The organism is Streptomyces sp. SID5643 (assembly GCF_009872555.1).
Lineage (GTDB): Bacteria > Actinomycetota > Actinomycetes > Streptomycetales > Streptomycetaceae > Streptomyces > Streptomyces iakyrus.
Genome location: NZ_WWIC01000271.1, coordinates 1 through 46,961, shown reverse-complemented (window position 1 = coordinate 46,961; position 46,961 = coordinate 1). Strand labels below are relative to the sequence as shown.

At 72.1% G+C, this 46,961-nt stretch carries 44 protein-coding genes; 17 read left to right on the top strand and 27 right to left on the bottom strand.

The window, feature by feature from the left end; genetic code table 11:
• On the top strand, positions 1-1,421 hold a 1,421-nt coding region (locus tag GTY56_RS30330; protein ID WP_524540158.1), incomplete at its 5' end, for an ABC transporter permease family protein.
• On the top strand, positions 1,418-2,407 hold the full coding sequence (locus GTY56_RS30325) for an ABC transporter ATP-binding protein (RefSeq protein WP_161368498.1): 990 nt from the start codon (positions 1,418-1,420) through the stop codon (positions 2,405-2,407). The genes GTY56_RS30330 and GTY56_RS30325, both read left to right, overlap by 4 nt.
• Positions 2,408-2,507: 100 nt before the next feature.
• Here GTY56_RS30325 and gltD read toward each other — a convergent pair whose 3' ends face one another.
• The 3 genes from gltD to GTY56_RS30310 form a co-directional block, all read right to left on the bottom strand.
• Complete coding sequence (gene gltD, locus GTY56_RS30320) at positions 2,508-3,971, bottom strand: glutamate synthase subunit beta (RefSeq protein WP_161368497.1); 1,464 nt, start codon at positions 3,969-3,971, stop codon at positions 2,508-2,510.
• The gene (gltB, locus tag GTY56_RS30315; protein WP_161368500.1) at positions 3,964-8,562 is read right to left on the bottom strand and encodes a glutamate synthase large subunit; all 4,599 of its coding nucleotides are present in this window, start codon (positions 8,560-8,562) and stop codon (positions 3,964-3,966) included. Before gltB ends, gltD begins: the two co-directional genes overlap by 8 nt.
• A 379-nt stretch (positions 8,563-8,941) precedes the next feature.
• Complete coding sequence (locus GTY56_RS30310; protein WP_161368496.1) at positions 8,942-9,673, bottom strand: VIT1/CCC1 transporter family protein; 732 nt, start codon at positions 9,671-9,673, stop codon at positions 8,942-8,944.
• 215 nt (positions 9,674-9,888) lie between these two features.
• Between GTY56_RS30310 and GTY56_RS30305 the strand changes: the two genes are divergently transcribed.
• The 6 genes from GTY56_RS30305 to GTY56_RS30280 are packed head-to-tail and all read left to right on the top strand — an operon-like array spanning position 9,889 to position 16,713.
• Positions 9,889-10,941 (top strand): ADP-ribosylglycohydrolase family protein, encoded by a 1,053-nt coding sequence (locus tag GTY56_RS30305; protein ID WP_161368495.1) that lies wholly within the window; start codon positions 9,889-9,891, stop codon positions 10,939-10,941.
• Positions 10,938-12,176, top strand: a complete 1,239-nt coding sequence (locus GTY56_RS30300; RefSeq protein WP_202510928.1) for an ADP-ribosylglycohydrolase family protein — start codon at positions 10,938-10,940, stop codon at positions 12,174-12,176. The genes GTY56_RS30305 and GTY56_RS30300 overlap by 4 nt, the downstream gene beginning before the upstream one ends.
• A 7-nt stretch (positions 12,177-12,183) precedes the next feature.
• The gene (locus GTY56_RS30295) at positions 12,184-13,353 is read left to right on the top strand and encodes an ADP-ribosylglycohydrolase family protein (RefSeq protein WP_161368493.1); all 1,170 of its coding nucleotides are present in this window, start codon (positions 12,184-12,186) and stop codon (positions 13,351-13,353) included.
• Positions 13,341-14,705: an ADP-ribosylglycohydrolase family protein gene (locus GTY56_RS30290; RefSeq protein WP_161368492.1), complete on the top strand. Its 1,365-nt coding sequence runs from the start codon at positions 13,341-13,343 to the stop codon at positions 14,703-14,705. The genes GTY56_RS30295 and GTY56_RS30290 overlap by 13 nt, the downstream gene beginning before the upstream one ends.
• A complete protein-coding gene (locus tag GTY56_RS30285) occupies positions 14,702-15,901 on the top strand; it encodes a CaiB/BaiF CoA transferase family protein (protein WP_161368491.1) in 1,200 nt (399 codons plus the stop codon). Before GTY56_RS30290 ends, GTY56_RS30285 begins: the two co-directional genes overlap by 4 nt.
• Positions 15,898-16,713, top strand: coding sequence for an aldolase/citrate lyase family protein (locus tag GTY56_RS30280; RefSeq protein WP_161368490.1), 816 nt, complete (start codon positions 15,898-15,900; stop codon positions 16,711-16,713). The genes GTY56_RS30285 and GTY56_RS30280 overlap by 4 nt, the downstream gene beginning before the upstream one ends.
• A 62-nt stretch (positions 16,714-16,775) precedes the next feature.
• On the opposite strand, the gene lgt is transcribed toward GTY56_RS30280, so the two are convergent.
• From lgt to hisI, 11 genes are all read right to left on the bottom strand, one after another.
• Complete coding sequence (lgt, locus tag GTY56_RS30275; RefSeq protein ID WP_161368489.1) at positions 16,776-17,717, bottom strand: prolipoprotein diacylglyceryl transferase; 942 nt, start codon at positions 17,715-17,717, stop codon at positions 16,776-16,778.
• Between the two features lie 84 nt (positions 17,718-17,801).
• Entirely contained in the window at positions 17,802-18,578 is a 777-nt protein-coding gene (locus tag GTY56_RS30270) for a thioredoxin domain-containing protein (protein ID WP_161368488.1), read from the bottom strand.
• An 86-nt stretch (positions 18,579-18,664) separates the two neighbouring features.
• Complete coding sequence (gene trpA / locus GTY56_RS30265; protein WP_161368487.1) at positions 18,665-19,483, bottom strand: tryptophan synthase subunit alpha; 819 nt, start codon at positions 19,481-19,483, stop codon at positions 18,665-18,667.
• Positions 19,480-20,763: a tryptophan synthase subunit beta gene (gene trpB / locus GTY56_RS30260; protein WP_161368486.1), complete on the bottom strand. Its 1,284-nt coding sequence runs from the start codon at positions 20,761-20,763 to the stop codon at positions 19,480-19,482. The genes trpA and trpB overlap by 4 nt, the downstream gene beginning before the upstream one ends.
• Before the next feature lie 77 nt (positions 20,764-20,840).
• Positions 20,841-21,041: a tryptophan biosynthesis modulator TrpM gene (trpM, locus tag GTY56_RS30255; RefSeq protein WP_161368485.1), complete on the bottom strand. Its 201-nt coding sequence runs from the start codon at positions 21,039-21,041 to the stop codon at positions 20,841-20,843.
• A gap of 21 nt (positions 21,042-21,062) precedes the next feature.
• The gene (trpC, locus tag GTY56_RS30250; RefSeq protein WP_161368484.1) at positions 21,063-21,872 is read right to left on the bottom strand and encodes an indole-3-glycerol phosphate synthase TrpC; all 810 of its coding nucleotides are present in this window, start codon (positions 21,870-21,872) and stop codon (positions 21,063-21,065) included.
• Positions 21,873-22,012: 140 nt separating this feature from the next.
• Positions 22,013-22,447, bottom strand: coding sequence for a DUF2752 domain-containing protein (locus GTY56_RS30245; protein WP_161368483.1), 435 nt, complete (start codon positions 22,445-22,447; stop codon positions 22,013-22,015).
• Positions 22,448-22,531: 84 nt separating this feature from the next.
• Complete coding sequence (locus GTY56_RS30240; protein ID WP_161368482.1) at positions 22,532-22,783, bottom strand: HGxxPAAW family protein; 252 nt, start codon at positions 22,781-22,783, stop codon at positions 22,532-22,534.
• 119 nt (positions 22,784-22,902) lie between these two features.
• The gene (locus tag GTY56_RS30235; RefSeq protein WP_161368481.1) at positions 22,903-23,544 is read right to left on the bottom strand and encodes a TIGR02234 family membrane protein; all 642 of its coding nucleotides are present in this window, start codon (positions 23,542-23,544) and stop codon (positions 22,903-22,905) included.
• A 41-nt stretch (positions 23,545-23,585) separates the two neighbouring features.
• Positions 23,586-25,067 carry an anthranilate synthase component I gene (locus GTY56_RS30230; RefSeq protein WP_161368480.1) on the bottom strand — a complete coding sequence of 494 codons (1,482 nt, stop codon included), beginning with the start codon at positions 25,065-25,067 and terminating at the stop codon, positions 23,586-23,588.
• 11 nt (positions 25,068-25,078) lie between these two features.
• Positions 25,079-25,462, bottom strand: a complete 384-nt coding sequence (gene hisI, locus GTY56_RS30225; RefSeq protein ID WP_161368479.1) for a phosphoribosyl-AMP cyclohydrolase — start codon at positions 25,460-25,462, stop codon at positions 25,079-25,081.
• Between the two features lie 84 nt (positions 25,463-25,546).
• Between hisI and GTY56_RS30220 the strand changes: the two genes are divergently transcribed.
• The gene (locus GTY56_RS30220; protein WP_161368478.1) at positions 25,547-26,182 is read left to right on the top strand and encodes a TIGR03085 family metal-binding protein; all 636 of its coding nucleotides are present in this window, start codon (positions 25,547-25,549) and stop codon (positions 26,180-26,182) included.
• A 20-nt stretch (positions 26,183-26,202) separates the two neighbouring features.
• Here GTY56_RS30220 and hisF read toward each other — a convergent pair whose 3' ends face one another.
• Genes hisF through hisD form a run of 8 tightly spaced genes read right to left on the bottom strand, consistent with a single transcriptional unit; the run spans position 26,203 to position 31,918 of the window.
• The gene (hisF, locus tag GTY56_RS30215) at positions 26,203-26,958 is read right to left on the bottom strand and encodes an imidazole glycerol phosphate synthase subunit HisF (protein ID WP_161368477.1); all 756 of its coding nucleotides are present in this window, start codon (positions 26,956-26,958) and stop codon (positions 26,203-26,205) included.
• A 13-nt stretch (positions 26,959-26,971) separates the two neighbouring features.
• Positions 26,972-27,373: a RidA family protein gene (locus GTY56_RS30210; protein ID WP_161368476.1), complete on the bottom strand. Its 402-nt coding sequence runs from the start codon at positions 27,371-27,373 to the stop codon at positions 26,972-26,974.
• Positions 27,370-28,095 carry a bifunctional 1-(5-phosphoribosyl)-5-((5-phosphoribosylamino)methylideneamino)imidazole-4-carboxamide isomerase/phosphoribosylanthranilate isomerase PriA gene (gene priA, locus GTY56_RS30205; protein ID WP_033310528.1) on the bottom strand — a complete coding sequence of 242 codons (726 nt, stop codon included), beginning with the start codon at positions 28,093-28,095 and terminating at the stop codon, positions 27,370-27,372. The genes GTY56_RS30210 and priA overlap by 4 nt, the downstream gene beginning before the upstream one ends.
• Positions 28,092-28,736: an imidazole glycerol phosphate synthase subunit HisH gene (gene hisH, locus GTY56_RS30200; protein ID WP_202510927.1), complete on the bottom strand. Its 645-nt coding sequence runs from the start codon at positions 28,734-28,736 to the stop codon at positions 28,092-28,094. The genes priA and hisH overlap by 4 nt, the downstream gene beginning before the upstream one ends.
• On the bottom strand, positions 28,733-28,897 hold the full coding sequence (locus GTY56_RS40125) for a CG2302 family histidine operon protein (protein ID WP_202510942.1): 165 nt from the start codon (positions 28,895-28,897) through the stop codon (positions 28,733-28,735). The genes hisH and GTY56_RS40125 overlap by 4 nt, the downstream gene beginning before the upstream one ends.
• A complete protein-coding gene (gene hisB, locus GTY56_RS30195; protein WP_003989586.1) occupies positions 28,894-29,487 on the bottom strand; it encodes an imidazoleglycerol-phosphate dehydratase HisB in 594 nt (197 codons plus the stop codon). The genes GTY56_RS40125 and hisB overlap by 4 nt, the downstream gene beginning before the upstream one ends.
• Positions 29,484-30,596: a histidinol-phosphate transaminase gene (locus GTY56_RS30190; protein ID WP_161368474.1), complete on the bottom strand. Its 1,113-nt coding sequence runs from the start codon at positions 30,594-30,596 to the stop codon at positions 29,484-29,486. Before GTY56_RS30190 ends, hisB begins: the two co-directional genes overlap by 4 nt.
• Complete coding sequence (gene hisD, locus GTY56_RS30185) at positions 30,593-31,918, bottom strand: histidinol dehydrogenase (protein WP_161368473.1); 1,326 nt, start codon at positions 31,916-31,918, stop codon at positions 30,593-30,595. The genes GTY56_RS30190 and hisD overlap by 4 nt, the downstream gene beginning before the upstream one ends.
• A gap of 178 nt (positions 31,919-32,096) precedes the next feature.
• Between hisD and GTY56_RS30180 the strand changes: the two genes are divergently transcribed.
• The 5 genes from GTY56_RS30180 (at position 32,097) to ybaK (ending at position 36,724) form a co-directional block, all read left to right on the top strand.
• The gene (locus GTY56_RS30180) at positions 32,097-33,674 is read left to right on the top strand and encodes an oxidoreductase (RefSeq protein WP_161368472.1); all 1,578 of its coding nucleotides are present in this window, start codon (positions 32,097-32,099) and stop codon (positions 33,672-33,674) included.
• Between the two features lie 121 nt (positions 33,675-33,795).
• Entirely contained in the window at positions 33,796-34,827 is a 1,032-nt protein-coding gene (locus GTY56_RS30175; protein WP_161368499.1) for a hypothetical protein, read from the top strand.
• Positions 34,828-34,838: 11 nt separating this feature from the next.
• Positions 34,839-35,579 (top strand): LON peptidase substrate-binding domain-containing protein, encoded by a 741-nt coding sequence (locus GTY56_RS30170; RefSeq protein WP_161368471.1) that lies wholly within the window; start codon positions 34,839-34,841, stop codon positions 35,577-35,579.
• A 172-nt stretch (positions 35,580-35,751) separates the two neighbouring features.
• A complete protein-coding gene (locus tag GTY56_RS30165; protein WP_161368470.1) occupies positions 35,752-36,138 on the top strand; it encodes a hypothetical protein in 387 nt (128 codons plus the stop codon).
• Positions 36,139-36,226: 88 nt separating this feature from the next.
• Positions 36,227-36,724: a Cys-tRNA(Pro) deacylase gene (gene ybaK, locus GTY56_RS30160; protein WP_161368469.1), complete on the top strand. Its 498-nt coding sequence runs from the start codon at positions 36,227-36,229 to the stop codon at positions 36,722-36,724.
• 15 nt (positions 36,725-36,739) lie between these two features.
• On the opposite strand, the gene GTY56_RS30155 is transcribed toward ybaK, so the two are convergent.
• The 4 genes from GTY56_RS30155 to GTY56_RS30140 form a co-directional block, all read right to left on the bottom strand.
• Positions 36,740-37,435, bottom strand: coding sequence for an AAA family ATPase (locus GTY56_RS30155; RefSeq protein ID WP_161368468.1), 696 nt, complete (start codon positions 37,433-37,435; stop codon positions 36,740-36,742).
• Between the two features lie 56 nt (positions 37,436-37,491).
• A complete protein-coding gene (locus GTY56_RS30150; protein ID WP_161368467.1) occupies positions 37,492-38,313 on the bottom strand; it encodes an ABC transporter permease in 822 nt (273 codons plus the stop codon).
• A 103-nt stretch (positions 38,314-38,416) separates the two neighbouring features.
• The gene (locus GTY56_RS30145) at positions 38,417-39,391 is read right to left on the bottom strand and encodes an ATP-binding cassette domain-containing protein (protein ID WP_161368466.1); all 975 of its coding nucleotides are present in this window, start codon (positions 39,389-39,391) and stop codon (positions 38,417-38,419) included.
• A gap of 134 nt (positions 39,392-39,525) precedes the next feature.
• Positions 39,526-40,737 carry an NYN domain-containing protein gene (locus tag GTY56_RS30140; RefSeq protein WP_161368465.1) on the bottom strand — a complete coding sequence of 404 codons (1,212 nt, stop codon included), beginning with the start codon at positions 40,735-40,737 and terminating at the stop codon, positions 39,526-39,528.
• Between the two features lie 221 nt (positions 40,738-40,958).
• Here GTY56_RS30140 and GTY56_RS40120 point away from each other — a divergent pair, with 221 nt between their 5' ends.
• Complete coding sequence (locus GTY56_RS40120; RefSeq protein WP_167345932.1) at positions 40,959-41,126, top strand: hypothetical protein; 168 nt, start codon at positions 40,959-40,961, stop codon at positions 41,124-41,126.
• Positions 41,127-41,218: 92 nt separating this feature from the next.
• Here the strand turns inward: GTY56_RS40120 and dnaE are convergent, their stop codons facing one another.
• Positions 41,219-44,758 carry a DNA polymerase III subunit alpha gene (gene dnaE / locus GTY56_RS30135; RefSeq protein ID WP_161368464.1) on the bottom strand — a complete coding sequence of 1,180 codons (3,540 nt, stop codon included), beginning with the start codon at positions 44,756-44,758 and terminating at the stop codon, positions 41,219-41,221.
• A 219-nt stretch (positions 44,759-44,977) separates the two neighbouring features.
• Between dnaE and GTY56_RS30130 the strand changes: the two genes are divergently transcribed.
• Both GTY56_RS30130 and GTY56_RS30125 read left to right on the top strand, forming a co-directional pair.
• Entirely contained in the window at positions 44,978-46,318 is a 1,341-nt protein-coding gene (locus GTY56_RS30130) for a DUF2252 domain-containing protein (protein WP_161368463.1), read from the top strand.
• A 69-nt stretch (positions 46,319-46,387) separates the two neighbouring features.
• Positions 46,388-46,961 (top strand): hypothetical protein (locus GTY56_RS30125; protein ID WP_161368462.1); only part of this gene is annotated, 574 nt, incomplete at its 3' end.

Below are 46,961 nucleotides of genomic sequence, written 5' to 3'. Positions count from 1 at the left end.
GGGCGCACCAGGGGCGTGACGACCTGGCCCGGGCCCGGCCCGGCGGGCGTCGCACGGTCGCCGAACTGACCCTGCTGGTGCTGGCCGCCGGCTCGGTACTGACGCTGCGCCGCCGCGGCCCGGCCGGAGAGGGTGACCTGCTGGTGAGCGCCGCTCCGGTGCTGGTCGCCCTGGTGGCGGCGCTGGTCCTCGTCCGGCTGTATCCGCTGCCCCTGCGGTGGGCCGCGGGTCCGGCCGGGAGGCTGCGCGGGGTGGTGGGGTTCCTGTCGCTGGCCCGCGCGGGCCGCTCACCGGCGGCGGTCGCCACGCTGCCGCTGCTCGCCCTGCTGACGGCCCTGACGACGGCCGCGTTCGGGGGCTCCGTGCTGGCGGGCGTGGCGGACGCCCGGGACCGGGCCGCGCTGCTGGAGACGGGCGCGGACGCGCTGATCGCCACCCCCGACGGTTCGCCGCTCCCCGCGGGGCTGGCGCGGTCGGTGGGGGACGTGGCGGGCGTGCGGCAGGTGACGGCCGTGAGGGTCGAGTTCTCCTCGGAGGGCGAGTCCGACGAGGCGCGGTCACTGACGGTGGCCGGGGTCGAGCCGGAGTCGTACGGGGAGCTGGCCGGGCGGATGGGACTCGGCGGCTTCGAGGCCGGCCGGCTGCGGATGCGGGACGGGGTGCTGGACGCGGTCGCCTCCCCGGAGGTCGCCGGGCGGCTCGGGCGGGCACCGCACCGGATCGTGACGGACGCCGGACCGCTCACGGTGCGGATCACCGAGGTGCGCCCCCGCACCCCGGCCGTCCCCGGGGGCGAGTTCCTCCTCGTCGACGCGGCGGGACTGAAGGGTTCGGCCGGCCCGTCGACCCTGCTGGCGGCCGGTGCGGGGCTCGACACGAAGGCGCTCCGGGCGGCCGTGCGCGGCGCCGGTTCCGGCCTCTCGGTGACCCTGCGGAGCGAGGTACGGGCGGCGCTGTCCGACGCGCCGTTGCAGGCCGGTGCCGAACGGATCTACGTCTGGGCCGTCGCCGCGGGCGCGGGCTATGCCCTGCTCGCCCTGGTGCTCGGCCTGGTGCGGTCCGCGCCGGAGCGGGCCGCGCTGCTGGCCCGGCTGCGCACCCTCGGTATGACGTCCCGTCAGGGGCGGCGCCTGCTCGGCCTGGAGGCGCTGCCCCAGACGCTGCTCGCCGCCGGCGGGGGCATGGCCGTCGGCTGGGCGACGGTGGGGCTGCTCGCCCCGGGCATCGACCTGGACCGGCTCGCCCTGGCGGACACCTCAGGCGTCACGCCACCGGATGCAGTGCTGCGCACCGACCTGTGGTCGCTGGCCCTGCCGGCCGCGGGCGCGGTGCTGCTGGCGGGGTCGGTGGCCGTCGCGCAGGCCTGGTGGGCGGGGCGCCGGACACCGATCAGCCACCTCAGGGCGGGAGACATGCGATGAGCGGTACGACGGAGTCGCTGGAGGAACTGGAGCGGCGGGTGGCGCGGCGCCGCGACCGGCCGGCATACGGGCACGACGCCCTGATCGCCTGCGACCGGCTGGTGCGGATCTTCTCCCGGCGCGGCGGCGGGGACGCGGTGGAGGTGCAGGCCCTCCAGGGGCTGGATCTCCTGGTGCGGGAGGGCGAGTTGATGGCCCTGGTGGGAGCGTCCGGCAGCGGCAAGTCGACGTTGATGAACATCCTCGCGGGCCTGGACGTGCCGACAGCGGGCGCCGCGAGGGTCGCGGGCCGCGATCTGCTGGCGATGGACGCGAAGGCGCGGTTGCGGTACCGGCGTGAGGTGGTGGGCTTCGTCTGGCAGCAGACGGCACGCAACCTGCTGCCGTATCTGACGGCCGCTCAGAACGTCGACCTGCCCCTGCGGCTGGCGGGCGCCTCCCGGCGCAAGCGGGCCGGACGGGCGGACGAGCTGCTGTCCCTGCTCGGCGTCGCCGACTGCCGGGACCGGCGTCCGCAGGCGATGTCCGGCGGTCAGCAGCAGCGCGTCGCGATCGCCGTCGCCCTCGCCAACGCTCCCGCCGTCCTGCTCGCCGACGAGCCGACCGGCGAGCTGGACTCGGCGACCGGGCAGCAGGTCTTCGCGGCGTTCCGCCGGGCCAACGAGGAGCTGGGCACGACGATCGTCATCGTCACGCACGACCAGGCGGTCGCCGGCGAGGTCCGCCGCACGGTCGCGATCCGCGACGGCCGCACCTCGACGGAGGTGCTGCGCCGCACGGAGGTCGACGAGGCGGGCCGGGAGTCCCTGGTGGCCCGTGAGTACGCCATGCTCGACCGGGCGGGCCGCCTCCAGCTGCCGGCCGAGTACACGGCGGCCCTGGGCATGGCGGACCGGGTGCTGCTGGAGCTGGAGGAGGACCACATCCAGGTGTGGCCGGACGAGCACGGCAAGGGCAGCGGCGGCGGCAGCAGCAGCAGCGGCTGAGGACGTGCGACAGCGCCTGCCCGGTCGTCCGGTCGGGGACTGTTGGGCAGGCGCCGTCTGTGTTCCGCACGCCGTTGTGCGGGACGTCTGTTGAGGGCTGTCAGACCATCAGCGCGCGGTCCGTCGGGCGGATCGGCGCCGGCAGCTCGCTCGCGCCGGTGAGGGCACGGTCCACCCCGCGGGCCGCCGAGCGGCCCTCCGCGATGGCCCAGACGATGAGCGACTGGCCGCGCCCGGCGTCACCGGCGACGAACACGCCCGGCACGTTGGTCCGGAAGTCGGCGTCGCGGGCGATGTTGCCGCGCTCGTCGAGCTCCAGGCCGAACTGCTCGACCAGGCCGTTCTCGCGGTCGGTGCCGGTGAAGCCCATGGCGAGGGTGACCAGCTGGGCGGGGATCTTGCGCTCCGTGCCCGGCTTCTGGGTCAGCTTGCCGTCGATGAACTCCACCTCGGTGAGGTGCAGCCACTGGACGTTGCCGTCCTCGTCGCCCTCGAAGTGGGTCGTCGAGACCGAGTAGACCCGCTCGCCGCCCTCCTCGTGCGCCGAGGTGACCTTGTACAGCATGGGGAAGGTCGGCCACGGCTGGCTGACCGGGTGCCGCTCGTCGTTCGGGCGGGGCATGATCTCCAGCTGCGTGACGGAGGCCGCGCCCTGGCGGTGGGCGGTGCCGACGCAGTCCGCGCCGGTGTCGCCGCCGCCGATGACCACGACGTGCTTGCCCTCGGCCGAGATCGGAGTGGTGACGTAGTCGCCCTCCTGGACCTTGTTGGCCAGCGGCAGGTACTCCATGGCCTGGTAGATGCCCTTGAGCTCGCGGCCGGGCACCGGCAGGTCACGGGCCGTGGTGGCGCCGACGGCCAGGACGACCGCGTCGTAGCGCTTCTTCAGGTCCGTGGCCTTCAGGTCGCGGCCGATCTCGATGCCCGTGCGGAAGCGGGTGCCCTCCGCGCGCATCTGCTCGATACGGCGGTTGATGTGCCGCTTCTCCATCTTGAACTCGGGGATGCCGTAGCGGAGGAGGCCTCCGATGCGGTCCGCGCGCTCGTAGACGGCGACGGTGTGGCCGGCCCGGGTCAGCTGCTGGGCGGCGGCCAGACCCGCCGGACCGGAGCCGACGACCGCGACGGTCTTGCCGGACAGGCGCTCGGGGATCTGCGGGGCGACGTCCCCGGTCTCCCACGCCTTGTCGATGATCGAGACCTCGACGTTCTTGATGGTGACCGGCGGCTGGTTGATGCCGAGCACACACGCCGACTCACAGGGAGCGGGGCACAGGCGGCCGGTGAACTCCGGGAAGTTGTTCGTCGCGTGCAGACGCTCCGACGCCGCCGCCCAGTCCTCGCGGTAGGCGTAGTCGTTCCACTCGGGGATGAGGTTCCCGAGCGGGCAGCCGTTGTGGCAGAACGGGATGCCGCAGTCCATGCAGCGGCTGGCCTGCTTGCTGATGATCGGCAGCAGCGAGCCGGGGACGTAGACCTCGTTCCAGTCGCGGACGCGCTCCTCGACGGGGCGGGACCTGGCGAGTTCGCGCCCGTGGTTCAGGAAGCCCTTCGGGTCAGCCATTGATCGCCGCCTCCATCATCTTCTCGTGGGTCTCGGTCTCGGAGAGACCGGCTCGCTCGGCGGCGTCCTTGGCGGCGAGCACTGCCTTGTACGTGCTGGGGATGATCCTGCTGAAGCGCTCGACGGCGGTGTCCCACTCGGCCAGGAGCTTCTCGGCGACGGTCGAGCCCGTCTCCTCCTGGTGGCGGCGGACCACGTCGTGCAACCACTGCTTGTCGGTGTCGTCGAGCGGCTCGACGGCATCCAGGTTGCCGGCGTTGACGTTGTCGCGGTCCAGGTCGATCACGTACGCGATACCGCCGGACATGCCGGCCGCGAAGTTGCGGCCCGTCTCGCCGAGCACCACCGCGTGGCCGCCGGTCATGTACTCGCAGCCGTGGTCGCCCACGCCCTCGGAGACGACCGTCGCGCCGGAGTTGCGGACGCAGAACCGTTCGCCGGTCTTGCCGCGCAGGAACATCTCGCCGCCGGTGGCGCCGTAGCCGATGGTGTTGCCGGCGATGACGCTGTACTCGGCGAGGTGGTCGGCCGCGCGGTCCGGGCGGACGACGATCCGGCCGCCCGAGAGGCCCTTGCCGACGTAGTCGTTGGCGTCGCCCTCCAGGCGCAGCGTGACACCGCGCGGGACGAAGGCGCCGAAGGACTGGCCGGCGGAGCCGGTGAAGGTGATGTCGATGGTGTCGTCGGGCAGGCCCGCGCCACCGAACTTCTTCGTCACCTCGTGGCCGAGCATGGTGCCGACCGTGCGGTTGATGTTGCGGATCTGCACCTGGGCGCGCACCGGCTGGGCGTCGGTGGCTCCGGACGCGGCGAGCGCGTCGGCGGCCAGCTTGATCAGCTCGTTGTCGAGCGCCTTCTCCAGACCGTGGTCCTGCGCGATGACCTGGTGGCGCACCGCCCCCTCGGGCAGCTCGGGCACGTGGAACAGCGGCTCCAGGTTCAGGCCCTGTGCCTTCCAGTGGTCGACGGCCCGCGTGACGTCGAGGGCCTCGGCGTGGCCGACGGCCTCCTCGATGGAGCGGAAGCCCAGCTCGGCGAGGATCTCGCGGACCTCTTCGGCGATGAACTGGAAGAAGTTCACGACGTACTCGGCCTTGCCGGAGTAGCGCTCGCGCAGGACGGGGTTCTGCGTGGCGATGCCGACCGGGCAGGTGTCGAGGTGGCAGACGCGCATCATGACGCAGCCGGAGACGACGAGCGGCGCGGTCGCGAAACCGAACTCCTCGGCGCCGAGCAGCGCGGCGATGACGACGTCGCGGCCGGTCTTCAGCTGGCCGTCGGTCTGCACGACGATGCGGTCGCGCAGGCCGTTGAGCAGCAGCGTCTGCTGGGTCTCGGCGAGGCCGAGCTCCCAGGGGCCGCCGGCGTGCTTCAGGGAGGTGAGGGGCGAAGCACCCGTACCGCCGTCGTGGCCGGAGATGAGCACCACGTCCGCGTGCGCCTTGGACACACCCGCGGCGACCGTGCCGACGCCGACCTCCGAGACCAGCTTCACGTGGATCCGCGCCTGCGGGTTCGCGTTCTTCAGGTCGTGGATCAGCTGGGCGAGGTCCTCGATGGAGTAGATGTCGTGGTGCGGCGGCGGGGAGATCAGGCCCACGCCGGGCGTCGAGTGCCGCGTCTTGGCGACCCACGGGTAGACCTTGTGGCCGGGCAGCTGGCCGCCCTCGCCGGGCTTGGCGCCCTGGGCCATCTTGATCTGGATGTCGTCGGAGTTGACCAGGTACTCGGAGGTCACACCGAAGCGGCCGGAGGCGACCTGCTTGATGGACGACCGGCGGGCCGGGTCGTACAGGCGCTCCGGGTCCTCGCCGCCCTCACCGGTGTTGGACTTGCCGCCCAGCTGGTTCATGGCGATGGCGAGGGTCTCGTGCGCCTCCTGGGAGATGGAGCCGTACGACATGGCGCCGGTGGAGAAGCGCTTGACGATCTCGGAGACGGGCTCGACCTCGTCGACGGAGATCGGCCGGCGGTCCGACTTGAAGCCGAACAGGCCGCGCAGCGTCATCAGCCGCTCGGACTGCTCGTTCACGCGCTCGGTGTACTTCTTGAAGATGTCGTACTTGCCGGAGCGCGTGGAGTGCTGGAGGCGGAAGACCGTCTCCGGGTCGAAGAGGTGCGGCTCGCCCTCGCGGCGCCACTGGTACTCGCCGCCTATCTCCAGGGCGCGGTGCGCCGGGGCGATGCCGGAGGCCGGGTAGGCCTTGGCGTGGCGGGCGGCGACCTCCTTGGCGACGACGTCGATGCCGACACCGCCGATCTTGGTGGCCGTTCCGTTGAAGTACTTCTCGACGAAGGCCTCGTCGAGACCGACGGCCTCGAAGACCTGGGCGCCTCGGTAGGAGGCGACGGTGGAGATGCCCATCTTGGACATGACCTTCAGCACGCCCTTGCCGAGGGCGTAGATCAGGTTGCGGATGGCCTTCTCGGGCTCGATGCCGGGCAGGAACGTCCCTGCCCGGACCAGGTCCTCGACGGACTCCATCGCCAGGTACGGGTTGACGGCGGCGGCGCCGTAGCCGATGAGCAGGGCGACGTGGTGGACCTCGCGGACGTCACCGGCCTCGACCAGCAGGCCCACCTGGGTGCGCTGCTTGGTGCGGATGAGGTGGTGGTGGACGGCAGCGGTGAGCAGCAGCGACGGGATCGGCGCGTGCTCGGCGTCCGAGTGGCGGTCCGACAGGACGATCAGGCGGGCGCCGTTCTCGATGGCGGCGTCGGCCTCGGCGCAGATCTCCTCGATCCGCGCGGCCAGCGCGTCACCACCGCCGTGCACCCGGTACAGGCCGGACAGCGTCGCGGCCTTGAAGCCGGGCATGTCGCCGTCGGCGTTGATGTGGATGAGCTTGGCCAGCTCGTCGTTGTCGATCACCGGGAAGGGCAGCAGCACGCTGCGGCAGGAGGCCGCGCTCGGGTCGAGCAGGTTGCCCTGCGGGCCCAGCGACGAGCGCAGGGAGGTGACCAGTTCCTCACGGATGGCGTCCAGCGGCGGGTTGGTGACCTGCGCGAACAGCTGGGTGAAGTAGTCGAAGAGCAGACGTGGGCGGTCCGACAGCGCGGCGATCGGCGAGTCGGTGCCCATCGAGCCGATCGGCTCGGCACCGGCCTTGGCCATCGGCGCGAGGATGACGCGCAGCTCTTCCTCGGTGTAGCCGAAGGTCTGCTGGCGGCGGGTGACCGAGGCGTGCGTGTGCACGATGTGCTCGCGCTCGGGCAGGTCCTCCAGCTCGATCTCGCCGGCCTCCAGCCACTCCGCGTAGGGGTTCTCGGCGGCGAGCTCGGCCTTGATCTCGTCGTCCTCGATGATGCGGTGCTCGGCGGTGTCGACGAGGAACATGCGGCCGGGCTGGAGGCGGCCCTTGCGGACGACCTTGGAGGGGTCGATGTCCAGGACGCCGACCTCGGAGCCGAGGACGACGAGACCGTCGTCGGTGACCCAGTAGCGGCCGGGACGCAGGCCGTTGCGGTCGAGGACCGCGCCGACCTGGGTGCCGTCGGTGAAGGTGACGCAGGCCGGGCCGTCCCAGGGCTCCATCATCGTGGAGTGGAACTGGTAGAAGGCGCGCCGGGCCGGCTCCATGGAGTCGTGGTTCTCCCACGCCTCCGGGATCATCATCAGCACGGAGTGCGGCAGGGAACGGCCGCCCAGGTGCAGGAGTTCGAGGACCTCGTCGAAGGACGCGGAGTCGGATGCGTCCGGCGTGCAGACCGGGAAGATCCGGTCGATGGCCTTGTCGTCGCCGCCGAACAGGTCGGAGACGAGCTGCGACTCGCGGGCCACCATCCAGTTGCGGTTGCCCTTGACGGTGTTGATCTCACCGTTGTGCGCGACGAAGCGGTAGGGGTGGGCCAGCGGCCACGAGGGGAACGTGTTCGTCGAGAACCGGGAGTGCACGAGCGCGATCGCGGAGGCGAAGCGGCGGTCGGACAGGTCCGGGAAGAAGGGCTCCAGCTGGCCGGTGGTCAGCATGCCCTTGTAGACGATGGTCCGCGCGGACAGCGACGGGAAGTACACGCCGGCCTCGCGCTCGGCGCGCTTGCGCAGCACGAAGGCCTTGCGGTCGAGAGCGATGCCCTCCGAGGAGCCGTCGGCGACGAAGATCTGGCGGAAGACCGGCATGGTCGACCGGGCGGTGGCACCCAGCAACTGCGGGGCGACGGGAACCTCGCGCCAGCCGAGGACGGTCAGGCCCTCGTCGGCGGCGATCGTCTCGATCTGCGAGACGGCCTCGGCGGTGCCGGCCTCGGGCAGGAAGGCGATGCCGACGGCGTAGGAGCCCGCGGCGGGCAGCTCGAATCCGGCCACGTCACGGAAGAAGGCGTCCGGGACCTGCGACAGGATGCCGGCGCCGTCGCCGGAGTCGGGCTCGGAGCCGGTGGCGCCTCGGTGTTCGAGGTTGCGCAGGACGGTCAGAGCCTGTTCCACCAGGGTGTGGGACGCCTCGCCGGTGAGGGTGGCGACGAAGCCGACGCCGCAGGCGTCGTGCTCGTTGCGGGGGTCGTACATACCCTGCGCAGCAGGGCGAGCATCCATGAACGACCAGTTCTGGCCATTCGCGGAATGCTGGGACGGCTGGCGCGGCGTACGCATCGGCTCTCCCGTCGTCGTCATGTGGCATGTGCAAGTGCCGAGGGACGACGTTGGCCCTCGCGTGATCGCAAAATTTCGTGCAGGTTACATGATGGAGCGGTTCTCGGGAACCGGGATAATCCGTTCCAGCATGCGGACACCGCGGGTTGCGGCGGGGGTACCGCGCCGGCGGTGGAAGCTATGGAGGGGCCGCACGAAGCGATCGGTCGGATCGGTTTCCATCGGCCCGGGGAGCGGGGCAGGCGCCGTCGCCCGACCCGCTGAGATGCGCGGCGAGCGTCATTGCCCGCAGCGCTTACGGCTCATGCCCGGTGATTGCGCACTCGAAACCAGCGAGTAACGGCTACGTATGCGGCCCCATGCATAAGTCCGAGCCGCGCTATCCTACGGCCGTTCCGAACAAGGTGCCCAGGGCGTACGTCACACCGGCCGCCGCGCCTCCCAGGAACAGCTGCCGCAGCCCGCTGTACCACCAGGTGCGTGCCGTCACCCTGGCCACCACGGCGCCGCACAGGAAGAGCCCCAGCAGAGCGAGCAGCACGGCCGGCCAGATGCTGCCCGCTCCCAGCAGATAGGGCAGGACGGGTATCAGCGCGCCCAGCGCGAAGGAGCCGAAACTCGACACCGCGGCCACGGTCGGCGAGGGCAGGTCGCCGGGGTCGATGCCCAGTTCCTCGCGGGCATGGATCTCCAGCGCCTGCTCGGGATCCTTCGACAGCTGCCGGGCCACCTCGCGGGCAAGGCGCGGCTCGACGCCCCGCGACTCGTAGAGCGCGGCCAGCTCGGCCTCCTCGTCCTTGGGGTGCTTGCGCAGCTGGCGCCGCTCCACGTCCAGCTCGGCCTCGACGAGCTCGCGCTGCGAGGCCACGGAGGTGTACTCGCCGGCCGCCATGGAGAAGGCACCGGCGGCCAGCCCCGCGAGGCCGCTGAGGACCACGGTGTGCTGGCCGACCGCTCCGCCCGCGACACCGGTCATCAGGGCGAGGTTGGAGACGAGACCGTCCATCGCGCCGAACACCGCGGGACGCAGCCAGCCGCCGTTCACGTCCCGGTGTGTGTGGTTGTCCCGGTGCGCCTCGTGCAGCGTCGCCTCGGTCTCGATGATGGCCATGGAAGATCCCTGCTCCCCGCTCTTTGGACATGTTCCAGAGTTTTACAACGCCAAAACTACGCCCCGGATTCCATCGCCGCCAGCAAGGAAAGGCTGCGCTAACCTGCGGTTTTACCGCCACCTGCTCACTTGATCATCACTGCGCGCAGATGTCGACCGGGTGATGCTGGGGCTCCTGAGGCTCGGCGGCGCCACCGGAGTGGGACACATGCCGTATGGCATCGATCGCCTGCATCCCCTCCGTGCCGGCGCCCGGTGACGCCGCCGGACTTCGCGAACGGGCCCGCGGCGCGCTGCTGGGCCTGGCCGTCGGTGACGCCCTCGGGGCACCGGCCGAGAACATGAAGCCCTCCGAGATCCGCGCGCGGTGGGGCCGGATCACCGGCTACGTGGCCGAGAAGCCGGCGGGCACCGACGACACCGAGTACGCGATCTTCTCCGGCCTCCTGCTGGCCAGGCACGGCTCCGCCCTGACCCCGGCCCATGTGGAGGCGGCCTGGCACGAGTGGATCGCCGACCGCGAGGAGGGCCCCTTCCGGGGCGCCGGCTTCAGCGAGCGCGGCACCCTGGAGAACCTGCGCCGCGGCCTGGCCGCCCCGATCTCGGCCCAGCACCGGCACGCCTGGAGCGACGGTCTGGCCATGCGCGCGGCCCCCTTCGGGGTGTTCGCGGCGGGCCGCCCGGCGGAGGCGGCCCGGCTGGTCGCGATCGACGGCTCGGTGAGCCACGACGGCGAGGGCATCTACGGCGGCCAGGCGGTGGCGGCGGGCGTCGCGGCGGCGATGGCGGGAGCCCCGCCGACCGCGGTCGTGGCCGCGGCTCTCGCGGTCGTGCCCGACGACTCCTGGACGGCCCGCAGCCTGCGCCGCGCGGTGGTCGTGGCGCACCGCGGGGAACGCGCGGTGCGCTCCGCTGTCGTCATCGGCGGCTACCCCTGGACCGACCTGGCCCCCGAGGCGGTGGCCCTCGCCTTCGGCGCGTACGCGGCCGCCGACGGCGACTTCGAGCAGTCCGTCCTGACGGCGGTGAACATGGGCCGCGACGCGGACACGACGGCGGCGGTGGCGGGGGCGCTGGCGGGTGCGACCCGGGGAGTGTCGGCGATCCCGCAGGCCTGGACGGCCCCCATCGGCCCGGTCCACGGCAGATGTCTCCCGGCGATGGCGGGCTACCACATCCTGGACGTGGCGGACCTGCTGACACCCGCGGGGCCCACCGGCCCGACGGACTGCATCCTGGCGGGCGACGGATCGGAGACCCCCGCATGACGACCCACGCGCCAGCGGCCGCCGACGGTGAACGCGCCCCACGGGAGACCAGGACCTCTCGGGTGACAGTTACGGGCGGTGCGCCGGTGGGAGAGAAACGGGCCGAAGGCGAAGCCGAGGCCACGAGAAGAGCCGAAGGGCTCCTGCTCGGACTCGCCGCCGGCGACGCCGCAGGCTGGCCCGCGGCCCGCCACCGAGCCGCCCGCATGCCCGACTGGACCCGCCGCCTCACCCGCGAACTGGACACCTTCGCCGAACACAACGCCACGACCACCCTCCCCGTCCCCATCGCCCTTAACCAGCCCCCCGAGCCCCTCCGCCTCGGCCCCTCCGACGACGCCGAATGGGCGGCCTTCGCCGCGGAAGCCCTCCTGCGCGCGGGCGACGACACCGTCCTGAACGACCTCGGGCGCGAGCGCCGCACCCGCGCCGCGATCGACCTCACCTGGAACGCCCTCGCCGCCGAGGTCGCCGCCGCCGCGGACCGTGCCCCCGAGATCGAGTCCGCAGTCCTCCCCCTGCGCGCCCGCATCTCCGTCCGCGCCGGCCTCGGCAACCTCGCCACCGGCCTGCGCCCGCCCGCCACCGGCCACGACAACCCCCACTACTTCGACGACGCCGCCTGTGTACGCGCCTGCGTCCTGGCCGTGGCCCATCCCGGAGACCCCCGCAGCGCCGCCGGCCTCGCCGAGTTCGACGCCCGCTACACCCAGGACGGCGACGGCGTGCACGGTGCCCGCGCGATGGCGGCGGCGCTCGCCCTCGCCCTGGCCGGCGCCCGCATCGAGGCCTGTGTCACCGCCGCGCTCGCCGAACTCCCCCAGGAGACGGAGATCGGCCGCAACGCCCGGCACGCCCTGCGGCTCGCCGCCGACGCGGACAGCGCCTTCGCCCTCGTCCCGCCCCTGGAGCACCAGATCGTCGACCACGTCTACAGCTATGGCATCGCCGCCGCCGAGACGGTCCCGGTCGCCCTCGCCCTGGCCACCGCGGCCCGCGGCCGCATCGCGGAGGCCGTCCCGGCGGCGGCCTGCCTGTCCCGCGTCGCCGACTCCGCCCCGGCCCTGGCGGGCGCCCTCACCGGCGCCCTGGGCGGCGGCGCTTCGATCCCCGCCGCCTGGCGGGAGACCTGCCGCACCCTCTCCGGCTGTGTCCTGCCCCGCCTCACCGGCACGGACCTCGTGGAACTCGCCGGACTGCTGGAAGCCGTACAACCGGCCCGTCCGGGTGGATGATGCGGCCATGCAGCCCAAACCACACCAAAACATCCTCCTGGACGAGCGGATCAGCGGCGCCCTGGTCGGGGCCGCCGTCGGCGACGCCCTCGGCGGCCCCGTCGAGGGCTACTCGCCCGAGCAGATCCTTCAGCGCCACGGCGGACGCGTCCACGGCATCGTGGGCCCCTGGCACGGCGACGACTGGCGCACGGCCCGCCCTCTCGCCCCGTACCACAAGGGCGACGGCCACGTCACCGACGACACCTTGATGACGCACGCCCTGGTCCGCGTCTACACCCGGGTCCGCGACCACCTCGACGCCTACGCCGTCGCCGATCACCTGGTCCCCGGCCTGATGACCGAGCCGCGCTGGATCCCGGAGCTGGAGTCCGAGGCCCTCCCCCTCCAGCGGATCTTCCTGGCCGAGAAGTGGCTGGTGACGAGGATCCACTACGGCCACGCCGACCCGCGCGAGGCCGGCACCGGCAACATCGTCAACTGCGGGGCGGCGATGTACATGGCCCCGGTCGGCCTGGTCAACGCGGCGGACCCGCGGGCCGCGTACGCCGAGGCCCTCGACGTCGCCGGCGCGCACCAGTCGTCCTACGGCCGGGAGGCGGCGGGCGTCCTGGCGGCGGCGGTGGCGGCGGCGTGCACGCCGGGCGCGACCCCCGACTCGGTCGTCTCGGCGTGCCTCTCCCTCGCGAAGGACGGCACCCGGGCCGCGATCGAGCGGGTCTGCGAGGAGGCGTCCCGCCACACCGACTTCGAGTCGGCCCTGCGCCCGCTGCGTGAGGCGGTCGCCCCCTACGACACGGTGGGCCCCGACTACCGTGCCCCTTCACTCGGCGCCCGCCGCCCCTCCCGCCTGCACGCGATCGAGGAACTCCCGGTCGCGCTGGGCATGCTGCTGGTGGCGCGGGGCGACTACCGCCACGCGGTCCTCGGGGCGGTGAACTACGGCCGCGACTGCGACTCCATCGCCACCATGGCCGGCGCCCTGGCCGGCGCCCTGGGCTCACCGGTCCCGGAGGACTGGGCCAAGACGGTCGCGGAGGCCAGCCGCCTGGATCTGTGGGAACCGGCGACCGCACTCACGGCCGTGGCCCACGAGATCTTCGCCCGGGACGTGGCCCGCCGACGCGCCCACGAGCAGGCCTTCGTGTCCCTCGGAGGCCAGGAATGCTCCGACTGACCTGGGTCCAGCCGGAGGACCTGATCGGCCACGAACTCCGCCAGGCGGCCCAGGACGGCCGCGAACCGAAGGCCGTCGCAGCCCGCTGGCGAGCGGCGGGCGGCCCCGAGGCCCCGGCCACCGCGGGCGCGTCCCCCACCCCGGTCTCCCGTTACCTGCGCCGGCTGGCGGAAGACCTCCTCGACGAACTGGCCGACCTGCCGAGCACGCTGGCGGACGACGAACCGACGGACCTGGACCGGATCAGAGCCGCCTGCCCCGACTGGCCGGAGCCCGTGGGCGCCCCGGCCTGCACCACCCAGCACCGCCTCGAAGCCGCCTGGCTCGGCCGCGCCACCGGCTGTCTCCTCGGCAAACCGGTCGAGAAGCTCCCCCTCGACGCCATCCGCCGCCTCGCCCGGGCCACCGGCAACTGGCCACTCACCAGCTACTTCACCGCCCGGGGCGTCCCGGCGGAACTCCTCGGAGAACACCCCTGGAACCGCCGCTCGGCATCCACCTCCCTCGCCGAGAACATCGACGGCATGCCCGAGGACGACGACCTCAACTACCCCCTCCTCAACCTCGTCCTCCTCCAGCGCCACGGCAGGAACTTCACCACCACGGACGTGGCGCGCACCTGGCTCGACGAACTCCCCGCCGGCCGCACCTTCACCGCCGAACGCGTCGCCTACCGCAACCTGCTCAAAGGCCTGGAACCTCCGCACACCGCCCGCCACCGCAACCCGTTCCGCGAGTGGATCGGCGCCCTGATCCGAGCCGACGTCCACGGCTGGACCAACCCCGGCCGGCCGGCCGCGGCGGCCGAGCAGGCCCACCGGGACGCCACCCTCAGCCACACCGCCAACGGCGTCTACGCGGCGATGTTCACGGCGGCCGTCATCGCCGCGGCGGCGACCGGCGACCACGACGTCCACGCCTGCCTGCGCACCGGTCTCACTGTCGTCCCGCCACGCTCCCGCCTGGCCCGCGCCGTCCGCCAAGCCGTGCGACTCGCCCACGCACACGCGGACTTCGACACGGTCGTCGACGAACTCCACGCCCTGCACGGCGCCACCCACCACTGGGTGCACGCCGTCCCCAACACCGCCCTCGTCGCCGCCGCCCTCACCCACGCGGACGGCGACTTCGCCGGCTCGATCTGCCGTGCCGTGAGCGGCGGGTGGGACACCGACTCAGGCGGCGCGACGGCCGGGAGCATCGCCGGGCTGCTGGCCGGACACCCCGCGGCGCTCCCCGAGCGCTGGACGGCGCCCCTGAAGAACCGGCTGTCGACGTCCGTCGGGGACTTCAACGGCATCGGCTTCGACACCCTCGCCCACCTCACGCACCGGGAGACCCTCCGCCCATGACCGCGCCCACGACCGCGCCCCTCACCGGCCTGCGCGTCCTCGACCTCGCCACCCTCTTCGCCGGTCCGATGGCCGCCACCCTGCTCGGCGACTTCGGCGCCGAGGTCGTCAAGATCGAGCACCCGACGAAGCCGGACCCCTCCCGGGGCCACGGCCCCTCGAAGGACGGCGTGGGCCTGTGGTGGAAGATGCTGGGCCGCAACAAGCGGACCATGACCCTCGACCTGGCGAAGCCCGGCGGCCGCGCCACCCTCCTGCGCCTGGCCGCCCGCACCGACGTGATCATCGAGAACTTCCGCCCCGGCACCCTGGAGAAGTGGGACCTGGGCTGGCCGGAGCTGTCGGCCGTCAACCCCCGCCTGGTCCTGGCCCGCGTCACCGGCTTCGGCCAGTTCGGCCCCTACGCCCACCGCCCCGGCTTCGGCACCCTCGCCGAGGCGATGAGCGGCTTCGCCGCGATCACCGGCGAACCGGACGCGCCCCCGACCCTCCCGCCGTTCGGCCTGGCCGACTCCATCGCGGGCCTGACGACGGCGTACGCGGTGATGACGGCGCTCGCCGCACGGGAGCGCACCGGCGAGGGCCAGGTCGTCGACATGGCCCTGATCGAACCGATCCTGGCCGCCCTCGGCCCCCAGCCCCTCTGGTTCGACCAGCTCGGGCACGTCCAGCCCCGCACCGGCAACCGCTCCCCCAACAACGCCCCGCGCGGCGTCTACCGCACCGCGGACGGCACCTGGGTCGCGGTCTCCACCTCCGCCCAGTCGGTCGCGGAACGCGTGATGCGCCTGGTCGGCCGCCCGGAGTTGATCGACGAGCCCTGGTTCGCCTCGGGCGCCGACCGCGCCCGGCACGCCGACATCCTGGACGAGGCGGTCGGCGGCTGGATCGCCGCGCGCACCCGCACCGACGTCCTGGCCGCCTTCGAGAAGGCCGAGGCGGCGGTGGCCCCGGTCCAGGACGTCCGGGACGTGATGACGGACCCGCAGTACCAGGCCCTGGACACCATCACCACCGTCGACGACCCCGAACTCGGCCCGCTGCGCATGCAGAACGTCCTCTTCCGGCTCTCCGCCACCCCCGGCGCGATCCGCTGGGCCGGCCGCCCGCACGGCGCCGACACCGACGAGGTCCTGACCGAACTGGGCCTCACCCCGAACGACGTCACGGCGCTGCGCGCGGAGGGCGCCCTGTGACGGCGTTCCCGCTCACCTGGCTCTACGCCCCGGGCGACCGCCCCCACGTGGTGGCGAAGGCCCTCACCTCCGGCGCCGACGTCGTCGTGATCGACCTGGAGGACGCGGTCGCCCCCGACCGCAAGGCCTACGCCCGGGCGGCCACCGCCGACCTGCTCGCCCACCCGCCGGCCGTTCCGGTCCACGTCCGCGTCAACGCCCTGGACGGCCCCTGGGGCGAGCAGGACATCTCGGCCCTGGCCCCGGCCCCCGGGCTCTACGGCCTCCGTCTCGCCAAGATCACTTCGCCCGCCGAGATCACCCACGTGGCGCGCCGAGCCGCTGGGGCCGATCTGTACGCCCTGCTGGAGACAGCCCTCGCCGTGGAGCGGGCGTACGCCATCGCGTCCGCCCATCCGAACCTGCGCGGCATCGCGCTCGGCGAGGCCGACCTCCAGGCCGACCTCGGCATGTGCGATGACACGGGCCTCGACTGGCCCCGCTCCCGGGTGGTCGTGGCGGCCCGGGCCGCCGGGCTGCCCCCGCCGCCGCAGTCCGTCCACCCGGACACCCGCGACCTGGAGGGGCTGGCCGTCTCCTGCGCCCACGGCCGTGCCCTGGGCTTCCTCGGCCGTGCCGCGATCCACCCCCGCCAGCTGCCGGTGATCGAACGCGCCTTCCTGCCCACCGAGGCCGACATCGAACGGGCTGAGGCGGTCCTCAAGGCGGCCGCCGCGGAGCAGGGCGCCCAGGCCCTCCCGGACGGCCGCTTCGTCGACGCGGCCGTGGTGACGGCCGCCCGGCGCACCCTGTCCCTGGCGCGCCGCCGCTGAACATGCCGAGAGCGCCCGGGAGGACTCCCGGGCGCTCTCGGCATGTCACAGGGGGCGGGCCGTCAGGTCTTCTTCCCGGACCCGGCCTCGTTCTTCGCCGGGTCGGTCCCGGACCGGTCGGCAACCTCGTCGTCCTTGCCGGTGTTCCCCGACTTCTCATCGCCGTCGGCGTCCTCACCGGGGGCCGCGGCACCCGGTTCCACGACGTCCTCCCGCCCGGGCCGCTTCTTCGACGACACCACCAGGTACGTCACCGCCAGCAGGAAGACCAGGATCGCGGTCCACACGTTCAGCCGGAGGCCCAGGATGTGGTGGGCGTCGTCGACCCGCATGTACTCGATCCACGCCCGGCCCGAGCAGTACGCGGCGACGTACAGCGCGAACGCCCGGCCGTGCCCGAGCCGGAAGCGGCGGTCCGCCCAGATGACCAGGAACGCCACGCCGATGCACCACAGCGACTCGTACAGGAACGTCGGGTGGTAGGTACCCGGCACCCGCCCGTCCGCCGACGAGGTGATCTCCAGGGCCCAGGGCAGATCGGTGGGCTTGCCGTACAGCTCCTGGTTGAACCAGTTGCCCCAGCGGCCGATCGCCTGGGCGAAGGCGATCCCGGGGGCGATGGCGTCGGCGTAGGCGGGGAGTGGGATGCCACGGCGGCGGCAGCCGATCCACGCGCCCACCGCGCCCAGCGCGATCGCGCCCCAGATGCCGAGGCCGCCCTCCCAGATCTTGAAGGCGTCCACCCAGTCGCGGCCCTCGCTGAAGTACAGCTCGTAGTCCGTGATCACGTGGTAGAGGCGGCCGCCGACGAGGCCGAAGGGCACGGCCCAGACAGCGATGTCGGCCACCGTGCCGGCCCGCCCGCCCCGGGCGATCCAGCGCTTGTTGCCGAGCCAGACCGCGACGAAGACGCCGATGATGATGCAGAACGCGTAGCCGCGCAGCGGAACGGGGCCGAGGTACAGCACCCCGCGCGACGGGCTGGGAATGAAGGCAAGTTCCATGGCAAGGTCGACGCTACCGTGCCGCGCCGGGCCGGGGGCGGGCGGCCCGGCTACGGGTCCATAACGGGGGCGTGAGAACGCTTCTTACCCCTGGTTCGCCTCCTGCACCATCTGCTTCAGCTTGGCCGGGGTCATCGTCCGGTCCTGGTAGATGTTCTTGCCGTCGAACAGCACGGTGGGCGTGCCGGAGAAGTCGCCCTTGTCGAAGGCCTGGTGGGACTTGGCGACCCAGCCGTTGTGCTTGCCGTCCTCGACGCACGAGCGGAAGGCCGGGGTGTCCAGGCCGTCGACCTTGCCGGCCAGCTCGATCAGCTTGCCGTTGTCCGCGTAGGCGTCGTCGACCTCCGGGGGCTGGTTGTCGAACAGCACGTCGTGGTACGCGGGGAACTTCCCGGCGTCCTGGGCGCAGGCGGCGGCGTTGGCGGCGTTGCGGGAGCCGGTGCCGCGCATGTTGCCGTCGATGAGGGTGACCAGGTGGTACTCGACCTTCAGCTGACCGGCGTTCGTCAGCTCGTGGATCACCGGCCGGTACGCCGTCTCGAAGGACTTGCACGCGGGGCAGCGGAAGTCCTCCCAGACCGTGAGCGTGGACTTGGCGCTGTCCTTGCCGACCGGGATCGCCAGGCCGTCCTTGCCCTGCGCCCCGGAGGGGGCCACGACCGGGCCCGAGGCCTCGCTGTCGTCGTCCTTGCCGGCGTTGGCCGCGACGACGCCGATCACCGCCGCGAGTCCGAGGACGGCGACGACGGCGCCGCCCACGATCAGCGCGCGGCGGCGCTTGTCCGCGGACTTCTGCTTCTCGCGCTCGACCGCCAGCTTCTCCCGGGCGGTGCGCTTTCCCTCACGGTTCTTGTCGCTCACACCCCGGAAACGAACCGGGGAGGCGCACCGCGCCTCCCCGGCCCCAGGTCCACCCGTACGAGGGACCTGTATGACTTCCGGTGTTCTTACGCCTGTCCGCGCACGCCCTTGGCGAGGTCACCGGCGAGGACCCGCACGGCCTCCACACCGGCCGCGTCGTCCGGGGCGTCCAGCATCGCCTTGACGAACGCCGAGCCGACGATCACGCCGTCGGCGAAGCGCGCGACCTCGGCGGCCTGGGCGGGGTTGGACACGCCGAGCCCGACGCAGACCGGCAGGTCCGTCCCCGTGGCCCGGGTACGTTCCACCAGGTCCTGAGCCTGCGAGCTGACGCTGGCGCGGGTGCCGGTGACACCCATGAGGGAGGCGGCGTAGACGAAGCCCCTGCCCGCCGCGGTGATCTGCGCGAGCCGCTCGTCCTTGCTGCTGGGCGCGACGACGAAGACGGTGGCGAGACCGTGCTTCTCCGCGTGCTCCCTCCACAGGGCCGACTCCTGCACGGGCAGGTCGGGCAGGATGCACCCGGCGCCGCCCGCCTCGGCGAGCTCGGCGGTGAACCGCTCGACGCCGTAGCGGTCGATGGGGTTCCAGTACGTCATGACCAGGATGGGCTTGCCGGTGGCGGCGTGCGCCTCGCGGACCGTGCGCATCACGTCGGCGATCTTGACGCCGCCGCGCAGGGCGATGTCGTCGGCGGTCTGGATGACCGGGCCGTCGAGGACCGGGTCGCTGTGCGGCAGGCCCACCTCGACGACGTCGGCGCCGCCGTCGATGACGGCCTTGATCGCCTCGATGCCGCCGTCCACGGTCGGGAACCCGGCCGGGAGGTAGGCGATGAGGGCGGAGCGCCCTTCGGACTTCGCCGCGGCGAGGGTGTCGCTCAACAGCCGGATGTTGCCGCTCACTTGGCGTCCCCCTCGATCTCGGCGGTGCCGGAGGCGTCCTCGGCGACCTCGGCGTCGGTGTCGTACAGGCCGAAGTAGCGCGCGGCGGTGTCCATGTCCTTGTCGCCGCGGCCGGACAGGTTGACCACGATCAGCCCGTCCTCGCCCAGCTCCCTGCCGACCTCCAGGGCCCCGGCCAGCGCGTGGGCGCTCTCGATGGCCGGGATGATGCCCTCGGTGCGCGACAGCAGGCGCAGGGCCTGCATCGCGGCGTCGTCGGTGACCGCGCGGTACTCGCCGCGGCCGGAGTCCTTCAGGTACGCGTGCTCCGGGCCGATGCCCGGGTAGTCCAGACCGGCCGAGATCGAGTACGGCTCGGTGATCTGGCCCTCCTCGTCCTGGAGGACGTACGAGCGGGAGCCGTGCAGGATGCCGGGCTCGCCCGCGGTGAGGGTCGCGGCGTGCTCCCCGGTCTCGACGCCGTGCCCGGCCGGCTCGCAGCCGATGAGGCGGACGCCGGTGTCCGGGATGAAGGCGTGGAAGAGGCCGATGGCGTTGGAACCGCCGCCGACGCAGGCGACGGCCGCGTCGGGCAGGCGTCCGGCGCGCTCCAGGAGCTGGCGGCGGGCCTCGACGCCGATGACCCGGTGGAAGTCGCGGACCATGGCGGGGAAGGGGTGCGGTCCGGCGACGGTGCCGAAGAGGTAGTGGGTGTGGTCGACGTTGGCGACCCAGTCGCGGAAGGCCTCGTTGATGGCGTCCTTCAGCGTGCGGCTGCCGGACTTCACGGCGATGACCTCGGCGCCGAGCATGCGCATGCGGGCCACGTTGAGGGCCTGGCGCCGGGTGTCGATCTCGCCCATGTAGATCGTGCAGTCCAGGCCGAACAGCGCACAGGCGGTGGCCGTGGCCACGCCGTGCTGTCCGGCGCCCGTCTCGGCGATGACGCGGGTCTTGCCCATGCGCTTGGTGAGCAGGGCCTGGCCGAGGACGTTGTTGATCTTGTGGGAGCCGGTGTGGTTGAGGTCCTCCCGCTTCAGGAAGATCCGGGCGCCGCCCGCTTCCGCGGCGAAGCGGGGCACCTCGGTGAGCGCCGAGGGGCGGCCGGTGTAGTCGACCAGGAGGCCGTCGAGTTCCTTCGCGAACTCGGGGTCGTGCTTGGCCTTGTCGTACTCGACGGCCACCTCGTCGACGGCGGCGACGAGGGCCTCGGGGATGAACTTGCCGCCGAACGCCCCGAAGTAGCCTTCGGGGCTCGGGGTTCGACCCTCGGGGTCGGGGATGAAGAACTGGCTGGGCATGCGTGTACCTCACGGTGAGTGTGTATGGAATGCACTAGTCGCCGTGGGGGCGGGGATCGGTTGTTGACCGCGAGCCGTCAGTGGCTGGTCGCGCAGTTCCCCGCGCCCCTTACGGGGCGCTGTTGCCATCGCATGCCGTTCACCTGGCCCGGCTCGTCACCGATGACGTACCGCACGCGACGGCCGTGGATCCGGCGGGCCGGGGCACGACAGCCGCGGGGGCGGCAGCCGCGCGCGAGGCGGGCGTACCGGTCCACGGTCGTCAGGGTGGCAGTCATCGGGGCAAGCCTAGCGGGTGATCAGCTCCGGCCGTGCCGGAGTGCGGGGTGTTCGCCGGCCGCCACCAGGTCCGAGACGGCCGTCCTCGGGTCCTTGCCGGTGACGAGGGACTCGCCGACCAGCACCGCGTCGGCGCCGGCGTTGGCGTAGGCGATGAGGTCGTGCGGGCCGCGGACGCCGGACTCGGCGATCTTGATGATGTGGCCGGGGATCTCCGGCGCCACCCGCTCGAAGGTGCCGCGGTCGACCTCCAGGGTCTTGAGGTTGCGCGCGTTGACACCGATCACGCGGGCGCCGGCGTCCACCGCGCGCTCCACCTCGTCCTCGTCGTGCACCTCGACCAGGGGCGTGAGCCCGATGGACTCGGCCCGCTCGATGAGGGACTCCAGGGCGGGCTGGTCCAGGGCGGCGACGATCAGCAGCACGACGTCGGCGCCGTAGGCGCGGGCCTCCCACAGCTGGTACGACGTGACGATGAAGTCCTTGCGCAGGACCGGGATGTCGACCCGGGCGCGGACCGCCTCCAGGTCGGCGAGCGAGCCGCCGAAGCGGCGCTCCTCGGTGAGGACGGAGATGACGGCCGCGCCGCCCGCCTCGTAGTCCGCGGCGAGTCCGGCCGGGTCGGCGATCGCGGCCAGCGCGCCCTTGGACGGGCTGGAGCGCTTGACCTCGCAGATGACCTTGACGCCGTCGCCGCGCAGTGCGGCCGCGCCGTCCTTGGCCGCGGGCGCCTTCGCCGCGCGCTCCTTGAGCTCGTCGAGGCTGACGCGCGCCTGCCGCTCCGCGAGGTCGGCACGGACTCCGTCGATGATCTCGTCGAGCACACTCACGCGAGCGGCCCCCTTCCAGACTCTTGACAGTTCCAGCGACCGATCGACGAACCGATGGTCACTGCGATGGTATCCGCAGCGGGGCGTAGGCCTCGCATCCGGTTGACGCCGGTCCCACTACCTGGACATCAGCTCGTTGATCAAGGATGGAGCCAGCCACCGAAGGGCAGGTTCCGGACAACCGTGAAGACCAGCAGCAACGCTCCGAGGCTCCACACCAGCCCCGGACGGGGGTCAATCCGCAAGGGCCGCCCGCGGACCGCGTGCACCACCCAGACGGTCCACAGCACGGCGAACCCCAGATAGCCGAGGGTCGCGAGGGCGTTGGCGTGCAGCGCCGCCAGGAGGTCCCCGTGGACGACGGCGTGCGCGCTGCGCAGTCCGCCGCAGCCGGGGCAGTAGAGGCCGGTGTGGCGCAGCAGCGGGCAGGCGGGGTAGTGGCCGGGTTCGTTGGGGTCCACGGTGCCCACGTAGGCGAAGGCGGCAGCGACGGCCGCGAGCACCCCGGCGGGGACGGCCAGGCGGCTCGGGACGCTCGGCGTCGCCCTTCGGCTCTCGGCGTTCACGGTACGCATTGTGCCCCGTACACGCGTGAGGGGCGGCTCCGCCACCCCTGTGCCGGAACCGCCCCTCACGTGAGGACGTACGGAGGCGCGGGGTCAGCTCCCGGCGCCGGCCGGCTCGCCGTCGCCCGTCATCCGGTGCGGCTGGTGCGCTTCCTTGGGCTGGCCGAGGCCCATCATCCGCATGACGCCGCCGACGACACCGCCGAGCAGCACGATCACCATGCCCGCCCAGAAGCCCGCCGGCTGGTCCATCACCATGAACGCGCCCGAGACGCAGAAACCGATGAAGGCGATCGTGACACCGGTCCAGGCGGCCGGGGTGTGACCGTGGCTGCTGCCCGCCATTGCTTGCTCCTCGTTGCTGTGTGCGTGTCTGAGCAGGACGCTCGGGCCCATTGTCCCGCACGTGTGCCCGCGCGGTGAGCGGGGGTGCTCCCCCGGCCGGCCCGGTCCCCCGTGTGGGCTCAGGCCCCGGTCGGGTCCTCGCCCCGGTCGAGCGCCTTCCACAGGTCCTCGGGCCGCTCGGGGTCGACGGCGGGGGCCTTGCGGCGCGGCTGTGGCGTGCCGCCCCGCTCGTAGCGGCCGGACATGGCGGGCCACAGCCGGCCGTAGCGCAGGGCGAGCAGCCCGGCCAGGAGGATCAAAACACCGCCGACAACCGCGACGTACGGCCAGGCGGTGTGGCTGAGGGTGTCGACGGAGGCCGAGGTGTCACCGGTGGCCTGCGCGGCCTGCTCGTCGAGCGCGGAGCTGTCGGAGGCGCCGAGCAGGGCCGCGACGACGATGCCGGCGCCCGAGAGCGCCAGCAGCGCGGCGACGGCGAAGCGGCCGGCGCGGCGCACGGCGAAGACGGCGACGAGCGCGGCGAGGCCCACTATGGCGAGCGCCGCGGGCACGCCCGTGACGTCGCTGCCCTTGGCGGTCAGGGGGAAAGCGCCGCCGGCCACCGTCGCGGTGCCCTGCGACCACTGCTGCCGGGTGGCGAGCAGCGCCACGGCGGCGCCGAGCGCGCCGCTCAGCAGGGCGACGGCGAGGCTCAGGCGGCCGGCCCGGGCGGGTCCGGGGGCTTCGGAACGGGGGTGAGGTACAGCAGTCACGTGTCCCACTATCGCCTGAACCCCGGGCGAACCGTCACCCGGGGTTCATCTCAGTCCTTTCCGAGCCGGTTCGCCGTGTGCACGGCCCGCAGCACCGCCGCCGCCTTGTTGCGGCACTCGGTGTCCTCGGCGACCGGGTCGGAGTCGGCGACGATGCCCGCCCCGGCCTGGACGTAGGCCGTGCCGTCCCGCAGGAGGGCGGTGCGGATGGCGATGGCGGTGTCGGAGTCGCCGGCGAAGTCGAGGTAGCCGACGCAGCCGCCGTACAGCCCGCGCCGGGACGGTTCGAGTTCGTCGATGATCTGCATGGCGCGGGGCTTGGGGGCACCGGAGAGGGTGCCGGCCGGGAAGCAGGCGGTGAGGACGTCGAAGGCGGTGCGCCCGGCGGCCACGCGGCCCGTCACCGTCGAGACGATGTGCATCACGTGCGAGTACCGCTCGACGGACATGAAGTCCACCACCTCCACCGAGCCGGGCTCGCAGACCCGCCCCAGGTCGTTGCGACCGAGGTCGACGAGCATGAGGTGCTCGGCGCGCTCCTTGGGGTCGGCGAGCAGTTCCTCGGCGAGAGCCTGGTCCTCCTGCGGGGTGGCGCCGCGCCAGCGGGTGCCGGCGATGGGGTGCACCATGGCCCGGCCGTCCTCGACCTTGACCAGGGCCTCGGGGGACGAGCCGACGACGTCGAACCCGTCGAAGCGGAAGAGGTACATGTACGGGGACGGGTTGGTGGCCCGCAGGACCCGGTAGACGTCCAGCGCGCTCGCCGTGCACGGGGTCTCGAAGCGCTGGGAGGGGACCACCTGGAAGGCCTCGCCGGCCCGGATGCGCTCCTTGATGTCCTCGACGGCCACCCGGAAGTCGGGGCCGCCCCACAGCGCGGTGTACTCGGGGAGCTCGGAGGGCGGCAGGACGGCCGGGGGCTGGGCGACCGGCCGGGAGAGGTCGGCCTCCATGGCGTCGAGGCGGGCGACGGCGTCGGCGTGGGCCTCGTCGACGCCGGTGTCCAGGTCGTTGTGGTTGATCGCGTTGGCGATCAGCAGGACCGAGCCCTCCCAGTGGTCCATGACGGCCAGGTCGCTGGTGAGGAGCATGGTCAGCTCGGGCAGCTTCAGGTCGTCGCGCTCGCCGGGGCCGATCTTCTCCAGGCGGCGGACGATGTCGTAGCCGAGGTAGCCGACCATGCCGCCGGTGAAGGGCGGCATGCCCTCCTGGTGGGGCGTGTGCAGGGCCTCGATGGTGGCGCGCAGGGCGGCGAGGGGGTCGCCGTCCGTGGGGACGCCGACGGGCGGGGCGCCGAGCCAGTGGGCCTGCCCGTCGCGTGCGGTCAGCGTCGCGGCGGACCGCACGCCCACGAAGGAGTACCGGGACCAGGAGCGGCCGTTCTCCGCGGACTCCAGCAGGAAGGTGCCGGGGCGCTCGGCGGCGAGCTTGCGGTAGAGCGCGACCGGGGTGTCGCCGTCGGCGAGGAGCTTGCGGGTGACGGGGATGACCCGCCGGTCGGTGGCGAGCTTGCGGAAGGTCTCGAGGTCCATGGCCGCTGACCCTACTGATCCGTGGCGGAGGGGGCGGGACCGCCGTCCTTGAGGAGCACGTCCTCGTCGAAGCAGGTGCGCGCGCCGGTGTGGCAGGCGGCGCCGACCTGGTCGACCTTGACGAGCACGGTGTCGGCGTCGCAGTCCAGGGCGACCGACTTCACCCACTGGACGTGTCCGGAGGTGTCGCCCTTGACCCAGTACTCACGGCGGCTGCGCGACCAGTAGGTGCAGCGGCCCGTGGTCAGGGTGCGGTGCAGCGCCTCGTCGTCCATCCAGCCGAGCATGAGCACCTCTCCGGTGTCGTACTGCTGGGCGATGGCGGGCAGGAGGCCGTCGGGACTGCGCTTGAGGCGCGCGGCGATCTCCGCATCGAGGCGACTGGTGCTGGTCATGGTGCCCATTGTGCCGCGCGCCACTGACGTGCCCGGTGGAGTGTCCACTGGGCGGACCGGGTGGCCGGTCGTAGGCTGGGCCGCATGTCGACCCATGCCAAGCGTGAACGACTTCTCCTCGCCGACCTGTTGGAGACCGCGGGCCCGGACGCGCCCACCCTGTGCGAGGGCTGGACCACCCGGGACCTCGCCGCGCACGTGGTGGTGCGCGAGCGCCGTCCGGACGCCGCAGGCGGGATGCTGATCAAGCAGCTCGCGCCGCGCCTGGACAAGGTGATGGCGGAGTACACCGACAAGCCGTACGAGGAGCTGATCCAGCTGATCCGTACGGGCCCGCCGCGTTTCTCGCCCTTCTCCCTGAAGCCGGTCGACGAGGCGTCGAACATCATCGAGTTCTACGTCCACACCGAGGACGTGCGCCGCGCCCAGCCCGACTGGTCGCCCCGCGATCTCGACCCGGTGTTCCAGGACGCCCTGTGGTCCCGTCTGGAGCGCACCGCCCGCCTGATGGGCCGCGGGGCCCCGACGGGCCTGGTCCTGCGCCGCCCTGACGGCCAGACGGCGGTCGCGCACCGCGGCACGCCGGTGGTCACCGTGACCGGCGAGCCGTCCGAGCTGGTCCTGTTCTCCTACGGCCGGCAGAACGCGGCCAAGGTCGACCTGGACGGCGACGAGAACGCGATCGCGAAGCTCCACGAGTCCAAGCAGCTCGGAATCTGAGGAGGGCCCGGGAGGGCGTGTCACCGCACCGGGTGACCCGCCCCCCGCAGCGTCTCCTTGACCTGGCCGATCCGCAGGTCCCCGAAGTGGAACACCGACGCGGCCAGCACCGCGTCCGCGCCGGCCTCGACGGCCGGGGGGAAGTCGGTGAGCCGGCCGGCGCCGCCGGAGGCGATGACGGGGACCGTGACGTGCTTGCGTACGGCCCGGATCATCTCCAGGTCGTAGCCGTCCTTGGTGCCGTCGGCGTCCATCGAGTTGAGCAGGATCTCGCCGGCGCCCAGCTCGGCGGCCCGGTGGGCCCATTCGACGGCGTCGATACCGGTGCCCTTGCGGCCGCCGTGCGTGGTGACCTCGAAGGAACCCGACGCGGTGCGGCGGGCGTCGACCGACAGGACCAGCACCTGGCGGCCGAAGCGCTCGGCGATCTCGCGGATCAGGTCGGGGCGGGCGATGGCGGCGGTGTTGACGCCGACCTTGTCGGCGCCCGCCCGCAGCAGCTTGTCCACGTCCTCGGGGGTGCGGACGCCGCCGCCGACCGTGAGCGGGATGAACACCTGCTCGGCCGTGCGGCGCACGACGTCGTAGGTGGTCTCGCGGTTGCCCGACGAGGCGGTGATGTCCAGGAACGTCAGTTCGTCGGCGCCCTCGGCGTCGTACACCTTGGCCATCTCGACGGGGTCGCCCGCGTCGCGCAGGTTCTGGAAGTTGACGCCCTTGACGACCCGGCCGTTGTCCACGTCCAGGCAGGGGATGACTCGGACCGCCAGGGTCATGAATCGTGCTCCTCTAGTGTTCCTCTGAGGGTGTCCCTCTGAATGCTTCCACTTCCACCGACACCAGGACCCGGGAGTCGATGAAACCCTGCACGACCAGCAGGGTCGTGACCGGGCGTACGGCGTCGAACAGCTCCTTGTGGGCGCGGCCCACCGCGTCGACGTCCCGGGCGTGTGCCAGGCACACACGGGTGCGGATCACCGACTCGGGGGTGAGCCCGAACTCGGCGATCGCCTCCAGGGCGGTGGTGAAGGCCACCTTGGCCTGCTCGTACGGGTCGCCCTCGCCGTAGAGCACGTCGCCCTTGAAGGCGGTCGTGCCCGCCACCAGCACGCGGTCGCCCGCCGCGACGGCGCGTGCAAAACCGAAGGACTCTTCCCAGGGACTTCCGCTCTGCACACGCCGTACGGTCATGACGACACAGCCTCCAAGGCCTCTTCCAGGGTGAACGCCTTCGCGTACAGCGCCTTCCCGACGATGGCTCCTTCGACACCGAGCGGGACGAGGTCGGCGATGGCGCGCAGGTCGTCGAGCGAGGAGACCCCGCCGGAGGCCACGACCGGGCGGTCGGTGGCGGCGCACACGTTGCGCAGGAGTTCCAGGTTGGGGCCCTGGAGCGTGCCGTCCTTGGCGATGTCGGTGACGACGTACCGGGCGCAGCCCTCCTTGTCGAGGCGCGCCAGCGTCTCGTAGAGGTCGCCGCCGTCGCGGGTCCAGCCACGGCCGCGCAGGGTGGTGCCGCGGACGTCGAGACCGACGGCGATCTGGTCGCCGTGCTCGGCGATGACCTTGGCGACCCACTCCGGGGTCTCCAGGGCGGCCGTGCCCAGGTTGACGCGCTTGCAGCCGGTGGCGAGGGCGGCGGCGAGGGTGTCGTCGTCGCGGATGCCGCCGGACAGCTCCACCTTGATGTCCATGGCGCCGGCGACCTCGGCGATCAGCTCGCGGTTGTTCCCGGTGCCGAAGGCGGCGTCGAGGTCGACCAGGTGCAGCCACTCGGCGCCGGAGCGCTGCCAGGCGAGGGCGGCCTCCAGCGGGGAGCCGTAGGAGGTCTCCGAGCCGGACTCGCCGTGCACCAGACGGACGGCCTGGCCGTCGCGGACGTCGACGGCGGGGAGGAGTTCGAGCTTGCTCACAGTGTTCCGATCCAGTTGGTGAGGAGCTGGGCTCCGGCGTCGCCGGACTTCTCGGGGTGGAACTGGGTGGCCCACAGGGCGCCGTTCTCGACGGCGGCGACGAACGGCTTGCCGTGGGTGGACCAGGTGACCTTGGGGGCCGTCATCGCCGGGTTGTGCGTTTCCAGCGACCAGTCGTGGACGGCGTAGGAGTGCACGAAGTAGAAGCGGGCGTCCGGGTCGAGGCCGGCGAACAGCTGCGAACCGGGCGCCGCCTCGACGGTGTTCCAGCCCATGTGGGGCACGATGTCGGCCTGAAGCGGCTCGACGGAGCCGGGCCACTCGTCGAGGCCCTCGCTCTCCACGCCGTGCTCGATGCCGCGCGCGAAGAGGATCTGCATGCCGACGCAGATGCCCATGACCGGGCGGCCGCCGGACAGCCGGCGGTCGACGATCCAGTCGCCGCGGGCCTCGCGCAGGCCGGTCATGCAGGAGGCGAAGGCGCCGACGCCGGGCACCAGCAGGCCGTCGGCGTTCAGGGCCTTGTCGTAGTCACGGGTGATCTCGACGTCGGCTCCCGCGCGCGCGAGGGCGCGCTCGGCGGAACGGACGTTGCCGAAGCCGTAGTCGAAGACGACGACCTTCTTCTGCGGGGCGCTCAATTCCACACCTCCAGCCTCATGACACCGGCCACCAGACACATCGCGGCGCCGATCGACAGCAGCACGATCAGGCCCTTGGGCATCTTCTGCTTGATGAAGGAGTAGATCCCGCCGACGAGGAACAGCCCTACGACGATCAGCAGGGTCGAGATGCCGTTCACAGGGCGCCCTTCGTGGACGGGAGGATGCCGGCCGCGCGCGGGTCGCGCTCGGAGGCGTAGCGCAGGGCCCGGGCGAGCGCCTTGAACTGGCACTCCACGATGTGGTGCGCGTTGCGTCCGTAGGGCACGTGCACGTGCAGCGCGATCTGCGCCTGCGCCACGAAGGACTCCAGGATGTGCCGGGTCATCGTGGTGTCGTACTCGCCGATCATCGGCGCCATCTTCTCGGGCTCGGTGTGCACGAGGTAGGGGCGGCCGGACAGGTCGACGGTGACCTGGGCGAGGGATTCGTCCAGCGGGACCGTGCAGTTGCCGAAGCGGTAGATGCCGACCTTGTCGCCGAGGGCCTGCTTGAAGGCGGCGCCGAGGGCGAGGGCGGTGTCCTCGATGGTGTGGTGCGAGTCGATGTGCAGGTCGCCCTCGGTCTTCACGGTGAGGTCGAACAGACCGTGGCGGCCGAGCTGGTCGAGCATGTGGTCGTAGAAGCCGACGCCGGTGGAGATCTCCGTCTTGCCGGTGCCGTCGAGGTCGATCTCGACGAGGACCGAGGTCTCCTTGGTCGTCCGCTCCACGCGTCCGGTGCGGCTCATGAACTCTGCTCCTTCTTCAGTGCACGTACCGCGTCGAGGAACGCGTCGTTCTCTTCGGGGGTTCCGGCGGTGACCCGGAGCCGGCCGGGCACGCCGTTGTCCCGGACCAGGACGCCCCGGTCGAGGATCTTCCGCCAGGTCTCGTGGGAGTCCTCGAACCGGCCGAACTGGACGAAGTTCGCGTCCGACGCGGTCACCTCGTAGCCGATCGCGCGCAGTTCGGTGACCAGGCGGTCCCGTTCGGCCTTGAGCTGTTCGACGTAGCCCAGCAGGGTGGCGGTGTGCTCCAGGGCGGCCAGGGCGGTCGCCTGGGTGACGGCCGACAGGTGGTAGGGCAGCCGGACCAGCTGGACGGCGTCGACGACGGCCGGGTGGGCCGCGAGGTAGCCGAGGCGCAGGCCCGCCGCGCCGAACGCCTTCGACATGGTGCGGGAGACGACGAGGTTCGGGCGGCCCTCGATCAGCGGCAGCAGGGAGTCGCCGTGGCTGAACTCGATGTACGCCTCGTCGACGACCACCATCGAGGGCTTCGCCGCCTGTGCGGCCTCGTACAGCGCGAGGACCGTCTCGGGCGGGACAGCGGTGCCGGTGGGGTTGTTGGGGGTGGTGATGAAGACGACATCCGGCCGGTTCTCCGCGATGGCCTTCTCGGCGGCGGCGAGGTCGATCGTGAAGTCCTCGTTGCGGGGGCCGGAGATCCAGCCGGTGCCCGTGCCGCGGGAGATGAGGCCGTGCATCGAGTACGACGGCTCGAAGCCGATGGCGGTGCGGCCCGGTCCGCCGAAGGTCTGCAGCAGCTGCTGGATGACCTCGTTGGAGCCGTTGGCCGCCCAGACGTTGGCGACGCCGACTTCGTGGCCGGAGGTGTCCGTCAGGTACTCCGCCAGGCGGGTGCGCAGCTCGACCGCGTCCCGGTCCGGGTAGCGGTTGAGATTGCGGGCCGCTTCCCGGACCCGCTCGGCGATGCGTTCGACCAGCGGCTCGGGCAGCGGGTAGGGGTTCTCGTTGGTGTTCAGCCGGACCGGGACGTCCAGCTGGGGCGCGCCGTAGGGGGACTTGCCGCGCAGCTCGTCCCGTACGGGGAGATCGTCGATGCGTACGTCGTTCACTTGCCCTGGGGAACCTTCCAGTCGAACCTCGCCTTGATCGCCGCGCCGTGGGCCGGCAGGTCCTCGGCCTCCGCCAGCGTGACCACGTGGTGCGCGACCTCGGCCAGCGCGTCCCGCGTGTAGTCGACGATGTGGATGCCGCGCAGGAAGGACTGGACGGACAGGCCCGAGGAGTGGCAGGCGCAGCCGCCGGTGGGCAGGACGTGGTTGGAGCCGGCCGCGTAGTCGCCGAGGGAGACCGGGGCCCAGGGGCCGATGAAGATCGCTCCGGCGTTGCGGACCCGGTCGGCGACGGCGGCGGCGTCGGCCGTCTGGATCTCCAGGTGCTCGGCGCCGTACGCGTCGACCACCTTGAGGCCCTCGTCGATGCCGTCGACCAGCACGATCGCGGACTGCCTGCCGGACAGGGCCGGGACGATCCGGTCCTCGACGTGCTTGGTGGCGGCGACCTGCGGCTCCAGTTCCTTCTCGACCGCGTCGGCGAGTTCGACGGAGTCGGTGACGAGGACGGCGGCGGCCAGCGGGTCGTGCTCGGCCTGGCTGATCAGGTCGGAGGCGACGTGCACCGGGTCGGCCGTGTCGTCGGCGAGGACGGCGATCTCGGTCGGGCCTGCCTCGGCGTCGATGCCGATCCTGCCGGTGAAGTAGCGCTTGGCGGCGGCGACCCAGATGTTGCCGGGGCCGGTGACCATGTTGGCGGGCGCGCAGGACTCGGTGCCGTAGGCGAACATCGCGACGGCCGTGGCGCCGCCGGCGGCGTACACCTCGTCGACGCCGAGCAGCGCGCAGGCGGCGAGGATCGTCGGGTGCGGCAGGCCGCCGAAGCCGGCCTGGGCGGGTGAGGCGAGGGCGACGGACCCGACGCCGGCCTCCTGCGCGGGCACCACGTTCATGATCACGGAGGACGGGTACACCGACCGGCCGCCGGGCGCGTAGAGCCCGACGCGGTCGACCGGCACCCACTTCTCGGTGACGCTGCCGCCGGGCACGACCTGGGTGGTGTGCGTCTCGCGGCGCTGCTCGCGGTGGACGGTCCGGGCGCGGCGGATGGACTCCTCCAGGGCCGCGCGCACGGCCGGGTCGAGCTCCTCCAGCGCGCGGGTGAGCGCGGCGGCCGGCACTCGTACCTGGTCGAGCCTGACCCCGTCGAACCGCTCGGCGGCGTCGATCAGCGCCGCGTCGCCCCGATGATGCACGTCCTCACAGATCGGCCGCACCTTCTCCAGGGCGGCCGCTACGTCGAAGTCGGCTCGGGGCAGCAGGTCGCGCAGGGCAGGACCCTCGACGAGGGCGTCGCCGCGCAGATCGATTCGGGAGATCACGTGCTCAATTCTCTCAGACCCGGGTGAGGCGTCGTTCGCGCGTATCAATGGCTGATACAGAACGCCGCGGGACGCCGGAAGATCACCCTCACGTGGAGTGTTCGGCAGGTCACCCAGCGGGCATGAACAGGTGTACGAGGGAAGTGACCCGCGAGTACCTGGGGAGGATGGAAGAGCTGTGACCGAGGGGGCCGGCGTCCGTGCCGGGGATGTGCCCGACGACCTGACCGCGACCGAGGCCGGCATGTGGCAGGCCTTCCGCAACGGCACCGTGTACGACCTGAGCAGCGGCGACGCCCTGGAGGACGACCCGCACGGCGGCCGCCCGTGGGGCGAGGAGCGGACCGTCCGGGCCCGGGTCGTGTGCTGGCTGCTCCTCGACGGCCCGCCCGCCCTGGCCGGCCGCGTGTCGTCGCTGAAGCTGATCGGCGTGCAGGTCAGCGGCTCACTGGACCTCGCGGGCGGCACCGTGGTGCCGTACGTCGAGCTGCGCCGGTGCCGGTTCGAGCAGGACGTATTGCTGCCGGAGGCCCGCTTCACCACCCTGCGGATGGTGGACTGCTCGGTGCCGCGGCTGGAGGCGGCCCGGGTGCACACGGAGGGCGACCTCCATCTGCCGCGCTGCCGTTTCCACCACGGCATCCGGCTCACGGACGCGCAGATCGGCACGGACCTGATGCTCAACCAGGCGATCGTGCACCGGGACCACAGCGGCCGGTCGATCGCGGCGGACGGCCTGACCGTCGGCCAGGACTTACAGGCGGAGCTGCTGGAGTCGCACGGTGAGCTGAGCCTGCGCGCCGCCACCGTCGGCGTCTCGCTCAGCCTGCGCGGTGCGCGTCTGTCCAACCCCTACGAGCGGCTCGCGCTGAACGCGCCGCAGCTGACCGTCGAGCGCAGTCTGTACCTGACGCCCGCGGGGGTCGGCGCCCAGGCGATGAGCGGGATGACCCCGGCACAGGGGACGCGGATCCAGCGCTTCGCCTGCGAGGGCGGGATCCGGCTGGACGACGGCCGGTTCGGCGACGCCGTCGACTTCGAGCGGGCCAGGTTCACCCTCACGGACGACCAGGAGCTGTCGCTGCGCCGGGTGCAGACGCCGGAGCTGCGGTTCCTCGGGGAGCAGCCGGCGCGCGGCCGGGTGGTGCTGTCCGGGGCGAAGGTCATCAACCTGATGGACCGGGCGGACGCCTGGCCGGGCCCCGGGCGGCTGCACATGGGCGGTTTCGCCTACGAGAACCTCGTGCCGCGCGGGCCGTTCCCGCCGGCCGAGCGGCTGGACTGGGTGGCCGCGGCGACCGCCGAGTACAACCCGGAGCCGTACGAGCGGCTCGCGGCCGTACTGCGGGCGTGCGGGGAGGACGAGGACGCCCGGGAGGTGCTGCTCGCCAAGCAGCGCCGGCATCGCGAGAGCCTGCCGATGGCGGCCAAGCTGTGGGGGTACGCGCAGGACTGGACGGTCGCCTACGGCTACCGGCCGGGCCGGGCCGCGGTGTGGATGGCGGTGCTGTGGGCGGCGGGCTCCTTCGCCTTCGCACGGGCCGGACATCCGCCGATGAAGCGGGGCGAGCACCCGGAGTGGAACCCCACGCTCTTCACTCTCGATCTGCTGCTGCCGGTCATCGACCTGGGCCAGGTGGGCTTCTGGCAGCTGCGCGGGGGCTGGCAGTGGCTGGCGACGGCGATGATCCTGCTGGGCTGGATCCTGGCGACGACGGTGGCGGCGGGCGCGACGCGGCTGCTGCGCCGCAACTGATGGTGCTGGTGTGACCACAGTTATGCAACTGTCACGGTTTTACGTTCTCTTGACCATTGGATGTACAACTTTCCGCAGGTTCCATGAACACTCTGGCGCCGTCATGAGCAGCGGACTTTCAATGGTCGGCACCATGGCAATGCAGCTCCCGTTCATCCGTGCGAGCCGGATGGCAAGGACCTCCCCCCACCTCGTCGGCGAGACGTGCGCCGACGACGAGGTGCTGCTCGACGCGCCCGACGCCCGGCTGAGCCCGGCGCTGGTCGCCGCCGCCCGGGGTGACCACGTCCCGGCCGCCTCGCTGCTCCTGGCCACCCGCGCGGCCTCGGAGTGGGAGCGGCGCGACCGGTACGTGACGCGGCTGGCCGCCTTCGCGCGCTCGCGGCCCGAGTGGCTGGACGCCTGGCTCGCCACCGCCCCGCAGGACCCCGACGCGCTGCTGGTCGGGGCCCAGCTGGCGGTGGACCGCGCCTGGCAGTCACCGGCCCGGGCCGAGCTGCTGCGCGAGGTGAGCCCGCTGATCACGGCAGCGGCCCGGGGCGACCAGCGGGACCCGGTGCCGTGGCGGCTCGCGCTCGACCACGCCCGTGGGGCACAGGCCGGGCACACCTACTTCGAGGAACTGTGGGCGGCGGCCGTCCGCCGTGCCCCGCACCACTACGGGTGTCATGTGGCGGCCCTGCGCTACCTGTCCACCTACTGGCACGGTTCGCACCACGAGTGCTTCGACTTCGCCGACCGGGCCGCCCAGGACGCTCCCGCCGGGGCGCTCGTCCAGGCCCTGCCGCTGCGGGCGGCCTTCGGCTACCTCACCGACGACTGCGGGCCCGAGATCCCGCGCGAGCGGCTGGACGCGGCGGCCGACCGGGCGATCGCGCTCTCCCCGCGGCTGCCGGCGGCCGACCCCTGGCCGGCCCGGATGCGCAACCTGCTGATCTTCGTCCTGGTGCGCCTGGAGCGCTGGCCCGACGCCATCGAGCAACTGCGCCTGAACGGCCCGTACGCCACCTCCTTCCCCTGGGACCGGGTGTCGGACGACCCCCTCGGACACTTCCTGCGGGTGCGCGAGGACATCCGGGTCGGAGCGGCCGGGAACCCGTCCGGGGATCCACGGAGTGAACGGGGCGGGCGAGTCCGTCCCGGCGACCATTAGGCTTTTACGTCGTGACCACCGTCCGGCTCCCCCTCTTCCCCCTGAACTCGGTGCTGTTCCCGGGGCTCGTGCTCCCGCTCAACGTCTTCGAGGAGCGGTATCGCGCCATGATGCGCGAGCTGCTGAAGACGCCCGAGGACGAGCCGCGCCGGTTCGCCGTCGTGGCGATCCGCGACGGCCACGAGGTGGCCTCGACCGCGCCCGGCATGCCCGACCCGACGGCCCTGCCCGAGCGGGGACCGGCGGCCGGCTTCGGCCCGGACCCGGTCAAGGCGTTCCACAAGGTGGGCTGCATCGCGGATGCGGCGACGATCCGGGAGCGCACCGACGGCTCCTTCGAGGTGCTGGCGACCGGCACGACCCGGGTGAAGCTGCTGTCGGTCGAGGCGTCCGGGCCCTTCCTGACGGCCGATCTTGAGCCGTTGGAGGAGGAACCGGGCGACGAGGCCGCGCCGTTGGCCGAGGGGGTGCTGCGGTCCTTCCGCCAGTACCAGAAGCGGCTGGCCGGGGCGCGGGAGCGGTCCCTGGCGACGGGGGCCGAACTGCCGGACGAGCCGGGCGTGGTGTCGTACCTCGTGGCGGCCGCGATGATGCTGGACACCCCCGCCAAGCAGCGTCTGCTCCAGGCCCCGGACACCGCGTCCCGCCTGCGCGACGAGCTGAAACTCCTTCGCTCCGAAACGGCGATCATCCGCAGTCTGCCGTCGTTGCCGGCGTCGGAGCTGACGCGCGGCCCGATGAGTCTCAACTGAGGGACGGCCACGGCTCGACGGGAACGAGGAGGACGGTTTCCCGCCGGGGCACAAGGGATGGATCCGGCCACCGGGACGACTGAAAACCTGTGGGGCCTCCGTGATCGGCCTGCTTATGATCAAGCCTGACCGGCCATGATCATGGCCATGACCGCATTTAGGGGGATACACAATGAGTCGTGCGCGCGTTCTTGCCGTCGCCGCCGGTGTCGCGATCGGTTCCACGCTCCTGGTCGCGCCCGCGCATGCGGCGCCCGCCGGGGCCCAGGACCGCGTCGAGTGCACCCGCATGAGCAACGGGCAGCTGTGCATATCGCTGAACACCAGCCCCAGCCGCGTCGAGGTCTTCTACACGAAGAAGGCCGGCAGCCAGATCAGGGCGAAGCTGGGCTACCGCACCACCAACGGTGGCAGCACGTACGGCCCGACGGAGACCATCTCGACGGGCGACCGGGAAACCCAGACCTGGACCATGAGCTACCGCTGTGACGTGGACTGGAAGGGCCTGATCAAGGTCGAGGGCCAGGGCACCTTCGAGACCCCGTGGGCGACCTGCTGACCCGGAGCAGAACCTCGTGTGCCGCCCCGTCCGGGAACCTCTCCGGGCGGGGCGGTCCGCATGGCACCGTCTGGCAGGATGCCGCTCCATGGCGAAGAAGTCGAAGAAGCAGCAGTCCGGCGGCACACCCGCGACCGTGGCCCTGACTGCGGCGGGCGTCACCTACACCGTCCACGCCTACGACCACGATCCCTCGCACCCCTCCTACGGCGAGGAGGCCGCCGAGGCGATGGGCGTCTCACCCGACCGCGTCTTCAAGACCCTGGTCGCGGACGTCGACGGGACGCTGACCGTCGCGGTGGTCCCGGTGGCGGGCCAGCTGGACCTGAAGGCCCTGGCGGCGGCCGTGGGCGGCAAGCGCGCGGCGATGGCCGACCCGGCGCTCGCGGAGCGCACGACGGGCTATGTCCGGGGTGGCATCTCGCCCCTGGGGCAGCGCAAGAAGCTGCCGACGGTCCTCGACGCCTCGGCCGCCGCGCACGCGACGGTCTGCGTGTCGGCGGGCAGGAGGGGCCTGGAGGTGGAGCTCGCTCCGGAGGACCTCCGGAAGCTGACGGAGGCGGTCCTGGCGCCCATCGGCCGTTAGGGCCTTTCGTCGGGATCAGCCCTGGCCGCGGGGGGACTCCTGGTACGGCCCGGCCGCGAACTCCGGTTCCGGATCCCGGGGGCCGAACAGGGCCATGAGCCCGAGGTGCAGCACCAGAGCGGCGAGCGGCCAGGCCAGCAACGCCCCCTTCGCGCCCAGCTTCAGGGGCGCGTCGAACGTGACGCCCCGCCCGACGGCCTGGGCCTGCGCGATCACGTCCTCGGCGGGCCCGAGCCACACCCCGACCCGCCAGGCGAGCAACGAGCCGAGCAGCCCTCCGAGGGCCAGTCCCACCACCAGCGGCACGCCTCCGCGCCGCCGCAGCAGGAAGACCACCAGCGCGCTGACGGCGCCGAAGCCCAGCCCGAGGAGCGTGAACGTGCCGTCGACCCCGATGGCCTGCTCCCCCTCGGTGTCCTTGAGGTAGACGACCCAGCTCTTCTCCACCACGTCGCCGACGAGCGGCACGTGCGGCGCGAGCCACCACCAGAGCACTCCGAGCAGCACCCCGCCGAGCGCCACCGCCACCGCGATCACGGCGGACTCCCGCAGTTCCGTCCTCATCCCGGGGCCGTCCTGTCCGTACCAGCCGTGCCCGTCGTACTCGGCGTGCTGCGACCCGGGGGCCTGAGGCCCGGCGGCCGGCGGCTGCCACGGCCCCTGTGCGGAGTGTTCGTGCGGCGGCGGTGGCGGAGTCAGTGGTGCGGTCACCCTGCCATCGTGCCAGGCCCGCCCGTGTGCCGCGTCACCGGACGACCCCTCCTCGCTCACCGGACGGCCGCCCGGCGGTAGGCCCAGGTCGCCACGGCCAGCGAGACGACGCCCACGACCCCGCACACGGCGAGGTCACCGAGCACGAAGGCCCAGTCGGGACGCGGTCCGAAGGTCCGCGCGAAGGCCTCCACGCCGTACGTCGACGGCAGCAGGTCCCGCGTGAAGCGCACGACCTCCGGCATCCGGTCCGCCGGCAGGACGCCCAGCAGCAGCGCCGCCGACATGCCCAGCTGTCCGAGCAGCGTGGCCAGTTCCGGCCGGGGCGCGAGCAGTCCCAACGCCGCACCGAGCCCGGCCAGCGCGGCGCCCGCGAGCGGGATCACCGCCAGGAGGATCCACAGATGGGCCATCGGGAGCCCGAACAGCACACAGCCGAACACCGCGGTCACGACGGTCCCGGGCACGGTGAACGAGGCGTACGCGCCCGCCGCGCCCAGCACCACGGCCGCCGGCGGCACCGGCAGCGTCGCATAGTGGTCGAGGCCTCCGCTGGCCCGCAGCTGCCCGAAGTACTGCGCGAGCAGGTTGAGCGCGACGAAGGCGACCACCAGGACCGACGACCCGGCGACGACGGCCTGCGCCTCCGCCCCGTCGTCCACGACCCCGCGCATCAGGATCATGATCCCGACCGACTGGAAGGTCGCCACGAACAGCAGCGGGATCCGCGCCACCCGCGCCCGGGACAGCTGGGCCCGGTACACGGCCGCCAGCGACGGCCACAGCCGTGCCCGAGGTCCGAGCTCGGCCGCACACGCGGCGGGCTCCTCCACGGCCAGGGCACTGCCCGGCAGGACTTCGGCGGGTACGACACTCACGTCGCGCTGCTTCCCTTCGCTCGGGTCCACTGGGGCAGTCGCCTGTTCGGTACGGATACGGCGGCCGGTCTGCTCACGGCCCGCGCGCCCGGTGTCCTCGCGCTCACACCTTCACCAGCCCCTGCTGCACGGCGCCGCCGAGGGCGAGGTACACGTCCTCCAGGCTCGGCGTGGCCAGGGTGAAGTCGTCCAGGGCGGCGAAGGCGGCCCCGCCGGTGACCGTCGCGACGACCGTCCGGGCCTCCTCGGGTCCGAGCCGCAGCGTCCAGCGGCGGCCCGACTCCACGACGCGGTCCTTCAGCGCGGCCACCTCGGGCACGTGCAGCGGAGCCGCCTCCCGCCACACCAGGTCGACACGCACCTCGCCGGCGACCTGCTCCTTCAGCCCGGCGGGGGTGTCGCAGGCGATCACCCGCCCCCGGTCGAGGACGGCCACCCGGTCCAGCACCGTCTCGGCCTCGATGACGTTGTGGGTGACGAGCAGCACGGTCGTCCCGCGCTCGGCCCGGCGCCGGTCGACGGCGGACCACACGGCCCGCCGCGCCACCGGGTCCATGCCGGTGGTCGGCTCGTCGAGCACGAGCAGCGGCCGCTCCCCCACCAGGGCCGCGGCGAAGCACGCCAGGCGCCGCTGGCCCCCGGAGAGCTTCTTCAGCGGCCGCCCGGCAAGGGGGGCGAGCCCCAGTTCGTCGAGGACGGCGTCCCGCTCGGCCCGCGCCTGCCGTACGTCCAGGCCGCGCAGCCGCCCCGTGGTCTCGGCGGCGAGCGACACGGTCAGCTCGTCGAGGGCGGTCGACTCCTGCCCGAGGTAGGCGAGGATCCGCGCGGCCCGCTCGGGGTGGCGCACGATGTCGTGGCCGAGGATCTCCACACCGCCGTGGTCGGGCCGCATCAGCCCGGTGAGCTGGCGCACGAGGGTGGACTTGCCGGCGCCGTTCGGCCCGAGCAGGCCGAAGATCTCGCCGCGGCGGACGTCGAGGGTCACGCCGTCCGTGGCCCGGACCTCGGGTGTTCCCGGGGCACCGCGCCGGCCCCGGAGCGCCGGATAGGTCTTGGTCAGCCCGCGCACCGCGCACACGACGTCACCATCGTGCCGAAATGCCTGTGCCGCGCGCTTACTCACAAGGGACGAGACTACGGGGTCGGCGACCCAGGTCCGCTCTCGGGTCGGTCCGTTCCGGGAAATCCCGCGGCACAGGACCCAGGGGTCGCTCAGTCGTCGAGGGGTGGGTGCTCCACGCCCGTGCGCACGCTGATCTCCCGCCAGAAGCCGGCCCGGATGGCGTAGCGGTCCCGCTCGTCGATCTGGTCGTCCTTGTGGGCGAGCAGGCCGAAGCGTGCGGCGTAGCGCAGCAGCTCCCCGTCGACGCGGTGCGGGATGCGCGGGTACATCCCGGACAGTTTCTGCGTGTGGTTCTGGTCGCCGAGGCGCTCCACCCAGCGCCGGGCGAAGACCTGCCCCACCTCGAAGGGGTCGCCGCCGACGGTGGTGATGTCCTCCTCGCGGTCCGCCCACCGCTGCTCCGCCGTGGTCAGCTGGGCGAGCGTCGGCATCGAGGCGGCCTCGGGGGGCTCGGCCGTGGGCCGGTCGACCCAGCCTTTGTCGGAGGACCACCGGAGGGTGGCGGAGGCGGGGTGCTGGGCGGGCTGGGTGCCGGGGGCCCGCAGGGCGGCCAGGTCCTTGGGAGTGGGGACTCCTTTGGCGGCGGGCATCCGCTCCTCGGTGCCGTTCTGCCCGGGGCCGGCCACGGGATGGCGGGGCTGCTGGGCGGGCCGGTCGGTCGCGGCGCCGAGCGCGGACTCGGGCAGCGGCGCGGAGAGGATCGCGGCGATCTCGGGCCGGGGCGCGGGCTGCGGCGCGCACGCCCCCGTGTAGTCCTTGGCGCGGACGGCCTTGGTGATCCACGTGCGGTCCAGGACGCGCCGCTCGTCGGCCTCGGCGACCAGGTCCTCGGACTGGTTGTAGTCGCCGTCGGCGGCCTGGACGGCCCACAGGTGGACGGCGACGCCGTGCTCCTTGGCGGCCATCATGCCGGGCAGCAGATCGCCGTCGCCGGTGACGAGGACGACGTCGGAGCAGGCGCGGTTGCGGGCCAGTTCGGTCAGCTCGGCGTGCATCGCGGCGTCCACGCCCTTCTGGGCCCAGCGGCCGTCGCTGCGGGTCAGGGCCCCGAGCCGGACGGTGACCCGGGGCATCACGCGCAGCCTGCGGTGCTCGGGTTGGGGGACGCGGTCGGGGGCCCCGTCGAACCAGTAGATGCGCAGCAGTGGCTGCTGCGTGTCGGATTCGGCACGCTCACGCAACCCCTGGATGAGGGCGGTGTGGTCGACGGTGATCCGGGACCGCGAGGGCTCTCCGGCGAGGAGACTCGCCGCGGCTCCCAGCAGATACCCAGCGTCCACCAGGACGATGCAGCGGTCCACGCGACTCACCCTCTTCCCAGGAGGTTTGCTTCGGGCTTGCTTCGAGTCTGCCCGACCGCGCGGAGGTTAACGGCCGGAACTCGATCTTCGGCGTGGCGTTTCGGGACGTGTCGATCCGACTACCCCTGTCACACACGGTAATTGTCCGACATGCGATCGTTGTCGGGCTGTGTGAATCTGGTCCCGGCCCTGGCCCCTAGTCCCCCACAGGAGGCATCACCATGGCCAAGAACAAGAACCGTGACCGTAAGCAGCAGCGTCCGACCGAGCGTGGCCAGCGGGCCGACCGCAGCCCCGCCTCGCAGACGGAGCCCCAGACCGAGGTCGAGGCGACCCCGGGCGAGATGGCGCCGTCCGGCAAGCGAAAGCGCAGCTTCGGCCACAACTGACGTCTGCGCGACGGGCTGTTGCGGCCCACGCAAACGCACGAGGGGCGGACCCGGTTCCGGGTACGCCCCTCAAGCGCGTCGAGATCCGTGCGTCACCCGGCCAGGCAGGACGGCCCGAGCAGCACCTTCAGGTCTCCGAACAGCGCCGGGTCCGGCTTCACCCGGTGCCGGTCCAGCCGCAGCACGGTCGTCTTTGTGGGGCCCTGGAGCTTGATCCGGACCTCGCTGTCGCCCTTGTGGTGGCTGAGGACCTCGCCGAGGCGGCTGACGAGCGGCGGGGTGACCCGGGTGGCCGGGATGGTGAGGACCACGGGGGCGTTGGTGCCCGCGTTCGACAGGTCCGGCACCATCAGCTCCATCGCGACGAGCCGCGGGATGTCCTCGCGCTTGTCGAGGCGGCCCTTGACGAACACCACGGCGTCCTCGACGAGTTGGGTCGAGACGAGCTGGTACGTCGCCGGGAAGAACATGCACTCGATCGAGCCGGCGAGGTCCTCGACGGTGGCGATGGCCCAGGCGTTGCCCTGCTTGGTCATCTTGCGCTGGAGGCCGGAGATGATGCCGCCGATGGTGACCACGGAGCCGTCGGAGTAGTCACCGCCGGTCAACTGGGAGATACCCGCGTCGGCCTTGTCCGACAGGATGTGCTCCAGGCCGAACAGCGGGTGGTCGGAGACGTACAGGCCGAGCATCTCCCGCTCCTGGGCGAGGAGATAGGTCTTGTCCCACTCGTCGGTCGAGAACTCCACGTCGAGTCCGAACCCGGGCTCGCTGGTCTCGGCCTCGCCCATGCCGCCGAAGAGGTCGAACTGGCCCTCGGCCTCCTTGCGCTTGACCGCGACCACGTTGTCGATCATCGGCTCGTAGTGCGCGGTGAGGCCCTTGCGGGTGTGGCCCATCGCGTCGAAGGCGCCGGCCTTGATCAGCGATTCGGTGGTGCGCTTGTTGCAGACCACCGCCTCCACCTTGTCGAGGTAGTCCGGGAAGGAGACGTACTTCCCCTTGGCCTTGCGGCACCTGATGATCGACTCGACCACGTTGGTACCGACGTTGCGGACGGCGGAGAGACCGAAGAGGATCACGTCGTCGCCCTGGGCCGCGAAGTTGGACATCGATTCGTTGACGTCCGGCGGGAGCACCTTGATACCCATGCGGCGGCACTCGTTGAGGTAGACGGCCGACTTGTCCTTGTCGTCCTTCACGGACGTGAGCAGCGCGGCCATGTACTCGGCGGGGTGGTTCGCCTTGAGGTACGCCGTCCAGTACGAGACGAGTCCGTACGCGGCGGAGTGGGCCTTGTTGAACGCGTAGCCGGCGAAGGGGACCAGCACGTCCCACAGGGCCTGGATGGCCTCGTCGCTGAAGCCCTTCTTGCGGGCGCCCTCCTGGAAGAGGACGAAGTTCTTCGCCAGTTCCTCGGGCTTCTTCTTGCCCATCACGCGGCGGAGGATGTCGGCCTCGCCGAGCGAGTAGCCGGCGATGATCTGGGCGGCCTTCTGCACCTGCTCCTGGTAGACGATCAGGCCGTAGGTGACGTCCAGGACCTCCTTGAGGGGCTCTTCGAGCTCCTTGTGGATGGGCGTGATCTCCTGCTGGCCGTTCTTGCGCAGCGCGTAGTTCGTGTGGGAGTTCATGCCCATGGGGCCCGGGCGGTACAGGGCCGACACGGCGGAGATGTCTTCGAAGTTGTCCGGCTTCATCAGCCGGAGCAGGGAGCGCATGGGGCCGCCGTCGAACTGGAAGACGCCGAGGGTGTCGCCGCGCTGGAGCAGTTCGAAGGTCGTGGGGTCGTCGAGCGGGAGGCTCAGGAGGTCGATGTCGACCCCCTTGTTGGACTTCACCATCTTGACGGCGTCGTCCATGATCGTCAGGTTGCGCAGGCCGAGGAAGTCCATCTTCAGCAGGCCGAGCGACTCGCAGCTCGGGTAGTCCCACTGGGTGATGGTGACCTTGTCCGTGTGCCTGACCCAGACGGGCACGTGGTCGGTGATGGTCTCGCTGGACATGATCACGCCGGCGGCGTGCACGCCCATCTGCCGGACCAGGCCTTCGACGCCCTTGGCGGTGTCGATGACCTTCTTCACGTCCGGCTCGTTCTCGTACATCGCCCGGATCTCGCCCGCCTCCGAGTAGCGGGGGTGCTCGGGGTTGGTGATGCCGTCGAGGTTGATGCCCTTGCCCAGGACATCGGCGGGCATGGCCTTCGTGAGGCGGTCGCCCATCGCGTACGGGTAGCCCAGCACGCGAGCGGAGTCCTTGATCGCGTTCTTGGCCTTGATGGTGCCGTACGTGCCGATCATGGCGACCTTGTCGGCGCCGTACTTCTCCGTCACGTACCGGATCACCTCGACGCGCCGGCGCTCGTCGAAGTCGATGTCGACGTCGGGCATGGAGATGCGCTCGGGGTTGAGGAACCGCTCGAAGATCAGACCGTGCGGGATGGGGTCGAGGTCGGTGATGCCGAGGGCGTAGGCGACGATCGAGCCGGCCGCGGAGCCGCGGCCGGGGCCGACGGCGATGCCCTGCTTCTTGGCCCACATGATGAAGTCGGCGACCACGAGGAAGTACCCCGGGAAGCCCATCGAGATGATGGTGTCCATCTCGTACTCGACCTGCTTCATGCGGTCGTCCGGGATGCCGTCCGGGAAGCGGCGGTTCATGCCGCGCAGGGTCTCCTCGCGGAACCAGCTGACCTCCGTGTACCCCTCCGGGATGTCGAACTTCGGCATGAGGTCGCGCTTCTCGAACATGCCCGTGGTGTCGACCATCTCCGCGATCAGGCGGGTGTTGGCGCAGCCCTCCTGCCAGGCGTCCGAGGAGTCGATGGCGTACATCTCGTCCGTGGACTTCAGGTAGTAGCCGGTGCCGTCGAACCGGAAGCGGTCGGGGTCGGAGAGGTTCTTGCCGGTCTGGATGCACAGCAGGGCGTCGTGGGCGCTCGCCTCGTGCGCGTACGTGTAGTGGGAGTCGTTGGTGACCAGCGGGGGGATGCCGAGCTTCTTGGCGATCTCCAGGAGGCCGTCGCGGACGCGGTGCTCGATCTCGATGCCGTGGTCCATCAGCTCCAGGAAGTAGCGGTCCTTGCCGAAGATGTCCTGGTAGTCGGCGGCGGCCTTGAGGGCCTCGTCGAAGTGGCCGAGGCGCAGCCGGGTCTGGACCTCGCCGGAGGGGCAGCCGGTGGAGGCGACGATCCCCTCGGACCACTGCGCGATGGTCTCCTTGTCCATCCGGGGCCACTTCTGCAGCCAGCCCTCGGCGTACGCGTCGGAGGAGAGCCGGAAGAGGTTGTGCAGGCCGGTGCTGTTCACCGCCCACATCGTCTTGTGGGTGTAACCACCGGAACCCGAGACGTCGTCGCGCTTCTGGTGCGGCTGGCCCCACTGGATCTTGCGCTTGTTGCGCCGGGACTCGGGGGCGACATACGCCTCGATCCCGATGATCGGGGTGACTCCGGCCTTCTGCGCGGAATGGAAGAAGTCGTACGCCCCGTGCAGGTTGCCGTGGTCGGACATGGCGATGTGCGTCATGCCCATCTCGTTGCACGCGTTGAACATGTCCTTCAGCCGCGCGGCACCGTCCAGCAGCGAGTACTGGGTGTGGACGTGCAGGTGCGTGAACGGCGGCTTTGACACGGCTGCGGCCTCCAGAGGAAACATACGACACATGGGGCCCGGCAGGCTGCGGACAGTCTGGGGGGGGCAGCGTCGAAGTCTATGCCTCGGCGCTGACACGCGGAGGGCCGACCCGCGTACCTTCGTGCGAGGGTTCGCGGGCACTCCCGCGGGCCGCTGCACGTTGGCCAGAGGGCGGACCTGCCGCCCTGAAACGCACGCACCAGGAGGCACCCAGCGATGTCGTTCCCGCAGCTCGACGGCGAGCACCGCGGTGAGGAGATCCTCGCCGTCTTCGACACCGCCTTCGGCCAGCTCCTGGCCGCCGACCCGGCCGCGTTCCGCGTCAAGTTCCGCAAGATGGCGGCCTCGGCCTTCGCCTTCTACCGGGGGACGGCGGGCCTCTTCTACCACGACCTGACTGTTTCTGATCAGTTCGGGTCGAAGCGGGGCGGACCGTACCTGGACGAGCGCACCTCACGCGTGTGGATCCACGGCGACCTGCACGCGGAGAACTTCGGCACGTACATGGACGCCAACGGCCGCCTGATCTTCAACGTCAACGACTTCGACGAGGCCTACGTCGGCCCCTTCACGTGGGACCTCAAGCGCCTCGCCGCCTCCATCGCGCTGATCGGCTACGCGAAGGCGCTCAGCGACGAGCAGATCTCCGAGCTGGTGACGATCTACGCGGTCGCCTACCGCGAGCGGATCCACGCGCTGGCGACGGGCGCCAAGAGCGACGAGGTGCCGCCGTTCACGCTGGACACCGCCCAGGGCCCGCTGCTGGACGCGCTGCGCGACGCCCGCTCACTGACCCGCTTCGGCCTGCTGGAGTCGATGACGGAGATCCGCGACTTCGAGCGCCGCTTCGCCTCCGGAGGCGGCTCGGTGGAACTGGACGCGGCCACGCGTTACAAGGTCCTCGCCGCCTTCGACGGCTATCTGGAGACACTCCCGGACAGCTCGCTGGCCCGCCCGGACTCCTACCGCGTGAAGGACGTGGTCGGCCGGCGCGGCATCGGCATCGGCTCGGCGGGGCTGCCGTCGTACAACATCCTGCTGGAGGGGCACAGCGACGCCCTGGAGAACGATGTCGTGATCTACATCAAGCAGGCCCAGACCCCGGCCGTCTCCCGGCACATCACGGACCAGGAGATCCGCGGTTACTTCCAGCACGAGGGGCACCGCACGGTCATCTCCCAGCGCGCCCTTCAGGCGCACGCCGACCCGTGGCTGGGCTGGACGGAGCTGGACGGCGCGGGCCAGCTGGTGGCCGAGGTCTCGCCGTACGCGGTGGACCTCGACTGGGGCGACATCGACGACCCGGAGGAGATCGCCCAGGTGGTGGCCGACCTCGGCCGGGCGACGGCCACGATGCACTCGGCGGCGGACGACCAGTCCGGCGAGTCCCTGGTGCCGTTCTCCACCGAGCGGGCCATCGACGCGGCGATCGCGGCCGACGAGGAGGGCTTCGCCCCCCTGCTGGTCGACTTCGCGCACACCTACGGCGCACGCGCGCGTGCCGACCACCAGACCTTCGTGGACCTCTTCCGCAACGGACGGATCCCGGGGCTGTGACGGTCAGGCCTTTCACAGGCATCCTTTAGGGGTCCCTTACCGGCCCGCATGACAGACTCTCCTTTCGCTATGGACATATCCGGGACCCGCCTCAGAGCCGTACGCGCGGCGCTGTTCACGGCCGTCGTCGTGACGCTCAGCACCGCGTCGCACGTGCTGCTGTCCCGGGCCCCGCTGCCGGTGGGCACGGTGGCCGCGGTCGCCGCCGCCGTGTTCGTGATCGCGTTCGCCCTGGCGGGCCGGGAGCGCTCCTTCGGGCGGATCGCGGCCCTGCTGATCCCGCTGGAACTGGCCGCCGACACGGTGTTCACCACCGGCCAGCACGCCTGTTACGGCCGCGCGGGCGGCCCGGTCGCCGGGCCCCTGCGCTCGGTCGGCCTGGACGTGCTCTGCGGGGGCGGAGAGGTCGGCACACCCCTGGCCCGGATGGCCGGGGCCACCGGCACCGAGCGGCTGGCGGCCGCGGTCGCCCATGCCGAACCGGCCACCGCCTGGCTGCTGCTCGGCGCGCACGTCGGCGTCGGGCTCCTCGCCGCCGTCTGGCTGCGCCGCGGCGAGCGGGCCCTGGCCCAGCTGCTGCGGGCGGTGACGGCGACGACGTTCCGGCCGCTGCTGCTGGCGGTCGCCGCGGTCGCGGTGGAGC

Bases quoted from the DNA above. Each gene is read 5' to 3' on its own strand.
- GTY56_RS30325 (WP_161368498.1), top strand. From the start codon at position 1,418: ATGAGCGGTACGACGGAGTCGCTGGAGGAACTGGAGCGGCGGGTGGCG.
- gltD (WP_161368497.1), bottom strand. From the start codon at position 3,971: ATGGCTGACCCGAAGGGCTTCCTGAACCACGGGCGCGAACTCGCCAGG.
- GTY56_RS30290 (WP_161368492.1), top strand. From the start codon at position 13,341: ATGCTCCGACTGACCTGGGTCCAGCCGGAGGACCTGATCGGCCACGAA.
- GTY56_RS30285 (WP_161368491.1), top strand. From the start codon at position 14,702: ATGACCGCGCCCACGACCGCGCCCCTCACCGGCCTGCGCGTCCTCGAC.
- GTY56_RS30310 (WP_161368496.1), bottom strand. From the start codon at position 9,673: ATGGCCATCATCGAGACCGAGGCGACGCTGCACGAGGCGCACCGGGAC.
- GTY56_RS30305 (WP_161368495.1), top strand. From the start codon at position 9,889: ATGGCATCGATCGCCTGCATCCCCTCCGTGCCGGCGCCCGGTGACGCC.
- GTY56_RS30165 (WP_161368470.1), top strand. From the start codon at position 35,752: ATGAGTCGTGCGCGCGTTCTTGCCGTCGCCGCCGGTGTCGCGATCGGT.
- GTY56_RS30210 (WP_161368476.1), bottom strand. From the start codon at position 27,373: ATGACCGTACGGCGTGTGCAGAGCGGAAGTCCCTGGGAAGAGTCCTTC.
- ybaK (WP_161368469.1), top strand. From the start codon at position 36,227: ATGGCGAAGAAGTCGAAGAAGCAGCAGTCCGGCGGCACACCCGCGACC.
- GTY56_RS40120 (WP_167345932.1), top strand. From the start codon at position 40,959: ATGGCCAAGAACAAGAACCGTGACCGTAAGCAGCAGCGTCCGACCGAG.
- GTY56_RS30245 (WP_161368483.1), bottom strand. From the start codon at position 22,447: ATGCGTACCGTGAACGCCGAGAGCCGAAGGGCGACGCCGAGCGTCCCG.
- GTY56_RS30295 (WP_161368493.1), top strand. From the start codon at position 12,184: ATGCAGCCCAAACCACACCAAAACATCCTCCTGGACGAGCGGATCAGC.
- hisB (WP_003989586.1), bottom strand. From the start codon at position 29,487: ATGAGCCGCACCGGACGCGTGGAGCGGACGACCAAGGAGACCTCGGTC.
- trpB (WP_161368486.1), bottom strand. From the start codon at position 20,763: ATGCCCAGCCAGTTCTTCATCCCCGACCCCGAGGGTCGAACCCCGAGC.
- GTY56_RS30230 (WP_161368480.1), bottom strand. From the start codon at position 25,067: ATGGACCTCGAGACCTTCCGCAAGCTCGCCACCGACCGGCGGGTCATC.
- hisF (WP_161368477.1), bottom strand. From the start codon at position 26,958: ATGACCCTGGCGGTCCGAGTCATCCCCTGCCTGGACGTGGACAACGGC.
- GTY56_RS30130 (WP_161368463.1), top strand. From the start codon at position 44,978: ATGTCGTTCCCGCAGCTCGACGGCGAGCACCGCGGTGAGGAGATCCTC.
- lgt (WP_161368489.1), bottom strand. From the start codon at position 17,717: ATGGAACTTGCCTTCATTCCCAGCCCGTCGCGCGGGGTGCTGTACCTC.
- GTY56_RS30220 (WP_161368478.1), top strand. From the start codon at position 25,547: ATGTCGACCCATGCCAAGCGTGAACGACTTCTCCTCGCCGACCTGTTG.
- gltB (WP_161368500.1), bottom strand. From the start codon at position 8,562: ATGCGTACGCCGCGCCAGCCGTCCCAGCATTCCGCGAATGGCCAGAAC.
- GTY56_RS30240 (WP_161368482.1), bottom strand. From the start codon at position 22,783: ATGGCGGGCAGCAGCCACGGTCACACCCCGGCCGCCTGGACCGGTGTC.
- GTY56_RS30175 (WP_161368499.1), top strand. From the start codon at position 33,796: ATGGTCGGCACCATGGCAATGCAGCTCCCGTTCATCCGTGCGAGCCGG.
- GTY56_RS30300 (WP_202510928.1), top strand. From the start codon at position 10,938: ATGACGACCCACGCGCCAGCGGCCGCCGACGGTGAACGCGCCCCACGG.
- trpM (WP_161368485.1), bottom strand. From the start codon at position 21,041: ATGACTGCCACCCTGACGACCGTGGACCGGTACGCCCGCCTCGCGCGC.
- hisI (WP_161368479.1), bottom strand. From the start codon at position 25,462: ATGACCAGCACCAGTCGCCTCGATGCGGAGATCGCCGCGCGCCTCAAG.